The organism is Bacillus sp. 0909A (assembly GCF_036765115.1).
GTDB lineage: Bacteria > Bacillota > Bacilli > Bacillales > Bacillaceae > Bacillus > Bacillus mojavensis.
In genome coordinates this window covers 171,099-222,617 of sequence record NZ_JBAIZU010000005.1, presented here as the reverse complement: position 1 = coordinate 222,617, position 51,519 = coordinate 171,099, and the positions used below count along the sequence as shown (strand labels likewise).

The window sequence follows — 51,519 nt, the reverse complement described above, 5'->3', positions numbered from 1 at the left end:
AAGCGATCGCCAATACGAGAGTGTACATTCTCGGCGAGGGCCATCAGGTTCAGCCGGAGGGCGTGGCCGGAGAGCTTTGTGTGGCGGGACGCGGACTGGCGCGCGGCTATCTGAACCGGGAAGACGAAACCGCGAAGCGGTTTGTCGCTGATCCGTTTGTGTCGGGTGAACGCATGTACCGCACCGGCGATTTGGTGAAATGGGTGAACGGCGGCATCGAATATATCGGCCGGATCGACCAGCAGGTCAAGGTTCGAGGCTACCGAATCGAGCTGTCAGAAATCGAAGTGCAGCTGGCCCAGCTTTCTCAGGTGCAGGATGCGGCAGTGACAGCTGTGAAGGATAAAGCGGGCAATACCGCAATTGCCGCATATGTCACACCGGAAACTGTCGACACAGAAGCGCTGAAGTCAGCGCTCAAGGAAACCCTGCCGGACTACATGATCCCGGCGTTCTGGGTGACGTTGAACGAGCTTCCGGTTACCGCAAATGGCAAAGTAGACCGCAAAGCGCTGCCGGAGCCGGATATTGAAACAGGAAACGGAGAATACAAAGCGCCGTCCACTGCCATGGAAGAGCTGCTTGCCGGCATTTGGCAGGACGTGCTCGGTATTTCTGAAGTCGGTGTCAGCGACAATTTCTTCTCGCTCGGCGGAGATTCCATTAAAGGCATCCAGATGGCGAGCCGCTTGAACCAGCACGGCTGGAAGCTGGAAATGAAGGATCTCTTCCAGCACCCGACGATCGAAGAGCTTACCCAATACGTGGAGCGTGCCGAAGGCAAACAGGCAGACCAAGGCCCTGTAGAGGGCGAAGTTATCCTGACGCCGATCCAGCGCTGGTTCTTTGAAAAGAATTTCACGAACAAACATCACTGGAACCAGTCGGTTATGCTTCATGCCGCGAAGGGCTTTGATCCTGAACGGGTTGAAAAGACATTGCGGGCACTGATTGAGCATCATGACGCGCTTCGCATGGTCTACCGTGAAGAAAATGGCGACATCATTCAAGCGTATAAACGGATAGACGAGTGCGAGGTCAGCTTTGAAATCGTTGATCTGTACGGCTCAGATGAAGATATGCTGAAAAGCCAGATTAAGGTTCTTGCTGACAGTCTGCAAAGCAGTCTCGACCTGCAAAACGGACCGCTTCTGAAAGGGGAACTATACCGCACGGAAGCAGGGGATCACCTGCTCATCGCTGTACACCATCTCGTGGTCGACGGCGTATCATGGCGGATTTTACTTGAAGACTTTGCATCAGGCTACATGCAGGCGGAGAAAGAAGAGCAAATCGTCTTCCCGCAAAAAACGAACTCCTTCAAGGATTGGGCGGAAGAATTGGCGGCATTCAGCCAATCAGCACACCTTTTGCAGCAGGCTGAATACTGGGCGCAAATTGACGATGAAGAGGTTTCTGCTGTTCCGAAGGATGATGAAACAGAGGAGCGGATTGTCAAACATACATCATCCGTCATCTGTGAATTAAATGAGGAAGACACTAAACACCTCTTAACAGATGTTCATCAGCCATATGGAACCGAGATCAATGATATTCTTCTCAGCGCGCTCGGATTAACGATGAAAGAATGGACAGATGGTGTCAAAATCGGCATCAACCTTGAGGGGCACGGACGGGAAGACATCATCCCGAATGTGAACATCTCCAGAACGGTTGGCTGGTTTACGGCACAATATCCTGTTGTGCTCGACATGTCTGAAACAGATGTCTCAGCGGTCATCAAAGCAGTCAAAGAAAACCTGCGCCGCGTTCCGGACAAAGGCGTCGGATACGGCATTCTCCGCTACTTTACAGAACAAGCGGGAGCACAAGGCTTCACACCGGAAATCAGCTTTAACTATTTAGGCCAATTCGACAGTGAAGTGAAAACGGATTTCTTTGAACCGTCCGCTTTCGATATGGGACGCCAAGTGAGCGAAGAATCAGAAGCCCTGTACGCTTTAAGCTTCAGCGGCATGATTCGAAACGGACGTTTTGTTCTTTCTTGCTCCTACAATGAGAAGGAATATGAACGAGCAACGGTCGAAGCACAAATGGAGCGGTTTAAAGAAAATCTCCTCCTGATCATCCGCCATTGTACGGAAAAAGAGGACAAGGAATTCACACCGAGCGACTTCAGTGCGGGAGACCTTGAAATGGATGAGATGGGCGATATCTTTGACATGCTTGAGGAGAATTTGAAATAAAAATGCAAGGGAATTACAGAAGGCGGGAGCGAAACATATGAGTCAATTTAGCAAAGATCAGGTTCAAGATATGTATTACCTATCGCCGATGCAGGAGGGGATGCTGTTTCATAGCATCCTGAATCCCGGCCAGAGCTTTTACCTTGAACAAATTACGATGAAAGTAAAGGGCGACTTCAATATCAAATGCCTTGAAGAGAGCATGAATGTCATCATGGACCGGTACGATGTATTTCGTACCGTGTTCATTCACGAGAAAGTAAAAAGGCCTGTTCAAGTCGTATTAAAAAAACGTCAATTTCATATAGAAGAAATCGATCTGACACATTTATCCGAAAGAGAGCAAACGGATAAAATCAATGAATACAAAGCACAGGATAAGATCAAAGGCTTTGATTTAACGCGTGATATTCCGATGCGAGCAGCCATCTTCAAAAAAGCTGACAACAGCTTTGAATGGGTGTGGAGCTACCACCACATTATATTGGACGGCTGGTGCTTCGGCATCGTCGTGCAGGATCTGTTTAAGGTATACAACGCCCTGCGTGAACAAAAGCCGTACAGTCTGCCGCCTGTCAAACCGTATAAGGAATACATCAAGTGGCTTGAAAAGCAGGATAAACAAGCATCGCTCCGCTACTGGCGCGAGTATTTGGAAGACTTTGAAGGACAGACGACGTTTGCGGAGCAAAGAAAGAAACAAAAGGAAGGATACGAGCCGAAAGAACTGCTCTTCTCACTGCCGGAGGCGGAAACAAAAGCTTTTACAGAGCTTGCGAAATCTCAGCACACCACTTTGAGTACCGCTTTGCAGGCAGTCTGGAGCGTACTGCTCAGCCGTTATCAGCGGTCTGACGATTTGACCTTCGGTACAGTCGTTTCCGGGCGTCCCGCGGAAATCAAAGGCGTTGAACATATGGTCGGCCTGTTTATCAACGTTGTTCCTAGAAGAGTGAAATTGGCTGAAAACATGACCTTCAACGGTTTGCTCAAGCAGCTTCAGGAGCAGTCACTTGAGTCAGAACCGCATCAATATGTGCCGCTTTATGACATCCAAAGCCAGGCCAACCAGCCGAAATTGATTGACCACATTATCGTGTTTGAAAATTATCCGCTTCAGGATGCAAGCAATGAAGAAAGCGGTCAAAACGGATTCGATATGGAGGATGTTCATGTATTTGAGAAGTCGAATTATGATCTCAATTTGATGGCCTCCCCGGGTGACGAAATGCTGATCAAGCTTGCCTATAATGAGCATGTGTTTGATGAAGCGTTTATGCTGCGCTTAAAATCCCAGCTTCTCACAGCGATTCAGCAGCTCATTCAGCATCCGGATCAGCCTGTCAGCACCATTGATTTCATTGATGAAAAAGAAAAAGAGTACTTGCTTAACGGCTTAAATCCGACACCTCAAACGTGTGAGCCAAAACCTCTGACAGATTGGTTCAAGGAGGCGGTGGACGTCAATCCAAGTGCACCGGCGCTCACATTTGCAGGCCGAACGCTGTCCTATCACGAATTAGACGAGGAAACGAACCGCCTCGCACGCCGTTTGCAAAAGCAAGGTGCTGGCAAAGGCTCTGTTGTTGCATTGTACACAAAGCGCTCACTGGAACTGGTGATTGGGATTCTCGGTGTGTTAAAGGCGGGATCGGCTTATGTACCGGTTGACCCTAAGCTTCCGAATGACCGAATTTCATATATGCTGACCGACAGCGGGGCGGCATGTCTGCTTACACATCAGGAGATGAAAGAGCAAGCGAATCAGCTGCCGTTTACAGGCCAAACACTCATCATTGATGATCCCATCCGTTTTGAAGAAGACGCAAGCGATCCTGAAACCGTGATTGCACCTGATGATGCGGCGTATATCATGTATACATCAGGCACAACCGGAAAACCAAAGGGAAATATCACGACGCATGCCAATATTCAAGGATTAGTGAAGCACGTTGATTACATGACGTTTTCTGAAAAAGACACGTTCTTATCTGTATCGAATTACGCTTTTGACGCATTTACCTTTGATTTCTATGCTTCCATTCTGAATGGAGCAAGACTGATTATTGCTGATGAAAATACACTGCTTGATCCAGAGCGTCTCACGAGTCTCATCCGCCAAGAGAATGTCAGCATCATGTTTGCGACCACAGCTTTATTTAATCTTCTCACAGATGCGGGAGAGGATTGGCTGAAGGGGCTTCGCTGTGTGTTATTCGGCGGGGAACGCGCGTCTGTGCCTCACGTCAGGAAAGCGCTGCAGATCATGGGGCCGGGCAAGCTGATTAACTGCTACGGCCCGACTGAGGGCACGGTGTTTGCAACGGCTCACGTCGTGCACGAGATTCCGGGAACTCTCTCCTCTCTGCCAATCGGAAAGCCGATCAGCAATGCGAGTGTTTATATTCTCAATGAATCAAATCAACTCCAGCCATTCGGAGCGGTCGGTGAACTATGCATCAGCGGAATGGGCGTATCAAAAGGCTATGTTAACCGTGACGAGCTGACAAAGCAGAAATTTACCGCCAACCCGTTCAAACCCGGAGAAACACTTTACCGCACCGGGGATCTCGCTCGCTGGCTGCCTGACGGAACGATTGATTACGCCGGCCGTATTGATGATCAAGTGAAAATACGGGGGCACCGGATCGAGCTGGAAGAAATCGAAAAGCAGCTGCAGGAATATCCCGGGGTAAAAGACGCGGTTGTCGTAGTGGACCGCCACGAGTCTGGGGACGCATCAATCAACGCCTACCTCGTGAACCGGACGCAGCTTTCAGCAGAAGACGTTAAGGCACATCTGAAAAAACAGCTTCCTGCTTATATGGTGCCGCAGACATTTACGTTCTTGGACGAGCTTCCTTTAACAACAAACGGAAAAGTCAATAAACGTCTGCTGCCAAAACCGGAGCCAAATCAGATATCGCAAGAGTGGATTGGGCCTCGAGATGAAACGGAAGAAACCATTGCACAAATTTGGTCCGAGATTCTCGGGAGAAAGCAAGTCAGCATCCACGACGATTTCTTCGAGCATGGCGGTCATTCTTTAAAGGCGATGACAGCCGCTTCTCGCATCAAAAAAGAGCTCGGAATTGACCTTCCGGTGAAGCTTTTGTTTGAAGCGCCGACGATTGCCGGCATTTCTGCATACCTGAAAAACGGGGGATCAGAAGGACTTCAGGACGTAACAATCATGAATCCGGATCAGGATGACATTATTTTCGCGTTTCCTCCGGTATTGGGATATGGCTTAATGTATCAGAACCTGGCCAAGCACTTGCCGTCATACAAGCTGTGCGCCTTTGACTTTATTGAAGCGGAAAACCGTCTTGACCGGTATGCCGCTCTGATCAAGGAGCTTCAGCCGGAAGGGCCTGTGACATTGTTCGGTTATTCAGCAGGGTGCAGCCTGGCGTTTGAAGCCGCTAAAAAACTTGAAGAGCAAGGACGCACCGTACAGCGGATCATCATGGTGGATTCCTATAAAAAACAAGGCGTCAGTGATCTGGACGGACGCACGGTCGAAAACGATGTCGAAGCCCTGATGAATGTAAATCGGGACAATGAGGCGCTCAATAGTGAAGCCGTCAAGCAGGGGCTCAAGAAAAAAACACATGCCTTCTACTCATACTACGTCAACCTGATCAGCTCGGGCCAAGTAAAAGCGGACATTGATTTGCTGACCTCTGATGTTGACTTTGAAATGCCTGAATGGCTTTCATCGTGGGAAGAGGCGACAACGGGCGCTTATCGGGTGAAAAGAGGCTTTGGAACACACGCCGAAATGCTGCAGGGTGAATGTCTTGATAGGAATGCCGGGATTTTGCGCGAATTTCTAAATAAACAAACCATAACGCTTTCTTAAGCAAGCGATGAAAGGGGGAGCCGGCCAATGAGCCAACTGTTCAAATCATTTGATGCGTCGGAAAAAACGCAGCTCATCTGTTTTCCGTTTGCCGGCGGCTACTCGGCTTCATTTCGCCCTCTCCATGCTTTTTTGCAGGGGGAGTGTGAAATGCTCGCAGCTGAACCGCCGGGGCACGGCACGAATCAGACGTCAGCCGTTGAGGATCTCGAGCAGCTGACTGACTTGTACAAGCAAGAATTGCATTTGCATTCAGATCGGCCGTTTGTGCTGTTCGGACATAGCATGGGCGGCATGATTACCTTCAGGCTGGCGCAAAAACTGGAGCGTGAAGGCATTTTTCCGCAGGCCGTGATTATCTCTGCAATTCAGCCGCCGCATATTCAAAGGAAAAAAGTATCGCATTTGCCTGATGATCAATTTCTCAATCATATTATGAAATTAGGCGGAATGCCCGCAGAGCTCGTTGAAAATAAGGAAGTCATGTCATTTTTCCTGCCTTCGTTCAGATCGGATTACCGTGCTCTTGAACAATTCGAACTTTACGACATGACACCGATCCAATCGCCGGTCCATGTCTTTAACGGACTGAATGACGAAAAATGCATCCGGGATGCGGAAGGCTGGAAGAAGTGGGCGAACCATATCACGTTCCATGAGTTTGACGGCGGGCATATGTTTTTGCTGTCACATACGGAGGAAGTGGCGGAACGGATATTTGCGATTTTGAATCAGCATCCGATTTCCAGTTCCTGATGAAGAAGCGAACAGCGCTGTGCTGTTCGCTTTTTTGATATAGAATGTAAATTTTTTCATGATATAATAGTCGCAATACTCAAATAAAGGCAGGTCAGAAAAAAATGTCTCGGCACACCCTTCACGCGTCTCCTAAGATGAAATGGTTTGTATTGCTGTTCACGTTTGCCTTCGCCATCGGAATGAACTCATTCAGAAATTCCTTTCAATTTTTTATGCTCCCGATGGCAGAGACCTTTCACGCCGACCGGTCGCTGATTTCGGCTTCCGTCAGCATTTTTATGATCACGACGGGTGTCGTTCAGTTTTTTGTCGGCTTTTTTCTTGACAGGTTCAGCGTCAGAAAGATTATGGGGATCGGCGCCATCTGTATCAGCGCAAGCTTTTTGGCGCTCCCGCATTCGCCGAATGTCCATATATTTTCCGTGATCTACGGTGTGCTCGGCGGAATTGGCTATTCCTGCGCGGTTGGCGTGACGACCCAGTATTTTATCAGCCGCTGGTTTGACACGCATAAAGGCTTGGCGCTCGCCATTCTGACCAATGCAAATTCAGCCGGTTTGCTTCTGCTGTCACCGATTTGGGCTGCAGCTCCTTACTATGCAGGCTGGCAAAATACGTATACGATATTGGGCATTTTCTTAGCTGCTGTTCTGCTGCCTCTTCTGGCTTTCGGAATGAAGCACCCGCCCAATGTCCAAGGACAGTCCATGAAAAAATCTTATGACTGGCAAGGATTTTGGAAGGTGTTAAAGCAGTCCCGCCTCATTCATATCCTGTACTTCGGCGTATTTACGTGCGGATTTACAATGGGAATCATTGATGCTCATCTCGTTCCCATGCTGGAGGATGCGCATGTCTCTCATATCAACGGAATGATGGCTGCGTTCGGGGCGTTTATTATCATTGGGGGATTATTGGCAGGCTGGCTGTCAGATTTGCTTGGCAGCAGAAGCGTGATGCTCTCCATTTTGTTTTTCATTCGTCTCATTAGCTTGATCTGCCTGCTCATTCCCGCGCTCGGCATTCATAACAGTGAGCTTTGGTACTTGGGCTTTACGCTGTTATTCGGGCTCAGCTACACAGGCGTGATCCCGCTGACCGCTGCGTCCATTTCTGAAAGCTTTCAAACCGGGCTTATCGGCTCGCTCCTAGGCATCAATTTCTTTATCCATCAAATCGCCGGCGCTCTCAGTGTGTATGTGGGCGGATTGTTTTTTGATATGAATCATAATTATTTGCTGATTATGGTTGTGTGTTTTGTGCTGGTATGTTTATCTGCATTATTGGAGCTGGTGCCAGTCAAAAAAAACAACCATGTTCATAACGAAGAGAGTGTTGAAAATGAAAACTCCATTAGCTGAAGAGAATGTTACTCGATGGAAAGAAGATAAAATATCTCATTAAATAAAAGAGGGAACACCCTCTTTTAAGTTTGTCGTTTTCCTTTTTTGGCACGTACTTGTTCTTTTACAAGCTGTCTGAATGAGTGGAGCTCATTTTCGAATACAAAAAAACGTTTAGGAACTAAGATGACCTGGTGACTAGAAGTTTTGATAGAGAATAAGTGTTTATATTCTGCAACTGCCCTTATTTCATCCCATTCAAACAACGTAACATTGTTTTTGGACTGAATTTGAATGCCTTGCCGGTTCATGGTATATGTCCTTTTGCGTTTTAGCCGTGTATTGTTCTTATAGCTGGTACGCAGCCGTATATAATGAAAAGCAATTAAAAGCAATGTTAAGATCAAAGATAGAATCGCTATGAAAATACCATTATATATTACTTCAAGTGTTTCGCTGTCATAAACGGTAAACGGAAATCCATAAAGCGAATACACCAATAAAGATAAAAGAAAAATATAAATAAAAGAAAACAATGCTGATATTCTTTGTCGGTATAAAAAGTAACATCTCATATCTTGTAAGGATATGGCTCCCTCTAGGAAGACACTGTGTTGAATCATTCTTACACTGCACCTCAAACCATTTTTCCTTCAACTCTAACATAACATCTCATTTGTTCATAGAAATGGATTTTTCGGTTTGCTTTCTTTTTCGGAGACCTGCATTGCTTCCCAGCACGCCGATGATAATACAAACCGCACCGGCAAGGTGATACCAGGCTAGGCTTTCGTTCAGAATCGCAACTCCGGCAATCATCGTCACGATGGTGGACAAATGATTAAAAGCGCTCATTTTAAACGCCTCAATCCGGGACAGCGCATAGTTGGACATAAACGAAGTCACGAGCGAAGATAACACGCCCAAATACACAATCGCGAGGATAAAGCCGGGCTCCCTGAATGGATGGAAGTAAGTGCCGACCGTTCCGGAAGCACCGTGACGCACCAAAGCGATGGCATTAAAGACGACAAATCCGATCGCTGACATGATGTAGGTAAGCTCCATCAGCCGGAAACGCTGTGTCATTTTTCTTGCGGCGGTATTATACATAGCTGAAGACAGCACGGACAATAGAATGAGTACAGACCCCTTTAGGCTGGCCGATTCCACGTTCACGCCCTTCATCACAAAAATAAACATGACGCCTGCAACTGATAACACGGTGAACCCTTTTTGAGCCCACGTCGCCCGCTCTTTTAAAAAATAAGAGGCAAAGACCATCGTGAAAATCGGAATCGCTGCTTGAATGATCCCGGCTTCAGAGGATGACGAGTACACCAGGCCGAATGCCTGAAAGCTGAAAAACAGTGCCGGATACAGCAGGGCGAGCGGCAAAATCGCCATTACATCTTTTAAACGGATGGACAGCTTCACCCATCCGAATAAGACTGGTATAGTAGCTGCTGCAAACGCAAGGGTGAACCGATGTGCAAGAATATCAAACGGTTCTGCCGATTGCAGGGCGATCTTCACGAAAAGAAAGGATAAACCGATAATCAATGCATTTAACAACGCTGCAAGATAAGCTGAGGTTTGCTGATTTTTATACATACAGGAAGTGCTCCTTTATATAAATAATAGAGCCGGCCGCTCCCTTTTATTGTATGGGGAGGATCGGAACGGTACAATGAGAAAAACAATGAACTGTACCGGTACAAAACAGGGGGAGAAAGAATGGAGAAGTATATCAGTCTCTTAATACAGATAGAGGAAATGATGCAAGGCAGTGTCTATCAAGAAGGAGACAGGCTTCCTTCCATCAGGCAGCTGTCTACCCGCTATCAAGTCAGCAAAAGCACGGTGATCCGCGCGCTGCAAGAGCTGGAAAAACGCCATCTCATCTATTCTGTTCCGAAAAGCGGCTATTATCTTGTGAAAAAGACGAAGAAGCCGCATCACGGCAAGTCAGGCCCCATCGACTTTGCAACGTCTGCGCCAGACCCTGATATTTTTCCGTATGTGGATTTTCAGCATTGCATCAACAAAGCGATTGATACATACAAGCGTGATTTGTTTTTATACGGAACACCGAAGGGCCTCCCGTCGCTCATCTCTGTTCTGCGAAAGCTGTTTGCTGATCAGCAGGTATTTGCGGACGAGAGGCATATGTTTATCACATCCGGCGTACAGCAGGCACTATCCCTGCTGTGTGCAATGCCGTTTCCCAATGGGAAAAAGAAGATTGCCATTGAACAGCCAGGCTATCATTTGATGATTGAACAGCTGGAAACACTGGGCATCCCCGCAATCGGGATAAAAAGAACGGAGGAGGGGCTTGATTTAGCGGAAGTCGAGCGGCTGTTTCAAACAGAACCGATCAAATTTTTTTATACGATGCCACGCTTCCATAACCCGCTTGGGAGTTCACTGGCCGAACGGGACAAACAGGAGCTGGTGAGATTGGCAGAAGCCTATGACGTCTATCTTGTTGAAGATGACTACCTTGGTGATCTTGAGGAAAATAAAAAGGCAGATCCGCTGTACGCATACGATCTGTCCTCACATGTGATTTATTTAAAAAGCTTTTCAAAAATGATGTTTCCCGGTCTTCGCGTGGGTGCCGCCGTTTTGCCGGATGTGCTGACTGACACATTTCATACGTACAAAAAGCTGAACGATATTGACTGCTCGATGATTTCTCAAGCCGCGTTAGAAATTTACATCAAAAGCGGAATGTTCGGCAGGCACAAGGAAAAAATCAGAAATTCCTATAAGGAACGGTCCCTCAGGCTTCATGAAGCTATCCAAACACACGGACAATCGAGCCGCGGCCGCTTTATATTTTCCAGCGGCCAAGCCCCATGCATGCATACCCATCTGGTGCTGCCTGAGGATCTGCCGGCATCAAGAGTGATTCAAAAGGCAAAAAAGCAGGAGGTTCTCCTCGAAGCAATTGACCGCCATTATTTATCAGACTATCCAAAAGAAAATCTATTAAAAATCAATATTTCCAATGTGAAGACGGAAGATATTGAGCGAGGCATTAAGCTTTTGATGAGCCATTTATAAAAGCGCTTCGTACGAGATCATCGTGATGTCCTCCGGGAAATCAGGGCGGGCGGCGCACACCGCCATCTTATAGCCGGGATCTACCTCATACGTTTTGATAAAGCAAGGCGTATGATGTTCCGGAAGCTCGACGGATACTCGGCCATCCTCATGCAGGCGCACGGAGAAAGAATCAAGCGGCAGCGACAGGCCTTTGCCTTCCTGCTTAATAAAGCTCTCTTTCATAGACCATAGATGATAAAAATAATCGTTTTGCTCATCTTTATGTTTGGATAAAAGATCGCTGTACTCGGTCTTCGAAAAGAAACGTTCGGCAATCCCGAGGCTGATTGGTTTCATTTTTTCAATATCGACGCCGATCGGATCTGAATCAAATGCGCCGATGACCCAATGGCCGGAGTGGGAAATGTTAAAGTGGGCATCGGGGAGGTCAGGGATGCAAGGCTTCCCGTATTCCTGCGCGCTGAAGCGGATATCGGCTTTATTCAGCTGGTACTGCTCGCTGATGACAGAGCGGACAAGCACATCTCCCAGCAGGGTGCGGTGAGCATCTTCTTTATGATAAAATCTCCGGCATTTCTCCCGTTTTTCAGCGGAAACGAAAGACATCAGCCGATCCGATTCTGCCTGTGAAAGCGGGCGGTCCATATAAATTCCGTAAATTTTCATTCTAGATCCTCCGTCTGCAAAAGATTGTCAAAACCATCCTATCATACTTCAACAAGACTCATATAGAGGAGAAAATAAAAAAACAAAGCCGGAGCGGCTTTGTTTTAGTGTATAGGCGGAGTTGCTTTCACAGCGGCTGTCCGCCTTGCCACAGCATAATTCAGCAGCTGGATTGACTGCGGCAATGAAAAACGCAAAATGATACCGGTGAGGATGGCGGTCAAAATTGTACCTAAACCGATCGGACCGCCCATGCCCCATGCTGCAAACAAAATTGTTATTTCCATGCCGTTCCGCACCCATTGCACATTCCAGCCGGTTTTTTCTGTAATCAGCATCATCAGTGAATCACGCGGCCCCGCGCCAAGGCCTGCTGATACATAAACACCGACGCCGTAGCCGATCAGCAGCACGCCGAGAGAGAAGACGATGACGGAGCCTGTGTAGGTGGAGGGGGCAGGCAGAAGAAAATTGAAAAAATCTATAAAAACACCAATGAGCACCATGTTCAGGATCGCCCCAATTTTTGGCCAAGCCCTTGTAAACAATGACGTGAATCCGACGATGAGCGCTCCAATAATAATGGACCATTGGCCGATCGTAAGCCCGAAGTGCTGAAACAGGCTGTAATGAAATGCATCCCACGGACTGATCCCTAGCGCTTTTCCTTCTATCGTAAGGGATACACCAAAAGACAAAATAAGCAGACCGGCAAAATAAAATGTCCAGCGCAGAACAAGTTCTCGCTTCACGTGAAGTCCCTTCTTTCGTAAAAATCAATCGATTGTCATTGTAGCATATCTGACAGAAGGGCGGAATAGGCGAACAAGGCTCAACAAAAAAACAGGGCCGCCGGCAGGCGCCCTGTTTAGGATTTTACAACGGGTTCAAAATCCGATTCAAAAATCGCTGGGTCCGTTCTTCTTTTGGAGCGGAGAAGATTTCCTCCGGCGGTCCCTGCTCCACGATGACGCCGCCGTCAATGAAGACGACTTCGTCCGCCACTTCCTGGGCGAATTTAATTTCGTGGGTAACAACGACCATGGTCCAGCCTTCATTGGCTAAATCCTTGATAACCTTCAGCACGTCACCCACAAGCTCAGGGTCAAGCGCTGAGGTCGGTTCGTCAAACAGCATCAGCTCCGGCTGAATGGCCAGTGCGCGGGCGATGCCGACGCGCTGCTGCTGGCCGCCGGAAAGCTGGAACGGATATAAATCCATTTTGTCCTTCAATCCGACTTTTTCCAGAAGCTGAATCGCTTCTTTTCTGACCTCTGCCTTGTTGCGTTTTTGCACCTGAACAGGGCCCTCCATGACGTTTTCAAGGGCCGTGCGGTGAGGGAAGAGGTGATACGCCTGAAACACCATTCCGGATTTCCGGCGGAGCTGAAGGATATCCGACTGCTTCACTTTCTTTGAAAAATCGATGGAGAAATTATCAAATGCAAGCTCCCCGCGATTTGGGATCTCCAGCGCGTTCAGACAGCGAAGCAGCGTCGTTTTCCCTGAACCGGAAGGCCCAAGTATAGCGATGACTTTTCCTTTTTCTATCTTCATATCTATCTGTTTTAAAATTTCATTTTGACCGAATGATTTGTTTAATCCTTTAACGGAAAGCATACTCGGAACCTCCTTATTTGGCCACGTAGCGGTCAAGACGCCGTTCGATGACATGCTGGACGAGCGAAAGCAAGAAGCAGATCATCCAATAAATAAAGGCCGCTTCAATATAAATGACTAAGATCTGATCGAGATTGCGCGCGCCGATTTCCTGAGCTTTTCTGAACAGCTCAGCGACGAGAATCTGAGATGCAAGAGATGTATCTTTAATCAGACTGATAAAGGTATTGGATAATGGCGGGATTGACACACGAAACGCCTGCGGCAAAATGACGCGGAACAGCGTCTTCTGGTGTGTCATGCCAATTGTATAGCCAGCTTCCCATTGCCCCTTCGGCACGGATAAAATAGATGCCCTGATGATTTCAGATGCATAGGCGCCGACGTTTAAGGAAAAGGCAATGACTGCGCTTGGAAAAGGATCTAGTGTAATGTTAAAGGCCGGGAACAGATAGAAAATGATGAACAATTGAACGAGAAGAGGCGTGCCGCGTATGGCGGATACGTATACGCTAAACACCCATCTCAAAGGTCTCATTTTCGACATTCTGGCAAGCGCCGTAATCAGCGCCAGTATCATTCCGAATATAAAGGAAAGAATCGTAAGGGGAATCGTATAGTAGATTCCCCCTGAAAGTATCGGCCAGAATGACTGCTGCACCAGATCCCACGGGATCGCCGTGCCAAGCGTCAGTGCCGGTATATTATTTAGAAACATCTTCGCCGAACCATTTTTTAGAGATTTTAGAAAGAGTCCCGTCCTCTTTCATTTCTTTTAATGCTTTGTTGACTTGGTCGACAACCTCGCCGCTTCCTTTACGGAACGTGAAATACGTTTCCTGAGGGTCGCCTGTTTCAAACGCGATTTTTACGTTTTTGTTGCCTGATGTTTTTAAATAGTTTAATACGGCAAGCTTATCGTTGTACGTCATGTCGACGCGGCCTTGCTGGATCAATTGAAGGGATTGTGCCAAGCCTTCAACGCCTTCAACTTTCGCGCCGGCATTTGTAGCTAGTTTGTTATAGTTGCTTGTCAGTGATTGAGCTGACGTTTTACCTTTTACATCTGCTTCAGACTTAATATCGTTGTTGTCTTTTTTCGTCACCACAACGGCTCTTGATGTTGTGTATTTGTCTGAGAACTCATATTTGTTTTCACGATCTGTTTTTCCGACTTGGTTGGCGATGACGTCAAACCGTTTGGAATTCAGGCCGGCAAACATGCTGTCCCACTGTGTTTCCTTGAATTCGGCTTTCAGTCCAAGGCGTTTTGCGATTTCTGTGATGACTTCCACATCATAGCCAGTCAGCTTGTCATTGTCTTTGTCATGATAAGTGAACGGTTCATACGTTCCTTCTGTACCGACTGTCAGTACGCCTTTTTTCTTAATTGAAGCCCAAAGATCGCCGTTTTTTCCGTTATCTTTTGACTGATTGTCATTTCCTGCTCCGCAAGCTGCGAGAACTGCAATGCTTACGACCATGAATAAAGCTAAAAGTGCTTTTTTCATTCTATTCCCCACTTTTCTGATTAATTTTATTGAAATAAAAAAATAGCTTACAAATCTAAAGGATAACTTTTTTTTAGTATGAGTCAAGTATTTGGTTTTCATGAGACAAAAACACTTAAAATAAATTCAAAAATTGCTGCACCGGTTTTGGCAAATAACTGTCAGTTCTCCACATGACAGCCGGTGTCATAACGAAGGGATTGTTTTTAATGTTCACTGTGTGAATATGGTTTCTCATATGAACAGGAATCATGGTGACGGGCAATATGGACGCGCCAAATCCTGATGAGACGAGACTGAGCAGTGTTGCTGAGTCGTGGCATTCACAAACAATACGCGGCTCCAGCTGAAGACGCTGAAATTCATTCATGACCTGATTATAAACACCTTTTCCGTTCACAGGCCGCAGCAGAATCAGCGGGAAAGAAGGGATATCCTCCATTTGAATGGTGTCTCCGCATGTATACCCGGCATCATCAGAAAGAACGAGCACACATGGAATGTCGTCAAGCTTTTTAAATTGTACGGTATCGCTTTTTATCATGGTTGTCGTGACAGCGGCGTCGATTTGCCGGCTTTCCAGCAGCTCTAACAGCGTTGCCGGCTCGTTTTCCCAAATATTAAAGGTGAGGTGAGGATATCTTTCTTTCATTTGCGTCACTTTCTCAAGCATTAGAGCCGCGCAATAAATCGTCGAACCCACAGCCAGCGTGCCGGCAACCTCCTCCCTGAGCTCTTGTACCTCTATGACTGCATCTTCAAACCTGTGCAGAATCTCTTTGGCTCTTTTGAGAAAAATGCTTCCTTCATATGTAAGGGTCATTTGTTTTTTCTTATTGCGGTCAAACAATACAACACCCAGCTCATCCTCAAGCTGTTTGAGCTGCCTGCTTAACGGCGGCTGCGCCATATGGAGCTTTTTGGCGGCAGAGGTGATCTTTTGTTCTTGGGCAATGGTAATGAAATATCGCAGCTGACGGATGTCCAAAGAAGCGCCTCCTTTTATATACCTTTTAGGTATTGAATATAGATTTAACGAATATTTTTCATATGGATATATCAGGAGTATGATTGAAATGAAGACAGAATTCAAGCGTAAAGGAGGGGCAAAATTTGAAACTCGTTGTCGGTATGACCGGGGCAACAGGGGCTATTTTCGGTGTCAGGCTATTAGAATGGCTGAAGGCAGCGGAAGTGGAAACCCACCTCGTTGTGTCTCCTTGGGCTAACGTTACCATCAAACATGAAACAGGTTATACGTTAAAAGAAGTTGAAAAGCTGGCCACATACACATATTCGCATAAGGATCAGGCGGCGGCCATCTCCAGCGGCTCGTTTGATACCGATGGCATGATTGTGGCGCCGTGCAGTATGAAATCGCTTGCGAGCATCCGTACCGGGATGGCGGATAATCTGCTGACTCGCGCAGCGGATGTCATGCTGAAAGAGCGAAAAAAACTCGTTCTCTTAACAAGAGAGACACCTTTGAACCAGATTCATCTCGAAAATATGCTTGCACTCACAAAAATGGGTACGATTATTCTTCCGCCGATGCCGGCGTTTTATAATCAGCCGAGCAGCTTAGAAGAAATGGTCGACCATATTGTATTCAGAACTTTGGACCAATTCGGCATACGCCTTTCTGAGGCAAAGCGCTGGAATGGGATTGAAAAACAAAAAGGAGGAGCTTGATGATGGCTTATCAAGATTTCAGAGAATTTCTCGCTGCCCTTGAAAAAGAGGGACAATTGTTAACGGTGAATGAGGAGGTAAAGCCTGAGCCAGATTTGGGAGCAGCTGCACGGGCAGCCAGCAACCTCGGCGATAAAAGCCCCGCACTGTTATTTAACAATATTTACGGCTACAACAATGCGCAAATCGCGATGAATGTCATCGGCTCTTGGCCGAACCACGCGATGATGCTCGGACTGCCGAAAGATACACCGGTGAAAGAGCAGTTTTTTGAATTCGCGAAGCGATATGAACAGTTTCCGATGGAGGTCAAACGCGAAGAAACAGCGCCATTTCATGAAAATGAAATCACAGAAGACATCAATTTGTTCGATATCCTGCCTCTTTTCAGGATTAACCAAGGAGACGGCGGTTACTATTTAGACAAAGCATGCGTCATCTCTCGTGATCTTGAGGACCCTGACAACTTCGGCAAACAGAATGTCGGCATATACAGAATGCAGGTAAAGGGAAAAGACCGCCTCGGCATTCAGCCTGTGCCGCAGCACGATATTGCGATCCATCTGCGCCAAGCGGAAGAACGAGGCATTAATCTTCCGGTCACGATTGCGCTCGGATGTGAACCGGTCATTACAACTGCGGCATCCACTCCGCTTCTCTATGACCAATCCGAATACGAAATGGCGGGAGCAATCCAAGGAGAACCGTACCGCATCGTAAAATCAAAGCTGTCTGACCTTGATATTCCATGGGGAGCAGAAGTTGTGCTCGAGGGAGAAATCATTGCCGGAGAACGCGAATATGAAGGCCCATTCGGTGAATTTACAGGGCATTATTCCGGCGGCCGCAGCATGCCGATTATCAAAATTAAACGTGTGTATCACAGAAACAACCCGATTTTTGAACATTTATACTTAGGCATGCCATGGACAGAATGTGACTACATGATCGGTATTAATACTTGTGTGCCGCTGTATCAGCAGTTAAAAGAAGCGTATCCGAATGAAATTGTGGCTGTGAACGCCATGTACACTCACGGGTTAATCGCGATTGTCTCAACAAAAAACCGCTACGGCGGATTTGCGAAAGCGGTCGGCATGCGAGCGCTCACAACCCCGCACGGACTAGGCTACTGCAAAATGGTTATCGTTGTCGACGAGGATGTCGATCCATTCAACCTGCCGCAGGTCATGTGGGCGCTCTCTACAAAAATGCATCCGAAACACGATGCGGTCATTATACCGGATTTATCAGTTCTGCCGCTTGACCCGGGATCAAATCCATCAGGAATCACACACAAAATGATTCTTGACGCCACAACACCTGTTGCGCCGGAAACAAGAGGCCATTACTCACAGCCGCTTGATTCTCCATTAACAACAAAAGAATGGGAACAAAAACTAATGGACTTGATGAATAAATAGGAAAGGATGATTTCATATGCACACATGTCCTCGATGCGATTCAAAAAAAGGAGAAGTCATGAGCAAATCGCCTGTAAAAGGCGCCTGGGAAGTCTATCAATGCCAAACATGTTTTTTTACATGGAGATCCTGTGAACCAGAAAGCATTACAAATCCGGAAAAATATAATCCGGCCTTTAAAATCGATCCAAAAGAAACAGAAACAGCGGTTGAAGTCCCCGCTGTTCCGGAACGAAAGGCCTGATCGGCGTGAATCAACTATCAGACCGTCTCTTTGAGCTGCTTGACGGAGAACGCCTGAAAGAGAAGCAGCATGAAGCCTTCGTACTGCAGACGGTATCAGAGGACGGCTGGCCGCATGCCGCCATGATCAGCGCCGGAGAAATCATCGCCTTGAATCGGACGGATATCCGGATCGCCCTGTGGAAACACACAGAGACCGCGGGAAATATCCTTCGTACGGGACAAGCTCAGCTCACTGCATGGTGGAAGGGAGCCGCTCATTACGTGAAACTGCAATGTGAGCCGCTCCCTCCGCTGAACGATGCGGTCTATGAAAGGGAACGCTTTGCCTGCCGTATCGCTTCAGCTAAGGAGGATGTTGCAAAGTACGCTGATGTAACTTCCGGCGTCAGGATACAGCTTCACCATGCTGACGAAGTGCTGAACAGATGGAAAGTGACGCTGGAGGAATTAAAACGATAAATGAAAAAGCCTGACGCCATGCGTCAGGCTTTTATTTTATAATGAAACATATAAAAACAAAGGGGCGTGAGGAATGGGCACAAAGGGGATCTGTCATTCAGACGGTTTTGATTTAACTTATTGTATTGAAGGAGAGGGCGCGTCAATTCTCGTAATTGGCAGTGCGGTTTACTACCCGCGTTTATTTCATGAGGATATCAAACAGAAATATCAATGGATCTTTGCCGATCACAGAGGTTTTGCCAAGCCGGCGCGGGCGCTGCGGCCGGAAGATCAAAGCCTGGATGCGGTGTTAGACGATGTTGAAGCGATAAGACGCCATCTTCAGCTTAAGGATTTTATCATCATGGGGCATTCGGGGCACGCGTTTATGGCATTAGAATACGCTAGAAAATATCCTGAGCATGTGCGGAAGGCCATCCTTCTCAATTCAGCGCCTGATAACAGTCAAAAGAGACAGCAGGACAGTGAAGCGTTTTTTAGGGAAACAGCCAGTCCTGAGAGAAAGAAACGTTTCGAAAAAGATATTGCTAGTTTAGCAGGTGACATAGAAAAAGAGCCTGAAAGGCGTTTCGTGCACATGTGCATTCGCGCTGAAGCGAAAAGCTTTTATAAAGAGAGACCGGATGCGGCAGCTTTATGGGAAGGTGTTTCCACCAATATGCCAATCATAGATGAATTATGGGGACATACATTCGCGCAGATGAACCTCATACAGCGGTTAGCAGACGTTCGTGTTCCTGTCTATATCGGTTTAGGAAGGTATGACTATTTGGTTGCTCCTGTATCGTTGTGGGATGCCGTTGACGGTTTATATCCGCATGCGAAAAAGGTCATCTTTGAAAAGAGCGGGCACCAGCCGATGCTGGAGGAACCGCAAACCTTCGAGCAAAGCTTAATAAAATGGATAGACGAATAAAAATCCCGCAGAGCTGATCTGCGGGATTTTCTTTATTATAGAATACCTTTCATCGCACGTTTGATGATTGGAGAAATCAGCAGCAGAATGCCGCCGAGTATGATAGAAATCAAGCCGATGGTACCGAAGTAAGTTGTTTCAGGTATTTTATCAAACAACCCGGCTACTTGGGCATTAATTGCTTGGGCTGCTGCGTTAGTCAGAAACCACATACTCATTGTCTGTGCGGAGAATGCAGCTGGCGCCAGTTTTGTTGTAACGGATAAACCGACTGGAGACAGGCACAGCTCTCCCAGCACGACAAGCAGGAAACTGAGAACGAGCCAAAGCGGACTGACGAGTGCTTCTTTTCCTTGCATTGCAGGGAATACCATGATAATAAATGACAAGCCGGCTAAAATAATTCCGAACGCAAATTTAACTGGTGTAGACGGCTGGCGTTTGCCAAGCTTCATCCAAAACCATGCGAAAATTGGTGCGAAAATGACGATAAACAATGGGTTTAATGATTGGAACCAAGATGACTGAAGTTCTAATCCGCCCACTGAAAGCCTTGTGCGTTCGTCAGCGTAAAGCGCAAGAATAGTTGCTCCCTGTTCCTGAATGGCCCAGAACATGACAGCAGCGATAAACAAAGGAACGTAAGCGGCAAGACGAGATTTTTCTGTTTTGTCCGCTTTTTTGCTTGTAAACATAATAATGAAATAAACAATAGGAATCAAAATACCGAGAATACTTACAAGGTCGATGAACCGATTGATCGTCAGCAGACCTGTTTGTAAAGCAATAATCACTGCGATCGCCACAATGATAGCCCCGATGCCAGTGCCAATCGCTGATTTTTTAGACAGCGGGTTTGGCACATTTGAACCTGCAAACCCGAGGTTTTTCTTTCTTGTCAGAGCAAATACGATAAGTCCGAGTAGCATTCCGACTGCGGCAACTCCGAAGCCAAGATGATAGTTGTACTTCTGTCCGAGTGTTCCGACAATTAACGGCGCAAGTAAACCGCCGAGGTTGATCCCCATGTAGAAGATGCTAAAACCTGAGTCGCGGCGCGCGTCTTCTTTTGTATAAAGATCTCCAACCACGCTTGAAACGTTTGGTTTTAATAAACCTGTCCCGATTATGATAAGCGCCATACTGATATAGAATGCTGTCGTGCTGCCTGGAAAGGCGAGTGCAATATGGCCGAACATAATGAATATCCCGCCGTAAAACACAGTGTTTGCAGTACCGAATAACCGGTCAGCGAGCCATCCGCCAATAATAGTGGACATGTATACGAGAGATCCGTAAATTGACATAATAGCAACCGCAGTGCCTTTGTCAAAGCCGAGCCCTCCGTTTACTGTCTCTGTATACAAATAGTAAAGAAGAAGTGCTCTCATGCCATAGTAGGAGAAACGCTCCCAAAATTCAGTAAAAAACAGAGTAAATAGTCCTCGCGGGTGACCAAAGAACCCTTTTTGCGGGACGCTTTTGATGATAGTTTCGTTATCAATCGAAGCCATGTCAGCCAAACCCTTTCTTAAAAAAGTGTATTATAAAAATCATATTCTTATATAATACTTGTGTCAATATAAATTATACTTATTTCAAGAAGTTCCAGAATGGAAAAACTATAAGGGTATAAAAATAGTGAGTTTTTCCTGTTCCTTAAGTCTCATTTTGTTACATTTTCTAACGATAGTATTTCTTTATACTTTTTTAATAAAATTTTAGAGAAATGTACAAGCGGATCAGGCTGCCGCGAATATCATAGTAACAATCATGCAGGAGGAGGCTGGATCATTGGCTGAATTCATCTTGAATGCAGCAGATTTCGGTATTTTAGGGGACGGAAAAACGGATTCGACAGAACTGATTAATCAATGCCTCAAGGCGGCTGTTTCAAAGGGGTACCATACAGTCTGGTTCCCGAAAGGAACATATTTAATTGACGGGACGCTTGGAGGGGATGCGAATCAGGTGTTTCGCAACGCTGGGATTATTGTTCCCGGCAATCTTCATATTGTCATGGACTCTGAGTGTATTATCAAAGTCATTCCAAACAGCTCATGGGGGTATTCTGCATTTTATGTAGGCAAGCAAGAGAATATAACCATTTCCGGTGGACAAATTATCGGCGAGCGCGATGAGCATACGTATGCGTCAGCGGGAGTAAGGTCAACACATGAATGGGGCTTCGGCATTTGTATTGAAGGGTGTTCGAATGTTGTCATTGATGATGTCAACATTTCTGATTTTACCGGAGATGGGATCATTGTCAGTCCGCGGGGCTTAAAGACAAATGACGATTATCGAACATCAAAGCACATTACCATCCGCCGCTGTGAGGTTCGGCGATCAAGGAGAAATAACATTTCGATTACCGGATGTGACACAGTCACGGTGGAGGACTGCGTGATTGAAGATGCCGGAACGGGAAATGGAACAGCGCCGAAATTCGGAATTGACATTGAAGGATATGGTGAAGGAAATATTGATTATGAGGAACCGATCAATGTCTCGATTCGCAATAACTATTTTAATGGAAACGTTTCAAGTTCTGTGACCAATTTTAACGGGTACGGCATTTCAATAGAAGGAAACCACTCAGACAATACGATCAGCTATGGGTACGGCACTCAAACGGTTATTAAGGGGAATATTCTCAGAAGAGCGGAAGACGGGGCTGCGGCGCCTAGAGTCGGGATTACCGGACTGGGTGTTTCACAAGGAAAAGAAAGCAGTGATGCAGTGATCGCTGGCAATCTTATTACCGGATTTTCAACCGGAATTGATGTCAGGGGAAAGAGCGTTCTTGTCACGAACAACAAAATCAGCAATTTTGAAAACACTGGGATATTGGTTTACCAGTCTTCCGACGTAAAGGTAGATGGCAACCAGATTCAAAACGGACTCTCTGGAACAAGGCGCAGTACCGGTCTTCGGGCGGTGCTGTCTGATGATACCGCATTTCTGAATAACTGTCTTATTCAAGTCATCGACGGGGTGAATATTTCAGGAGGCGATATGATTATTAAAGATAATGTGCTGAGAAAATTCAGCCGCGGCATTTGGATCACTCAAGGAAACGCGGTGATCGAAGGAAATACACTTAACCCCGATGCGTTTGAAGCGCCCCTTGAGTCGTATGCCGTTTCTGTTACAAACAATGCTGGCGCGATCATTAAAAACAATACATTTAAAAACTTTAAAAATTACCCGATTTACTGTACGACAAGTGCAAAAACCTCTATAATCGGAAACCACTTTGAAAGATCTCCTCTTCTAGTGACCATCTATATCAGCACCGGCGTTCATGATATTTTTGATAACACCATCTCAGTCAATAGAACAGCCGGCAAACCAATTGTGATTTATCTCAACGGCTCCTCAGGCTCTATCATTTCAGGAAACACCATCAATAATCTATCCCCAAGCACGGCGGTGGCTATTCAAACGGACACCTCAACGAATTCCACCATCATCGGAAATCGAATCATCAAAGGAACCATCACCAATAACAGCAGAGATAAGGTAAACGGCAATATTATCGTCTGAACAAAAGCGCCTCGCTCTAGGGGCTCTTTTTGTTCGATTTATAGATCGCGAATATATCTCTCGCCAATATCAAAACAAAAAATAAAAGCATCACCCATTCCGCAACCGATGTCATCTTGAAGCTGGACATATTATTATAAATGGCTTTTCCCAAACTGAACCCTTGAAGCATGTCCATAGAAACTGAAATCACTAACAAACAAATTAATAAAACAGCCGTCACGCCTAATATTTTCATCCTTCATCACCCTCCGCTTTTAGTGTCTATCTTTATGAGAGAGTTATACCCGATCGCCCAGTCACATGCATAATCCTGAGGCTAACAGGAAGAATATGAGAAAACGATTAGGAAAGGTATTTTGTGTATGCCGTCATTTTTTAAGCAAAAGAAAAATACCGAAACGAAAGACAGCCAGAAACAAGAAGATAGAAATCAGCAGAAAAAAGAACAAGGGCCTGTTCTGGCTTCCTCAAGTTTGGCGAAAAATGTGGCGGACGTGAAGAAGAAAGTCGGAAGCAGCTCTGATGTCATCATTCGGGAAGTGAAAGCAGGGGAACAGGATAATGTTCACCTGGCCATTATTTATGTCGCAGGTTTGGTTGATAATAATACGATTCATGAATCGTTAATCGAGCCTTTGATTCAGGATCAAGCCATCCAAAACGCCCATGCAATTAAGCAGATCCTTGAAAAAACGCTTCCGCTGGGCGGCGTAAAAGCTGAAAAGAGCTGGGACAAGCTGTTCACTGAATTGATGCTTGGAAATGCGCTGGTTTTTGCGGACGGTTCTGATGAGGCGCTTATTTGCAGCACCCAGGGGGGAGAGCACCGCTCCATTCAAGAGCCGAGCACCCAGGTGTCATTCCGGGGTCCGCGCCAAGGGTTTACAGAGTCTTTGCAAACCAATATTTCTATGATTCGGCGATATATTAAAAATCCCAATGTATGGGTCGAAAAAATGAAAATCGGTTCTGTGACAAATACGGATATCGCGCTTATGTACATTCAAGGCATTTGTGATGAAAAGGTGCTGAAGGAAGTGAGGCAGCGCCTGAAAAAAATAGACATTGACAGTATTTTGGAATCCGGATACATCGAGCAACTGATCGAAGATGAAACGTTTACGACGTTTCCGACCATGTATCACACGGAACGCCCTGACGTCGTCGCAGGAAATCTATTAGAAGGAAGATTTGCGATCGTTGTGGACGGAACACCGTTTGTTCTGATTGCCCCAGCCTTATTTATTCAATTTTTTCAGTCTGTTGAAGATTATTATTCACGCTTTGACATTGCGACAAGTATACGGATTCTGCGAATATTTATCTTTTTTATTTCACTTGTCGCACCGGCTGTTTATGTGGCAGCCACGACGTTTCATCAGGAAATGATTCCGACACAGCTGTTAGTCGTCATTGCTGCCCAGCGGGAAATCGTTCCGTTTCCGGCCGTTGTAGAAGCAATCACAATGGAGGTTGCGTTTGAGATTCTCAGGGAAGCTGGGGTTAGATTGCCGAGGGTTGTTGGATCGGCTGTGTCCATTGTAGGCGCGCTTGTTATCGGCCAAGCTGCAGTTCAGGCTGGTATCGTGTCTCCGGCAATGGTCATCATCGTTGCCATAACGGCCATTGCCAGCTTCGCAACGCCGGCGTTTGCCATGGCGATATCTGCCCGCCTCATTCGGTTTATTTTTATCATTGCTTCTGCCGTAATGGGTTTTTACGGGCTGGTATTAGGGATTATTATGATGTTTGTTCATTTATGCAGCCTGCGTTCCTTCGGTGTTCCTTATATGTCGCCGCTTGCGCCCTTTTCTTCACAAGGCGTGAAAGACACGCTGTTCCGTGTTCCTTGGTGGGCCGATCAAAAAAGGCCCGAATCCATCAGCAAGAAAGATAAGGTCCGCCAGGGGAAAGACCAGCGTCCTCAGCCGGATGGTTCACGCGGAATGGTGAACAAAGAGTTGAGAGAAGGAGATCATGATGATACGTAAACGTGTATTAGCCGTTATCATGCTTTTGAGCATCATTGTGCTGCCCGGCTGCTGGGATAAGCGTGAGCTGACAGATCTTGCGATTATTTCGGCAATCGGCATTGATCGGACAAATCAAGGGAATTACGTCCTGCACTTTCAAATCATTAATCCCGGAAACGTTGCCGGAGGGCTTCAGGGCGGGGGTGCGGGGGACAGACCGCCTATATCCGTCTATTCCATAGTAGGTGATAATATGACGGAAGCGCTGAGGAAAGCCTCTATGAAAGTATCCAGGCGGCTTTACTTTGCACACACCAACCTGGTCGTGGTCAGTGAAAAGCTGGCGAGAGAGGAAGGTTTAAATGTTGTGTTAGACAACCTTGACCGTGATACGGAATTCAGGACAACGGCAACGATTGTCATCGCCCATAAAACGAAAGCCGAAAACATCGTCAAAACGCTTACGCCGATTGATAAGATTCCGTCCAATAAAGTCAATAAAACACTCGACTTCACGCAAGCGCAATATGGGCGGGTGATTAAAACCAGTATTCAAGATGTCTTGAAAACACTTGCCATCACCACCGAAGCGCCGGTGATCCCCGGATACAGGATGATCGGGGACGATAAAAAAGGAGTCAGCCTGGAAAACACACAGGCGACTGACCCGCAAGCCATTCTTCAGGCAAACGGTCTGGCGGTGTTCGATAAAACAGGCCATTTAAAATATTGGATTGATGATAAGGAAAGCGTTGGGATCGTCTGGCTTAAGAATCAAATCCAGCACACCTTTATTAATGCCGATTGGGGCAAGACAAAAGATGCGGTAAGCTTACAGGTCACGCATCAGGCAACAAAGCTTACCCCGGAGATACGAAACGGCCGTCCCCGTATTCATGTCCACGTGACGGTTGAAGGCATAATAGACGCAGTAAAATATCCATTTCATTTGTCTGATCCAAAGGTGTTAGCCGATATCGAAAAAGTACTCAACAAACAGCTGGAAAAGGAAATCAGCCATGCGGTTGAAAACATAAAGGAACATAAAATTGACTTCATCGGATTCGGAGACACGATATACAGAAAGTATCCGAAGCAGTGGGAAAAAATGAGGGATACATGGGACAAAGAATATTTGCCTGATCTGCCTGTCGATGTAAAGGCGGAGACCTATATCAGAAGAACAGGGCTGCGAAATAATCCGCTCAGAAACCAGCTTAATCATGAATAGGTCGAGAAAGGAGAAGTGACAGATGGAAAAAGCCAAAATCAGCATTAGGCAGCTGTTTGTCATGATGATCATTTTTGAGCTGGGCAGCTCCTTATTGATTACACCGGGAACGATGGCGGGCCGGGATGCCTGGATCGCTGTGCTATTAGGCTGTGCAGTTGGTTTATTTCTTTTTTACTTGTATCAGGGGATCTATCAATGCTACCCGGATTTCTCCCCAAAAGAATACATGGATGATATGCTTGGAAAAAAACTGAGCTGGACCTTTTCGTTTCTATATATCTTATATTTTGCATATATTGCCGCCCGGGTGCTGCGTGATTTCGGAGAAATGCTGCTGACATTTGCTTACCATGATACTCCGATTATCATCGTGAATGCTTTATTAATGTTGGTCAGCATATATGCCGTCAGAAAAGGAATTGAAGTCCTGGCGCGGGCGGGTGAGCTTCTCTTCGGGGCCATGTATCTTTTGGGTGCGCTCGGTCTCGTGCTGATCATTGTATCGGGATCCATAGATCTAAAAAATTTAAAACCGGTTTTAGCAGATGGAATTTTTCCTGTTATTCATTCTGTTTTTACACAAACCATGTACGTGCCGTTCGGTGAAGTCGTATTATTTGTAATGATTTTCCCCAATCTCAATGATCGCAAGAATGTCAAAAAGACGGGGATGCTTGCTATGGTCATCAGCGGATTGGTTGTGGCGCTTACCGTAGCGATTAATATCAGTGTGCTTGATGTTGATCTGACATTGCGATCGCAGTTTCCGCTTTTAAGTACGATTCAGACAATCAAAGTGGAGGAATTTCTGGATCGGCTTGATATCTTTTTTATGCTGGCACTGATTATCGGCGGCTTCTTTAAAGTCAGCCTCTACCTGTATGCGGTGGTGGTGGGTACGTCGACTCTCTTTAAGGAAAAAAATCCTTCACAGCTGGCATATCCAATGGGACTGGGCATACTCATCCTCTCTATCACAATTGCCGCCAACTTTTCAGAGCATTTACATGAAGGGCTGAAGGTAGTGCCGCTGTACATTCATTTGCCCTTTCAATTGCTGTTTCCATTATTTCTGTTTATTCTCGCTGTTTGGAAAAAGAAAAGAAGAGAGAAATCAAAGCAGGCTGATAAACAGAAACAATAAAAAGAGCGGGGGGATGCAGCCGCCGCTCTTTTTACGTTCACTTCTATATAAAAGGGGGATATAGGTTGCGCCCCTGTCTGCACTGGCAGAGGCGCGTTTTTTATACGACTGCAGCGTTTTCCGTTACAGTAAAGCTTCCTCGTGAAAGTCTGATGTTCATGTCAGATACCCTTGCAATTTGTTCATCATGCGTCACCATGATAATGCATTTATTTTCTTTGTGCGCCAAATCCTGAAAGAGCCGCACAATTTCTTTTGACGTATCCTCGTCAAGGTTTCCGGTCGGTTCATCGGCTGCGATTAAATCGGTGTCACAGCAAAATGCTCTTGTAATCGAAACACGCTGCTGCTGTCCGCCGCTTAATGTCAGCACCTTTTGCCGGGCTTGTTTTTCGTTGATGCCGACCTTCTCCAGCATCTCCAACGCATATGCTTCTTTGTTCTTTTCCTTTGAACCTGTGATTTCCATGGCGGTTGTCACATTTTGCAGAGCTGTCATATATGGAAGCAGGTTGTACGCCTGAAAGACAATTGATACGTTTTTATTTCTGAAATTCGCCAGTCCGATTTTGGAAACAGCTTTTCCGCCATAAAGAATTTGTCCTTCTTTAGGTGCGTCAAGTCCGCCTGCCAGAGACAGGAAGGTCGTCTTTCCTGTCCCTGAAGTGCCGACGATTGTATATAATTTACCTTTTTCAAAGCTGATATTTATATCTTGAAACAAGGGCTGGCTTTTGTCTTTATACCAATAGCCGACCTGTTGAAATTCTAATAAGCTCATTCGTTTCGCCTCTTTCTATTCCTGTTTAGTCAATATTGTTTTCGGATGGAGCCTCAGTACTGAAATAGACGGCAGCAGTGTTGCAATCACAGCGATTACCATTCCGATTCCGCCAAGAACAAGCATATCGTTCATTGAAACGGCCACATTCAGTGAATCAATGACGTCCGCGTTTGAAGAGCTTTGGCTGAACATTCCGCGGCCCATGCCGCCCCCGCCGCCGGGCATTTGGCCGCTTGCGGTTTGTGTTGAATCAGTTGATGAACTGATCTGCTGGGATAAGAGCTGATTACCAAGCTGGTTGGCGACCAGATTTCCAGTCACTGATGCAATGCCGATGGCCACAACAGCCACGATCAGTATCTCAGCTAAGAACTGGCCAATCAGCTTCCACCGTTTTTCACCGATAGCCATTAACACACCCATCTCATATTTGCGCTCTCTGATTGACATCATGACAATGAGGCCTAGAATGACAGCGCCTGCCACTGATACAAGATACACAACGTTTTTAGAGAAAGAAGCTACATTTTCGATCGGGCCGACCATTTGCTGATAAAGTTGATCGTTTGTATTTAATGTAAACGTATCAAAGTCGATTGACGTCTTCTTCGCTGCTTTAACGAATGCATCAATATGTTCAGCATCGTCCATATAATAAACAGCTGAATCAATCGTGTTTTTATAATCGTCACCTTTCAGAGCAGCTGTTGCTGTGTAAGGTGTGTACAGCTTATTGTAAGGATTTAAGAATGAGAAATTCTGGGCTTGGTCATCGCCTGAAGACGTTGTTTTATAAATACCGACAATCTTCAGTTTGACTGTTGTGTCTTCGTCTGTTGCTGATTCAATTGTGATGGAATCCCCAACGCTTAGATCATTTTCTTCTGCTAATGTTTCATTGATCACTGTGACTTTTTTGCCGACATCAGATTTTGTAATCGCGCGCCCGTCTGTGATTTTTGCATCTCCGTCAGAGAATTCCTCTAACAGCGACGTGCTGATGACACCTTCAATCGAAAGATCAGCTTGAACCATTTGTTTTCCGCCTTGCATTGGAGCGCCTTTTGTATCGTTTGAGCTTGAGTCTGTGCTCGAATCACTGGAGCTTGAGCTTTCAATCGCATCGAAGTTTCCGGCGTTGGCTGAAGCTGATGTAATGAAGTTGTAGCTCTTCACATGATCAAGCGCTGTCAGCTTATTGGCATCAGACACTTTTATCGGTGTAGATTCGAAGCTGCGTTTTTCACCGCTGTCCTGCTGCTTCTCCATTTGTTTTTGGCGGTCAACTTGAAGGGTAACGGTTCCGCCCAGCTCCTGTCTGGCAAGGTCGCTGGATTTTTGAGCTGCTGACTGGATCGTGAGGCCAGACAGAACAAATATACAAATGACTGTAAACACAAATAACTGCAAAAACGTTTTTCCTTTTTTGGCCCTCATGTTCCAAAAAGCCCGTTTGATAAAATTCATTTATGTTCCTCCGTATAGGTATTTTTATGGATAAGACCGCCTGTGAGGCAGGCCCGCTTGTTGATAAATTTATAGTAGTCCAAAGGTATGAAAAAAATATGAACAATCTATTTCTAGTTGATGAAATAAAAACTAACAATTGTGGAACCTAAAATCTTCTGTATAAAATGGTGCTATTATAGAAAAAAGCATCTAAACAATCGGAGGAACCAATGAAAATTTTAATGATAGAAGATAACGTTAGTGTTTGTACGATGACAGAAATGTTCTTTTTTAAGGAAGGTTTTGAAGCTGAATTTGTTCATGACGGTTTAGAGGGGTATCAGCGTTTTGCGGAAGGAAATTGGGATTTGGTGATTCTGGATATTATGCTTCCGTCTATGGACGGCGTAACCATCTGCAGAAAAATAAGGGAGACAAGCACGGTTCCGATTATCATGCTGACTGCCAAAGACACCGAATCAGATCAGGTGATCGGCTTTGAGATGGGTGCGGACGATTATGTGACGAAGCCATTCAGCCCGCTGACATTGGTTGCCCGCATCAAAGCCGTGATCAGAAGATATCAGGCGACGGGCAAGGCGGCAGTGGAAGAAGATACGATTGAATCGGAATGCTTTAAAATTAATAAAAAGACAAGAGAAGTATTTTTAAACGGAAAGCCTGTTGAAAACCTTACACCTAAGGAATTTGACCTGCTTTATTACCTTGTGCAGAACCCGCGGCAGGTGTTTTCCAGAGAGCAGCTGCTAGAGCAGGTATGGGGCTATCAGTTCTACGGAGACGAACGGACTGTCGATGTTCATATTAAACGGCTGCGGAAAAAGCTTGCAAGTGAGGACAGGCCTTTCCTATATACTGTATGGGGAGTAGGGTATAAATTTGATGAGGATTAAATATTTATATCAGCTGCTGCTGAGCCATGTCAGCATATTAATTTTAGCATTTGTTATCATTATTTCTCTTTTTTCTCACTTCGTGAAAGAGTTTGCCTACCAAAATAAAGTAGAGGAACTGACGTCATATGCGGTGCAGATTGCAAGCGAATTTCAAACCGGCCAGGTTGATATACGCCGGCTGTACCCATATCAGGACATTTTAAGGACAAGAAAAACACAGTTTATCATCTTTAATGAAGCCCAGGTGCCTTATTTTCACCCTGAAGACTTTCACCCAAGGGAAAAGCTGAAGAAAGCGGAGTGGGAGAAGCTGAAAAAAGGGCAGACAGTCATGAACAGAGCGGATGGCCGCTTTAACGATGAGGTTTCCCTTGTGGCACAGCCGATTTTTGTTAACAATGAATTTAAAGGTGCGGTACTGCTGATTTCTCCGATCAGCGGCGTTGAGCAAATGATTAATCAGGTCAATCTCTATATGTTTTACGCGATGATCAGCACGCTTGTCATTACCATTCTCGTCAGCTGGCTGCTCTCCAAATTCCATGTGAAACGAATTCAAAAGCTGAGAGAAGCAACGGATAAAGTAGCTTCCGGCGACTATGACATTCACTTGGAAAACAGCTATCGGGATGAAATCGGGGTGCTGGCGTCTGACTTTAATATCATGGCAAAGAAATTAAAGCAGTCAAGGGATGAAATCGACCGGCTCGAGAAGCGGAGAAGGCAGTTTATTGCCGATGTATCCCATGAATTAAGAACGCCGCTGACAACCATTAACGGTTTGGTTGAAGGGCTGAACAGCAATACAATTCCAGAGGAAAATAAAGAAAAATGCTTCTCGCTCATCAGTGAGGAAACGAAGCGAATGCTGCGGCTCGTCAAAGAAAATCTCGATTATGAAAAGATCAGATCACAGCAAATCACTTTGAACAAGCTTGACGTTCCGCTGATAGAGGTATTCGAAATCATTAAAGAGCACCTTGAACAGCAGGCGGATGAAAAGCAAAATAAGCTGGTGATTCAGGTGGAGGACAGCGTGATCGTTCATGCCGACTATGACCGGTTAATCCAAATCCTCATGAACATTACGAAAAACAGCATCCAATTTACACAACACGGGGACATTTGGCTGCGGGGAACAGAAGGATATAAAGAGACCATTATCGAGATTGAAGATACGGGAATCGGCATTTCAAAAGAGGATATCGAGCATATTTGGGAGCGATTCTATAAAGCTGATATTTCAAGAACGAACACGGCGTACGGAGAATACGGCCTCGGCCTCTCCATCGTCAAGCAGCTTGTTGAAATGCATCAAGGTACAATAGACATTAAGAGTGAACAAGGGAAAGGCACAACATTCATTATCCGCTTTCCTTTACCTGCAAAACAGCAATAAATCATGTAAGGCGGCGGCATATCATCAGATGCTGCCGCCTTCTTTCTCATATCGCTTCGGTATTCCTTTTTTTATTGCGTGCTCCCGAAATAAAGTTTGCGTGTTTTTCGGGTTAGGACAGTCTGTAAACATGATAAAATATGACATAAACAGTTTTTGATGGGAGAGGGTGAAGGAATGAAGAGCGGGGTAATTCCTTCTTCAGCGGTCGGTCAAAAAATTAACGAGTGGTACAAATATATCCGGACCTTCAGTGTACCGGATGCCGAGGTGCTAAAAGCTGAAATCCAGCAGGAACTGAAACACATGCAGCATGACTCCAACTTGCTGTTATATTACTCACTAATGGAATTTCGCCACCAGCTTATGCTTGATTATCTCGAGCCGCTGGAGAAATTAAATATCGAAGACCAGCCAAGCCTGTCTGAATTATCACGAAATATAGACAGCAACCAAGCTGACCTAAAAGGGCTTCTTGATTACTATGTGAATTTTTTCCGCGGAATGTATGAGTTTGATAAGCGGGAATTTATTTCTGCCATTACATATTACAAACAGGCGGAGAAAAAACTTTCTTTTGTTTCCGATCATATTGAACGGGCTGAATTTTATTTTAAAATCGCGGAAGCTTATTATTATATGAAGCAAACGTACTTTTCATTGATTCATATCAAGAATGCATATGAAATTTATGTAGAGCAGGAAACCTATAATGTTCGGATTATCCAATGCCATTTCGTGTTCGGGGTTAACCTCATGGATGAGAGAAATTTCGAACAAGCCGCACGGCATTTTAAATTGGCGCTGGAGATGGCGGAAGCGGAACAAAGAGCCCAATTGGTTGGAAGAGCATTTTATAATTTGGGGCTGTGTTATTACAATCAAGACCTTCTCGACCCTGCCATTGACCATTTTGAGAAAGCGGTTTCTACTTTTGAAAACAGCAGAATCACCAATTCTCTGCCTCAGGCATATTTTTTAATAACACTTATTTATTATAAACGCGGAAAACATGAGAAGGCTTCGGAATATCACAAGAGGGGCTATGAATATGCTAAAGAAACAGACGATGCAGATTACGCGGTAAAATTTGAGTTTTTACAATCCCTATATCAGGCACAGCCCAATACAGAAGGAATCGAACGATGTTTTCAATACTTAAAAAATAAAAATATGTATGCTGATATAGAGGATTTAGCCCTAGAAGTAGCAAAATATTACTATGAACAAAAATGGTTTGAACTGTCTGCTTCCTACTTTCTTAGAGTTGAAGAGGCAAGAAAACAAATACAAAGGAGTGAAGGTTTGTATGAAATTGAAATCTAAGTTATTTGTTATTTGTTTGGCTGCAGCAGCTGTTTTTACAGCGGTTGGCGTCTCTGCACATGCTGAAGCATCCGACTTTCATGTCACAGAAAGAGGAATGACGTAAGAACCAGGCCCCTTCTCAATAAGAGAAGGGGTTTTCTTCTAAAGAAACAGCGACGCAGGATATGAATCTTACGGCACCGCCTGATTCATGGAGATTCCTTTTTCTTAGTAGCCTCCGTTAAAAAATGCAGTTCCCACGATAATTAAGAGGATAAATAACACAACAATCAAAGCAAAAGAGTTTCCGTAACCAGACATCTAATGCCACCTCCTTGTGAGATACTTTATGATATGCTGCATAAACGCGGCGGACAGGGCTTTCAGATAGGGATTGAAAAATAAAGAAAACAACTAATAAAACGCCGCAGGACAATGATATTATCTTACGGCGCTTTACTGCAGACTTAGAAGCCTCTTGCAAATGCAGTACCTGCGATAATTAATAGAATAAACAATACAACGATTAAAGCGAAAGAACCGAAGCCGTAACCGCCGCCGTTAGAGAATCCTGACCTCCCTATGATGGATGCGGAAACGGAAAGATGAATAGGGGGAATAGTGGACAAGGCAGAATGAAAAATTCATCTATCGACGCGGGCAATATAAAAAGCGGGCCCTGCCGCCCGCTTTTATGTATAAACTAAGAGACCAGCACTCCCGCGAAAAACTCCTGGTATAATGCTTGGACGGCTTTTCTTTCTTCGGCTTCTTTTACGCCGAACATCATGCTCACTTCAGAAGATCCTTGGTTAATCATTTCGATATTCACTTTCGCCTCTGATAAGGCTTTGGCTGCTCTTGCCGTTGTGCCGACATTATGGCGCATTGCTTCTCCTACAACCATAATCAGCGCCAGATTGTGCTCGACAATAACTTCATCGGCGTGAAGATCCTCTTTAATCTGCTTCATGACGCTTCGTTCAACCGAAGCATCCATTTGACCCTGTCTTAAGATGATCGTCATGTCATCAATTCCCGATGGAACATGCTCATACGTTAAACCGTGTTCTTCAAGGATTTGCAGGGCTCTGCGGCCAAACCCGATTTCTCTGTTCATTAAATACTTGCTGATATAAATGCTGCAAAAGCCGGTATCGCTGGCAATACCGACGACAGGCCCGTTTGTGTTATCGCGTTTGCTGACGACGCGTGTTCCGTTCGCCGACGGGTTGTTCGTATTTTTGATCTGCACGGGAATGCCCGCTCTGAAGGCCGGAATGAGCGCTTCATCGTGAAACACTGAAAAGCCTGCGTACGACAGCTCGCGCATCTCTCTGTATGTCAGCTCGTGGATTTCCTTCGGGTTGTCAACAATGGAAGGATTAACTGAATACACAGCATCTACATCAGTAAAGTTTTCGTACAGATCGGCCTGAAGACCATTGGCCAAAATAGAGCCTGTAATATCAGAACCGCTCCGTGAAAATGTCATCACATCGCCATCCTTGCTGAAACCGAAAAAGCCGGGGAATATGATGAGGCCTTCACGCTCTCTCAGCTGATAGAGATTTTGATACGATTCAGGCAGCACCTGCGCGTTGCCGGGTTCATTTGTGACAAATAGGCCGGCATCCTTCGGGTTTACATATTCCGCTTTCACGCCTTTGTGGCGGAAATAGGCGGCGATCAGCTTAGCGTTGTTATCCTCACCGCTTGCTTTGACAGCGTCCAGATATTGTTCGGGATTGCTTTTATCTCCTTCTAAAAGCGTAAACAAATCATCGCGGATTTTTTCTATAATACACGGCTCAAGCTGAAGCTCATTTGCGATCAAAGCATAGCGTTCAATGACCGCTTCCGCCAGTTCAGGGGAGCTTCCGGATGATAAATACTGTTCAGCACATGTGATTAAGAGATCAGTCACTTTCGTATCCTCGGAATAGCGTTTGCCCGGAGCCGACACCACTACAGCTTTGCGTGCGGGATCTGAGGTTACGATTTGAAACACCTTTTCAAGCTGTGCGCCTGAAGCGAGTGAGCTGCCTCCGAATTTAACGACCTTCATGTTTACATCTCCTAATATTTAAAATTTTCACACAAATTTAGTATTTATTATCCCTCTTTCAGTTTTGTAAATCAAGGGAAAATTTCTATGTCGAAAGAACATTTGTATTTTCAGAGAGGAATTGTGTCAGGTTTGATGCCGAAGCTGAAGCACAGTGAAGATAAATATGGTAAACAGACTAACGATTTGTGATGGAAAATGGTTTGAATTATGAGTAAAATTGAATAGATGACGAGGTTAATATTTTTAAAGAATATTGACTAACACTAGAAAAGTGGTAATATGTAAATGATAATGATAATCAATTACTATATGGCCATATTGTTTTGAGTCCTTGCGGAGTAGGAGATACGTTCTTTTTGCTGTAAGGATGTAAGGAGGCAGCATGAAGCTACGTTACTTATTTTTTCTACTTATCATATTAGCAGTCACTTCTGTATTTATCGGCGTAGAAGATCTGTCGCCGCTTGATCTCTTCGATCTAAGCAAAGAAGAGGCATCAACACTCTTTGCCAGCCGTTTGCCGCGGCTGATCAGCATTTTAATCGCAGGGATGAGCATGAGCATCTGCGGCTTGATTATGCAGCAGATCACCAGGAACAAATTCGTGTCACCGACGACAGCCGGCACGATGGACTGGGCGAGGCTGGGAATCTTAATATCCTTGCTTCTGTTTACATCGGCAAGTCCATTAATGAAAATGCTGATTGCTTTTGTCTTTGCTTTAGTTGGTAATTTTCTGTTTATGAAAATTCTTGAAAGAATTAAGTTTAACGACACCATCTTTATTCCGCTTGTCGGTTTAATGCTCGGAAATATCGTCAGCTCAATCGCGACGTTTATCGCGTATAAATATGACTTGATCCAAAACGTGTCATCATGGCTTCAGGGGGATTTCTCCTTAGTTGTGAAAGGGAGATACGAGCTTCTCTACCTGAGTATTCCGCTTGTCATCATTGCCTATGTTTATGCGGATAAATTTACAGTGGCGGGTATGGGAGAAAGTTTTTCTGTCAACCTTGGCCTCAAGTATAAACGGGTTGTGAACATCGGGCTCATTATCGTATCCCTGATTACGTCACTTGTCATTTTGACTGTCGGTATGCTTCCGTTTCTCGGTTTAATCATCCCGAACATTGTATCGATTTACAGAGGAGACAACCTGAAAAACAGCCTGCCGCACACTGCGCTGCTGGGAGCGGTTTTTGTTCTGTTTTGCGATATATTGGGCAGAGTCATTATCTTCCCTTATGAAATCTCGATTGGTCTGATGGTCGGAATCATCGGCAGCGGCATTTTCCTGTTTATGCTGTTAAGGAGAAAAGCGTATGCGTAACCAGATGAAAATTGCGTTGCTTGTTGGTATAGCTGTTGTATGTATCGGTTTATTTCTGTTTTATGACTTAGGGAATTGGGATTACACACTGCCGAGAAGAATCAAAAAAGTCGCTGCCATTATGCTGACAGGCGGAGCGATTGCGTTTTCAACAATGATCTTCCAAACGATCTCGAATAATCGCATCCTGACGCCCAGCATTTTAGGCCTTGATTCTCTCTATATGCTGATTCAGACCGTCATCATCTTTTTGTTCGGTTCAATGAATATCGTAATCATGAATAAAAACATCAACTTCATCATCTCTGTGTTGCTGATGGTGCTGTTTTCTTTTGTTCTCTATCAGATCATGTTCAAAGGTGAGGGGAAAAATATCTTCTTCCTTCTGCTCATCGGAATCGTGTTCGGCACGCTGTTTAGCAGCCTGTCTTCCTTTATGCAGATGCTGATTGACCCGAATGAGTTTCAGGTTGTGCAGGACAAAATGTTTGCCAGCTTTAACAACATCAACACTGATCTGTTATGGCTCGCCTTTATCATCTTCCTGCTGACCGGTATCTATGTCTGGCGTTTTACGAGATTTTTTGACGTGCTTTCACTCGGCCGTGAACACGCTGTCAATTTGGGCATTAACTACGACAAAGTTGTTAAACAGATGCTGATCGTGATCGCGATCCTTGTTTCTGTTTCTACAGCGCTTGTCGGCCCGATTATGTTCTTGGGGCTTCTCGTCGTTAACCTGGCGAGAGAATTTCTGAAAACATATAAGCATTCATACTTAATCGCAGGTTCTGTTTTAATCAGCATTATTGCGTTAGTCGGGGGACAGTTTTTGGTTGAGAAAGTATTCACCTTCTCAACGACGCTGAGCGTTATTATTAATTTTGCCGGCGGGATTTATTTTATCTACTTGCTGTTAAAGGAGAATAAATCATGGTAGAGGTCAAAAATGTAAGCAAACAATATGGAGGGAAAGTTGTCCTTGAAGAGACGTCAGTCACGATTCAAAAAGGCAAAATCACCTCGTTTATCGGTCCTAACGGCGCCGGCAAAAGTACGCTGCTGTCTATTATGAGCCGCCTGATCAAAAAGGATTCCGGTGAGATTTTCATAGACGGAGAAGAGATCGGAACCTGCGACAGCAAAGAGCTTGCCAAAAAAATGAGCATTTTGAAGCAGGCGAACCAAATTAATATCAGGCTCACCATCAAAGACCTCGTCAGCTTCGGCAGATTTCCGTACTCACAGGGACGGCTGACAGAGGAAGACTGGGTTCATATCAACCAGGCGCTCGGCTATATGAAGCTGGAGGAGATTCAGGATAAGTACTTGGATCAGCTGAGCGGCGGACAGTGCCAAAGGGCGTTTATCGCAATGGTCATTGCCCAGGACACGGACTACATATTTCTTGATGAGCCGCTGAACAACCTGGATATGAAACATTCAGTTGAAATTATGAAGCTTCTGAAGAGGCTGGTAGAGGAGCTTGGAAAAACAATCGTGATCGTGATTCACGATATCAACTTTGCTTCCGTATACTCCGATCATATCGTTGCTTTGAAAAACGGCCGAATCGTAAAAGAGGGGCCGCCGGAGGAGATCATTGAGACCTCTGTGCTCGAAGAAATTTACGATATGACCATCCCGATTCAGACGATTGATAATCAAAGAATAGGTGTTTATTTTTCTTAATATATAGAAGAGGTGAAGAGCATGAAAAAGTTTGCATTATTATTCATCGCTTTGGTGACGGCAGTTGTCATTTCTGCATGCGGAAATCAAAGCACAAGCAGCAGCAAAGGTTCTGATTCGAAGGAAGAACAAATCACAGTGAAACACTTACTGGACAAAAATGGCACAAAAGTACCAAAGAACCCTAAAAAAGTAGTCGTATTCGATTTTGGAAGCTTAGATACGTTAGATAAACTTGGTCTTGACGATAAAGTAGCGGGCCTTCCGAAACAAGCGCTTCCAAGCTATCTGTCCAAATTCAAAGATGACAAATATGCTGATGTCGGAAGCTTAAAAGAGCCAGACTTTGAAAAAGTAGCTGACTTGGATCCTGATCTCATTATTATCTCAGGAAGACAATCTGAGTCTTACAAAGAATTCTCTAAAATTGCGCCGACGATTTACCTTGGCGTAGACACAGCGAAATACATGGAATCATTTAAATCAGATGCACAAACAATCGGAAAAATCTTTGATAAAGAAGATGAAGTAAAGGACGAACTTGCAACAATTGATAACTCAATTGCAGATCTTAAGAAAAAAGCTGAAAAGCTGAATAAAAACGGTCTTGTGATTATGGCGAACGACGGCAAGATCAGCGCCTTTGGTTCTAAATCAAGATACGGCCTGATCCATGACGTATTCGGCGTGACACCGGCTGATAAAAATATCAAAGCCTCTACTCACGGACAAAGCGTTTCCTATGAGTACATTTCAAAAACAAACCCGGATTACCTGTTTGTTATTGACCGCGGTACAGCAATCGGAGAAACATCATCTACAAAACAAGTCGTTGAAAACGACTATGTGAAAAACGTAAACGCCGTGAAAAACGATCATGTCGTATACCTTGATTCAGCTACTTGGTACTTATCAGGAGGCGGACTTGAGTCTATGACGCAAATGATTAAAGAAGTGAAAGACGGTTTAGCGAAGTAAAACGAAAAAGAGCCTCCGCTCTCAAAGCGGGGCTCTTTTTTTATAGGATCAGCGTGCCGGCTGCTGTTCGGCAGGGCGCTGAGGTTTCTTTAATGTGAAGGATAGAAGTAAGCCGGCAAGCGCGATACAGGCTGCCACGATAAAAGCGGCGTTCATGCCGTGCAGAGCGGCGTGTTTCACATTTGTGGTTCCGGCATGGGCTGCCTGGTTGCTCATCACGGATACCAGAAGAGCAGTTCCGATGGAGCCGCCGACTTGGCGAACCGTATTATTCATCGCTGTTCCGTGCGGAATCAAGTGGCGCGGCAGCGCATTGATTCCGGCTGTTGTCACAGGCATCATAATCATCGCTGTCCCTAAGAGACGAACGGTATATAAAACGACAATCCAAGCCAGTGACGTATGATCAGTCAGCTGCATAAAAGGCAGTGACGTCAGGAAGATGATACAGAAACCTGCAATCGCCAGGCCTCTTCCGCCGACACGGTCAAAAATTCTTCCGATAATCGGGGACATAAAGCCCATCACAATGGCTCCCGGCAGAAGCATAAGCCCTGTATCAAAGGCTGTGACGTTTCGCACGTTTTGTGTATACAGCGGGAGAATGGTTTCCGTACCAATTAATAATGCAAAGACAAGGGTTCCCAGCAGGGTTGTTAAGCTGAAGATACCAAACGTAAATACGCGGAATTCCAGCATCGGTTTTTCAAGCTTCATCTGTCTTGTAATAAATAAGAGCAGCGCAATCACGCCCACAAGCAGTGAAATCAGAACCGTTGAGCTGGTCCATCCGTAAGAGCCGACGCTTGAGAAGCCATACAGCAGTCCGCCAAATCCAAGTGTCGACAGGATAACTGATAAAATATCAATCTGTGTTTTTCTTAATGTCGTCACGTTTTTCATAAGAATGATAGCGAGAAGCAAATCGATCACGGCAAACGGAAGAATGATATAAAACAATGATCTCCATGAGAAAGCTTCTACTGCCCATCCTGAAAGAGTCGGTCCGATCGCAGGCGCGAAGGAGATGACCAATCCGACCATACCCATAGCCTGGCCGCGCTTTTCAATCGGAAAGATTGTTAAAAATACTGTCTGCATGAGCGGCATCATAATGCCGGCTCCGGCCGCCTGAATGATACGGGCCGCCAGCAGAACCGGAAAGTTCGGGGCGAATGTGCCTACGATCGTTCCGGCAGTGAAAATGCTCATCGCCGTAATGAGAAGCGTACGGCTCGTGAATTTTTCAATTAGAAACGCGGTAATCGGAATTAAAATACCGTTCGTTAACATAAATGAAGTCGTCAGCCATTGGGCTTGGTTTGCATCTATATGAAAATCCCTCATGATATGGGGGAGAGCGGTAATTAACAGTGTCTGGTTCAAAATGGCGACAAACGCCCCGGCTAACAATATGCCGACAATAACAGAACGGTTAAACGGTTTTTTTTCAATACTTGTGTCCAATAAGATCCCTTCTTTTCTTTAAGTAATTAACAGTGTTTTTAACATCGAAATAGGCTGTGTTAAAACACCGGTTTGTTCCAGATAGCCAATCAGTGATTTCAGTAAAAAGGCGCGGGGCTCTTCCTTTTTTGCTTCCTCTTCCAGCATGGCTGCAGCAGATGCCAGCTCATCGATGTCATAATCCGCGGCGGGCAGGGAAGAGATGCCTTTATGTAATTCTTTCAGGCTTTCTGATAACAGGAGTGATTTATCCTTTGGCTGGTAGGAGGACGCCGATTGGATATAAAGCTCGATGGTCTCAGGCGGAAGCAGGGACTGCCGCGTTTCTCTGTTTTTGATAATCTGATTGAGGGTGCTGATGATAAACGCTGCAATCGGGTCAAGGTCAAGCGGTTTTTCCTCTATTTTGATCAGCATTAAAAATTCCCGCATCATGCCGTGAAGAATGATGACCAAATCCCATACAAAAGGGAGGATGGCTTCTCCATAGGCCTGAATCAGCGAATCCCGGTGCCAGCAGATAATCGTCGATCTGGTCTGATGGATATGCTGTTTTACACGGTCATTGTGCAGCTTGGGGTTTCCGTAGGTCAGCATATTAAAAAACTGCTGATTCCGTCTGAATCCTTCCAGCTCCATTTTGACCTTTTGAATCATGCGCTCCTCCGGTGTCAGCGCGGCATTTTCCTGCAGTCTTGATGCCGCGGCCACCATCTGCTTTTGGTTAAACGTCAGCAGCTCCAAAAGCAAATCTTCCTTGGATTGAAACAGCTTATATATAGATGCTTTTGACATCTTACATTCTTCCGCGATTGCCTGCATGGAAACCGACGTAAAATCCTTTTCAGAAAAAAGCTTCCGCGCGGCTAACAAGATTTCTGTTTTTTTATCAAGCATCTCATGGCTTCCTTCTTTCTTGAACAATAGAAAACCCATTGGTTCACAGAAAACCAATGAGTAACATTGATAAAATTTTACCAAATAAACAAAATGAAAGTCAATGGATTTTATCCGGACAAATAAAAAGGCCTGCCGGAATTCCGACAGGCCGTGGTGAGGCTTATTTTTCAACTTTAAACCCTTGTTTTTCGAGCATTTCACGAATATGCGGATAGTACAGGCGCTCATAGTATGAGGCGATCCCTTGTGACCAGTTTCGTGTTTCTTTTCCGTTGGTCCGGTTTTTCATGTATTCGGCCATTTGTTCATCATATGACTGAATGTGTGATGTCAGCTCGTCCTGCTGCAAATACGTTTCTTTATGATAAACCGCTGCCTTTGGAAGGCGAGGTTTTTTCGCTGAACGATCAGCAGGATGGCCGATGACAAGACCTGATACAGGGAAGACGTATTTCGGAAGCTGAAGCAGCTCGATCAGTTCATTTGGGTTTCCACGAACCGCGCCAATCGGAACAGTGCCAAGGCCGAGTGATTCAGCTGCCGCTGTCGCTGTGCCAAGTGCGATGCCGGCATCTACAGCGCCGACAAGAACGGATTCTAAACCGTTTGTGATTTCCATGTTGAAGTCATGCAGATCTTCAAGCGCAATTTTTGCCCGGTTGAAGTCTGCGCAGAAAAGCAAGAAAACCGGAGCTTGGTCAATCCAAGGCTGTCCGCCCGCCAGTTCGGAGATTTTCTTTTTCCGCTCTTTATCCTGAATCGCGATGACAGTCACTTGCTGCCCGTTGATAGAAGTAGGGGCTGATTGCACCGCTTGTATAATGTGGTCTAGCTGCTCTTCTGACACCGGCTCATCCGTATAGCTGCGGATGGAGCGGTGATCTGTTAATGATTTGATTACTTCGTTCATGTGAGACATCCTTTCTTTACTCGCTGAGCTCTGTGCGGACAACATCAAGAGGAGCGCTCAGCAGTTCTTTGCCTTTTGCTACAAACCCTTGGAAATGCGCAGTTTCATTGTGAGATTTCATCGCCGCTTCATCTTTCCATTGTTCAAGCATCACAAATGTATTTTCTTCGCCTACTTTTTCAAAAAGGTCGTATTGGGCGTTGCCTTCCTCGGCTCTTGAATGTTGAACCAGCGATTGTGCCTCGCTCAAAAATTCTTCGCGTTTTTCGGGTTTTACTTTGATATAAGCTTGTAATACGATCATGTAAATCTCCTCCATTTGTCTTTTAAATTTATTGTTCGAATTTGATCGAACTAAATGTACCATGTAATCAAAATCAGGTAAAGGAAAAACCCTCAAATAGTAAAATTGTCATTCTAATTGTTGTGTGATACATTTGTGTCATGAACATTCCAAACCATCCAGAAACAGAAACGTTGCAGCTGACAAAGGTTCTTCACGCACTGAGTGATCCGCTTCGTTTAGAGCTGGTGAAGCAATTGGCCGAAGCAAAAGAGAAAACGTGCGGCACCTGTGCTGATGTACAGGTTGCAAAGTCGACCTTGTCCCACCATTTTAAAGTGTTAAGAGAATCGGGCATCGCTCAAGTACGCATAGAAGGAAAGCGCCGTTATTATTCGCTTCGCACAGAAGATCTGGAAAGGGCATTTCCGGGCCTGCTTGAAGCAGTGCTGAACGTGGACCAGGAGCGCTGGTAAAAAATCCCCCAAACAGGGGATTTTTTTATGTCCCATAAACAGCGCGGCGAAGTCTTCGCACACCTTCCTGAATGTCCTCTTCCCTCAGCCGTGCAAAGCCGATGATGAGCGCGGGTTTGTCCGGCTGCGGACGGCTTTCTTTTAAGCGGAACCGGCTCATCCCGAAGATTTCAAGCTGCTGGGCGGCGGCATGCGCGAGTATCTCTTGTTCCGTGCGGCAGGTGTAAAATTCGGTGACGAAATGCAGTCCCGCATTTGCCCCTTTTACCGTGATCTCTCCTCTAAACTCTGATTCTAATGCGCTGATGAGGCGTTCTCTCTTTTCTTTATAATGCTGCTTCATTTTTTTTATATGCTTCTGATATTCTCCGGACTCGATAAATTCCTGCAAGGCGATCTGTGTGAGCGACGAGCAGGTCTGCAGGTCATAACCCCGCTTTTTGTAACCCCGTAACAGCTCCGGCGGCAGCACCATGTAGCTGATCCGCAATCCGGGAAGAAGTGATTTTGAAAAGGTGCCCATATAGATGACATTTTGAAAGCGGTCGAGGCTTTGGAGCGCCGGGATACTGTCTACGTCATATTTAAACTCGCTGTCATAATCATCCTCAATAATATAGCGGCTCGGCTGTTCCGCTGCCCAGTTCAGCAGCTGAATTCTCCGGGATACAGGCATAATCGTTCCGGCCGGGAATTGATGCGAAGGGGTAGTGATTAATACATCTGGCTTCTGTCTGATGATTTCAGAAATGGATATCCCTTTTTTATCAAGCATAATCGTCTTCACCTGTTTTCCGGTATGTTGCAAAAGCTGGTACATTCGCCTGTAACCAGGCTCCTCCATCGCATACACCGCATCCTGAGGCAAAAGCTCCGTCAGCAGCTGCATCAGCACCTGAGTGCCCGCCCCGATGACGATTTGTTCCGGCCGGCATTTCACCCCCCGCGTCAGAGAGATGAGCCTTGTAATGGCGGCTCTTACCTCATATATGCCTTGCGGATGAGACATGTCGCCGAGCGTGCGGGATGAGCGGGCAGCCGCTTTTTGCTCACAGCGAAACCAGCTTTTCATTGGAAAATGATCTGTATCGGCACTCATATGTGAAAATGATATCCAATCGCTTTGATCAATATGAACCTCTTTCAGGTCATCCGGCAGTGAAGATGAGGGCTGTTCCTCAGAGGAAAATGTGTCCAGGTGTTCCACGAAAAAACCCTTTCTTTCTTCAGCGTATAAATACCCTTCCGCGAGCAGCTGCTGGTAGGCTGAATTCACAGAGTTTACGCTGACCTTCAGTTTTTCAGCCAGCTCTCGTTTGGAGGGAACCTTCGAGTGGGGCAGCAGATTACGGCTGAGGATTTCGTTTTTTAGTTTTTGATAAATCTGCTGATAGATATAATCAGCTTTTTCTGAGCGATCGAGCGTGATTGTGATGTCCATTACGGTGTCTCCTTCTGATACCATTAAAAAGTTATAATTGGTACTTTTCATCATACCAAAAAGAAGTCAGAATGATAAGAAAACAATGACAGTGGGGGAATTCACATGAGTCAAACAACCGCATCAACTTTCACTACCGCAGAGTGGCAGCAAAAACGGGACCAATTTGTCTCAAAGGGCGTGAGCAACGGAAACCGCAGCCTGGCGGTAAAAGGAGAGGGAGCAGAGCTGTATGATTTGGACGGCCGAAGATTTATTGATTTTGCTGGCGCCATTGGAACCTTAAACGTCGGACACTCGCATCCGAAGGTGGTAGAAGCTGTGAAGCGGCAGGCGGAGGAGCTGATCCATCCCGGCTTTAACGTCATGATGTATCCGTCTTATATTGAATTAGCTGAAAAGCTTTGCGGCATTGCGCCTGGCACTCATGAGAAAAAAGCGATTTTCCTCAACTCCGGAGCGGAAGCGGTGGAAAATGCAGTGAAAATCGCCAGAAAGTATACCAAGCGCCAAGGCGTTGTCTCGTTTACACGCGGGTTCCACGGACGCACGAATATGACAATGAGCATGACAAGCAAGGTGAAGCCGTACAAATTCGGTTTTGGTCCATTTGCATCTGAGGTATACCAGGCGCCGTTTCCATATTATTATCAGAAGCCTGCCGGACTGAGTGACGATGCATATGACGATATGGTCATTCAAGCGTTCAATGACTTCTTTATCGCAGCCGTTGCTCCTGAAACGGTAGCGTGTGTTGTGATGGAGCCGGTGCAGGGAGAAGGCGGATTCATTATTCCTTCTAAACGGTTTGTGCAGCATGTTGCTTCCTTCTGTAAAGAACACGGCATCGTCTTTGTAGCCGATGAAATCCAAACCGGATTTGCCAGAACGGGTACTTATTTCGCGATTGAGCATTTTGATGTCGTCCCAGATCTAATCACGGTTTCGAAATCTCTTGCGGCCGGTCTGCCGTTAAGCGGTGTGATCGGACGCGCGGAAATGCTTGATGCGGCGGCGCCCGGAGAGCTCGGCGGCACATATGCGGGAAGTCCGCTTGGGTGCGCGGCGGCATTGGCAGTTTTGGATATTATTGAAGTAGAAGGATTGAATAAACGTTCTGAGGAAATCGGCAGGATCATTGAAGAAAAAGCGCTTGAATGGAAAACAGAATACCCGTGTATCGGCGACATCCGCAGACTTGGGGCGATGGCAGCAATCGAGATCGTCAAAGACCCTGAAACACGTGAACCTGATAAAGCGAAAGCGGCAGCGATCGCAGCGTACGCGAATCAAAACGGGTTGCTGCTGCTGACAGCCGGAATCAACGGCAATATCATCCGCTTCCTGACGCCGCTGGTTATTTCAGATGACCTTCTGAATGAAGGGCTCCACATTGTGGAAGCAGGTCTGCGAGCTTAATCATTGGAAAGAATACGCACGGGTCTGCTATCATTTTAAGTAAATCCAAGAATAGAAAGGAATGTTCAATATGCCAGATCAATTAACGGTCTACAACCCGGCTACAGGCGAGGCGATCAAAACGATTCCTCAGCAATCAGCCAAAGAAGTAGAAGAAGCCATTGAACGTTCACATCAAGCGTTTAAATCATGGTCTAAAACATCAGCGAACGAAAGAGCGTCTCTGTTGAAAAAGTGGTATGAGCTCATCGTTGAACATAAAGAAGAACTCGCAGATTTAATCACGAAGGAAAATGGAAAACCGTACCAGGAAGCTGTCGGCGAGGTACTATACGGCGCTGGTTATATCGAATGGTTCGCAGAGGAAGCGAAGCGTGTGTACGGAAGAACCGTTCCGGCTCCGACAACCGGAAAACGAATTGTCGTAACGCGCCAGGCCGTCGGCCCAGTTGCCGCGATTACGCCTTGGAATTTTCCAAATGCGATGATTACACGTAAAGCGGCGCCTGCTCTTGCTGCCGGCTGTACGTTTATTATCAAGCCGGCGCCTGATACACCGCTGTCAGCCTATGAACTTGCACGTCTCGCATACGAAGCAGGCATACCAAAAGACGTGCTTCAGGTTGTCATCGGTGATGGCGAGGAGATCGGAAACGTTTTTACAAGCAGTCCGAAAATCCGCAAAATCACCTTTACAGGATCAACACCTGTAGGGAAAATCCTGATGAAAAACAGCGCGGATACTGTGAAACACGTATCCATGGAGCTCGGCGGACATGCCCCGCTGATTGTGGATGAAGATGCAAACATTGATCTTGCTGTTGAACAGGCAATGGTGTCCAAATACCGAAACGCGGGTCAGACTTGCGTATGCGCCAACCGGCTCATTGTCCATGAATCCATCAAAGATGAGTTTGCTGCGAAACTGAGCGAGCAAGTATCGAAGCTGAAGGTTGGAAACGGACTTGAGGAAGGCGTTAACGTCGGTCCGATTATCAACAAAAGGGGCTTTGAAAAAATCGTCAGCCAAATTGATGATGCGGTTGAAAAAGGAGCGAAGGTTGTTGCTGGGGGCACTTATGAACGAAACGATGATAAAGGATGCTACTTTGTCAATCCGACAGTGCTCGCTGACGTCGATACGTCCATGAATATCATGCACGAGGAAACCTTTGGCCCTGTTGCGCCAATCGTCACTTTTACAGATATTGATGAAGCCATTGAGCTCGCCAACGATACACCGTACGGACTGGCTGCTTATTTCTTCACAGAAAACTACCGTCGCGGCATTTATATTTCCGAGAACCTCGAATACGGAATTATCGGCTGGAATGACGGAGGGCCGTCCGCGGTTCAAGCTCCGTTCGGCGGAATGAAAGAAAGCGGAATCGGCCGTGAAGGCGGTTCAGAAGGTATTGAACCATATCTCGAAACAAAATATATGTCCATCGGTTTATAAAGAAAATGATATGCTCCTAAAGAGGTGCCGGAAAATCCGGCACCTCTTTTTGTGTTTCAGCGAATAAACACATCAATTCCAGCCAAAATAACAGCAAATACATTTTGAAAGAAGGTTCCCCAACAATGGATTTAATACTGGCTCTTCTCCCTGCTTTGTTTTGGGGGAGCATTGTTCTCTTCAATGTTAAATTAGGCGGCGGGCCTTACAGCCAAACATTGGGAACGACGATCGGGGCGTTAATTGTTTCTATCGTTATTTATTTGTTTGTCCAACCCGTCCTGTCCATGCGCATTTTTATCGTTGGAATTATATCCGGCTTATTTTGGTCACTTGGGCAGAGCAACCAGCTCAAAAGCATTCAGTTAATGGGTGTGTCCAAAACGATGCCGATTTCTACGGGGATGCAACTTGTTTCCACCTCACTGTTCGGTGTCATCGTTTTCCGAGAGTGGTCAACACCGATTGCGATTACACTTGGAATCCTCGCTCTTATCTTTATTATTGTCGGTATCGTTCTCACGTCATTAGAAGATAAGAAAGACAAAAAAGATGGAGAGCCGAGCAACTTAAAAAAGGGCATTTTAATCCTTCTTGTCTCTACACTGGGATATTTGATTTATGTTGTTGTCGCAAGGTTGTTCAATGTATCTGGATGGTCGGCCCTGTTGCCGCAGGCGATCGGGATGGTCATTGGAGGGGTCATACTAACCTATAAGCACAAGCCCTTCAATAAGTATGCCATCAGAAATATTCTCCCGGGCTTAATCTGGGCAGGTGGAAATATGTTTTTGTTTATTTCTCAGCCGAAAGTCGGCGTTGCCACAAGCTTTTCTCTTTCTCAAATGGGAATTGTCATCTCGACGCTTGGCGGTATTTTTATCCTGCGTGAAAAGAAATCAAAACGCCAGCTGATTGCGATTGCGATCGGGATTGCACTGATTATTGCGGCTGCCGTATTCTTAGGAATCGCCAAAACGAATTCATAACAATTAAGGAGGATGGATATGTATCCGGATTTAAAAGGAAAAGTCGTCGCTATTACAGGAGCTGCTTCAGGACTAGGAAAGGCAATGGCCATTCGCTTCGGCAAGGAGCAGGCAAAAGTTGTAATCAACTACTACAGTAACAAGCAGGATCCAAACGAGGTAAAAGAAGAGGTCATCAAGGCAGGCGGTGAAGCCATTGTCGTCCAAGGAGACGTAACGAAAGAGGAAGATGTAAAAAACATCGTCCAAACAGCGATTAAAGAGTTTGGCACACTCGATATTATGATTAATAATGCCGGTCTTGAAAATCCCGTACCGTCTCATGAAATGCCGCTCAAGGATTGGGAAAAAGTCATCAGCACGAACTTAACAGGCGCCTTTTTAGGAAGCCGTGAAGCGATTAAATATTTTGTTGAAAATGATATCAAAGGAAGCGTCATTAATATGTCGAGCGTCCATGAAGTGATTCCTTGGCCATTATTTGTTCACTATGCGGCAAGTAAAGGTGGAATCAAGCTGATGACGGAAACATTGGCACTGGAATATGCGCCGAAAGGCATTCGTGTCAACAATATCGGGCCTGGCGCGATCAACACGCCAATCAATGCTGAAAAATTTGCTGATCCTAAGCAGAGAGCAGATGTTGAAAGCATGATTCCGATGGGATATATCGGTGAACCGGAGGAAATTGCGGCAGTGGCAGCCTGGCTTGCTTCGAAGGAAGCCAGCTACGTCACAGGCATTACGTTATTCGCGGACGGCGGTATGACACAATACCCTTCATTCCAGGCAGGACGCGGATAAATCAAAAAAGCGATCCAGAACTCATCTGGATCGCTTTTTCTTTAGGCGCGCTTTTTCTTTACAAGAGCTGCAACAGATAAAATAATAGCGGCTGCAGACAGCACAATTGCTGTTATATCAAGAGCCGATGAACCTGAGTCTGCAGAAGCAGAATCATCTTTCGTTTGAGTGGCGCCGTGCTCGTCTGTTACTTCTTTGGATGTAGTGATTTTTGTAATGGCATGAGGCGTATCCGCATCTTCATCGCCTGTCCATTCAACAATGCTGCCGTCTTTGTAATATTGATAAGCATCCCAAGCGGCTTCCTCCGCTTTATCAGGGTTTTTGGCAACAAAGGTAAACTGCTGGAACTGGCCTTCCTGAATGCCCCCGCCAGTGGCTTCCCACGTCACGGACACTGATTTGTCGTCGTGTTTTGCAGTAGACACCTTCCAGCCCGGAACCGGTTCGTATTGCTGGAACTCAACATTCTTTGGCATTTTTAAAACAACCTTTGTTGTCGGCTGATTTTTTTCGGAAGGAACCTTCATTGTGTAGGTCTCCCATGAGCCTGCGGCTGATTCTACCGGTTTTACAGACACGTGCGCGCTGGCAGGCGCCGTAAAGAATAAAAGAGAGCCGATAACAGCTGGACATAGTGTGAATGCGATTTTTTTAAACAATTCAAACACTCCTTAATTTGTCTTTGTAAACATGATATTGATTTCGTTAAAGTCGCCGGTCAATCCGTGGACTTTGATCTTCCAGTTTCCCTTTTCATTAATAGACAGGTTTTCAGTCTGGAAGATGCCATCTGTTTTTTCTTTCAACTGAAACGTGCTTTTGTTTTTACTGCCTGACAGTCCCGTTTTATAAACGGTCAAGGTGATTTGCTGAATGTTTTTTGCTAGGTCTCCGTTATGATCGGTAACCCTGAGTTCAAACACGTTTTTGCCGGGCTGGTTCGGGCTGATGCTGAGAGATACACTTTGCCCGTTTTCAATCGCTTTGGTTTGATAAAACGGTTCCGGTGCAGGCTCAGGCGGACTTGGCAGACTTGTAAATACGGCGGCTGTGATCAGGACAGCGATGCCGATTGCCCATTCCGCTTTTAGCGTGCGGGTGATTTTGGACCCCTGCCGTTTTCTGGTGAGCAGAAAATGAATACCGCCCAGAATCAGCATCAAAACAAACAGTCCGCTTTTGACTAACAAGGCTTGGCCGTACGCCGTATGGAAAAGAGAATCCATTGACCGGATGATGAAAAATCCATTGAGCAAGCCCGAGAACAAAATGACACCGACTGCAGTGAGCGCCCATGGAGAGAACCGTTTTACCGTCTCCCATGCAAGCGTCTTGTCCTGCTGTCTCCACTCCTGTGACAGCAGGAAAACGATGGCCGCTATTCCGCCGACCCAGATAGAGGCGGAGGATAAATGTAGGAAATCCATCAGGATACCGACCGTTTTTTCTTCTACAACAGCGGCATGTCCGGTAAACGCTTTGGCAAGCAGAAGACCGAAAAAGAAAATGAGCGGCGCCGTCCAATATGCGAAGGACGCAAAGCGCTTTTTGCGTAACACTGGGATGGCAGAAAGGACGAGCAGTACGTACAGCACGGCTTGAATCATCCAAATTGTGCCTCCCGCGGTTTCAAACAGCGTTTCTTTCATATACCCCGGCTGAAAGGCATTGGCCCAGCCGCCGCCTGTATTTGCTTTTGTCTGTAACGGAAGCTGAAGGAGGAGCGCCAGTCCCAGCACAGTGACTGA

At 45.7% G+C, this 51,519-nt stretch carries 47 protein-coding genes and 2 pseudogenes (1 of these 49 cut by a window edge); 27 read left to right on the top strand and 22 right to left on the bottom strand.

Features of this window, described 5'->3' with window-relative positions:
- From V6D42_RS17585 to V6D42_RS17570, 4 genes are all read left to right on the top strand, one after another.
- Positions 1-2,207, top strand: a 2,207-nt coding sequence (locus V6D42_RS17585) for a condensation domain-containing protein (protein WP_333514090.1), incomplete at its 5' end; no start/stop codon positions are given.
- A 37-nt stretch (positions 2,208-2,244) separates the two neighbouring features.
- Positions 2,245-6,072: a surfactin non-ribosomal peptide synthetase SrfAC gene (srfAC, locus tag V6D42_RS17580; RefSeq protein WP_333514089.1), complete on the top strand. Its 3,828-nt coding sequence runs from the start codon at positions 2,245-2,247 to the stop codon at positions 6,070-6,072.
- 27 nt (positions 6,073-6,099) lie between these two features.
- Positions 6,100-6,828, top strand: coding sequence for a surfactin biosynthesis thioesterase SrfAD (gene srfAD, locus V6D42_RS17575; RefSeq protein WP_333514088.1), 729 nt, complete (start codon positions 6,100-6,102; stop codon positions 6,826-6,828).
- Positions 6,829-6,932: 104 nt separating this feature from the next.
- Positions 6,933-8,192, top strand: coding sequence for an MFS transporter (locus tag V6D42_RS17570; protein WP_333514087.1), 1,260 nt, complete (start codon positions 6,933-6,935; stop codon positions 8,190-8,192).
- A gap of 65 nt (positions 8,193-8,257) precedes the next feature.
- On the opposite strand, the gene V6D42_RS17565 is transcribed toward V6D42_RS17570, so the two are convergent.
- Entirely contained in the window at positions 8,258-8,797 is a 540-nt protein-coding gene (locus V6D42_RS17565) for a YcxB family protein (protein ID WP_333514086.1), read from the bottom strand.
- A gap of 49 nt (positions 8,798-8,846) precedes the next feature.
- Positions 8,847-9,788, bottom strand: a complete 942-nt coding sequence (locus V6D42_RS17560; RefSeq protein ID WP_333514085.1) for a DMT family transporter — start codon at positions 9,786-9,788, stop codon at positions 8,847-8,849.
- 123 nt (positions 9,789-9,911) lie between these two features.
- Between V6D42_RS17560 and V6D42_RS17555 the strand changes: the two genes are divergently transcribed.
- The gene (locus tag V6D42_RS17555; protein ID WP_333514084.1) at positions 9,912-11,246 is read left to right on the top strand and encodes an aminotransferase-like domain-containing protein; all 1,335 of its coding nucleotides are present in this window, start codon (positions 9,912-9,914) and stop codon (positions 11,244-11,246) included.
- On the opposite strand, the gene V6D42_RS17550 is transcribed toward V6D42_RS17555, so the two are convergent.
- The 6 genes from V6D42_RS17550 to V6D42_RS17525 all read right to left on the bottom strand — a co-directional run bounded on the left by V6D42_RS17550 (position 11,241) and on the right by V6D42_RS17525 (position 16,034).
- Positions 11,241-11,915, bottom strand: coding sequence for a 4'-phosphopantetheinyl transferase family protein (locus V6D42_RS17550; protein ID WP_010332998.1), 675 nt, complete (start codon positions 11,913-11,915; stop codon positions 11,241-11,243). The two genes, V6D42_RS17555 and V6D42_RS17550, sit on opposite strands and share 6 nt — an antisense overlap.
- A 104-nt stretch (positions 11,916-12,019) precedes the next feature.
- Complete coding sequence (locus V6D42_RS17545) at positions 12,020-12,667, bottom strand: YczE/YyaS/YitT family protein (protein WP_333514083.1); 648 nt, start codon at positions 12,665-12,667, stop codon at positions 12,020-12,022.
- Between the two features lie 124 nt (positions 12,668-12,791).
- The gene (gene tcyC, locus V6D42_RS17540) at positions 12,792-13,535 is read right to left on the bottom strand and encodes a cystine ABC transporter ATP-binding protein TcyC (RefSeq protein ID WP_333514082.1); all 744 of its coding nucleotides are present in this window, start codon (positions 13,533-13,535) and stop codon (positions 12,792-12,794) included.
- Between the two features lie 13 nt (positions 13,536-13,548).
- Positions 13,549-14,253, bottom strand: a complete 705-nt coding sequence (gene tcyB, locus V6D42_RS17535) for a cystine ABC transporter permease TcyB (RefSeq protein ID WP_168746920.1) — start codon at positions 14,251-14,253, stop codon at positions 13,549-13,551.
- Positions 14,240-15,046 (bottom strand): cystine ABC transporter substrate-binding lipoprotein TcyA, encoded by an 807-nt coding sequence (tcyA, locus tag V6D42_RS17530; protein WP_333514081.1) that lies wholly within the window; start codon positions 15,044-15,046, stop codon positions 14,240-14,242. The genes tcyB and tcyA overlap by 14 nt, the downstream gene beginning before the upstream one ends.
- 115 nt (positions 15,047-15,161) lie before the next feature.
- On the bottom strand, positions 15,162-16,034 hold the full coding sequence (locus tag V6D42_RS17525; RefSeq protein WP_333514080.1) for a LysR family transcriptional regulator: 873 nt from the start codon (positions 16,032-16,034) through the stop codon (positions 15,162-15,164).
- Between the two features lie 88 nt (positions 16,035-16,122).
- On the opposite strand from V6D42_RS17525, the pseudogene V6D42_RS17520 reads away from it, so the two are divergent.
- The 5 genes and pseudogenes from V6D42_RS17520 (at position 16,123) to V6D42_RS17500 (ending at position 19,786) form a co-directional block, all read left to right on the top strand.
- Positions 16,123-16,738 (top strand): annotated as a pseudogene (locus V6D42_RS17520) (non-oxidative hydroxyarylic acid decarboxylases subunit B).
- A gap of 2 nt (positions 16,739-16,740) precedes the next feature.
- Positions 16,741-18,162 (top strand): phenolic acid decarboxylase BsdC, encoded by a 1,422-nt coding sequence (gene bsdC / locus V6D42_RS17515; RefSeq protein ID WP_010333007.1) that lies wholly within the window; start codon positions 16,741-16,743, stop codon positions 18,160-18,162.
- A 16-nt stretch (positions 18,163-18,178) separates the two neighbouring features.
- Positions 18,179-18,406, top strand: coding sequence for a phenolic acid decarboxylase subunit BsdD (gene bsdD, locus V6D42_RS17510; RefSeq protein ID WP_010333008.1), 228 nt, complete (start codon positions 18,179-18,181; stop codon positions 18,404-18,406).
- Positions 18,403-18,867: a pyridoxamine 5'-phosphate oxidase family protein gene (locus V6D42_RS17505; protein ID WP_333514098.1), complete on the top strand. Its 465-nt coding sequence runs from the start codon at positions 18,403-18,405 to the stop codon at positions 18,865-18,867. Before bsdD ends, V6D42_RS17505 begins: the two co-directional genes overlap by 4 nt.
- Positions 18,868-18,940: 73 nt before the next feature.
- A complete protein-coding gene (locus V6D42_RS17500) occupies positions 18,941-19,786 on the top strand; it encodes an alpha/beta fold hydrolase (protein ID WP_333514079.1) in 846 nt (281 codons plus the stop codon).
- A 35-nt stretch (positions 19,787-19,821) separates the two neighbouring features.
- On the opposite strand, the gene V6D42_RS17495 is transcribed toward V6D42_RS17500, so the two are convergent.
- Positions 19,822-21,300 (bottom strand): peptide MFS transporter, encoded by a 1,479-nt coding sequence (locus V6D42_RS17495; RefSeq protein WP_326217667.1) that lies wholly within the window; start codon positions 21,298-21,300, stop codon positions 19,822-19,824.
- A gap of 280 nt (positions 21,301-21,580) precedes the next feature.
- Here V6D42_RS17495 and V6D42_RS17490 point away from each other — a divergent pair, with 280 nt between their 5' ends.
- Entirely contained in the window at positions 21,581-23,335 is a 1,755-nt protein-coding gene (locus V6D42_RS17490; RefSeq protein ID WP_333514078.1) for a right-handed parallel beta-helix repeat-containing protein, read from the top strand.
- A 16-nt stretch (positions 23,336-23,351) separates the two neighbouring features.
- On the opposite strand, the gene V6D42_RS17485 is transcribed toward V6D42_RS17490, so the two are convergent.
- The gene (locus tag V6D42_RS17485; RefSeq protein WP_229149888.1) at positions 23,352-23,573 is read right to left on the bottom strand and encodes a hypothetical protein; all 222 of its coding nucleotides are present in this window, start codon (positions 23,571-23,573) and stop codon (positions 23,352-23,354) included.
- A 127-nt stretch (positions 23,574-23,700) separates the two neighbouring features.
- Between V6D42_RS17485 and gerKA the strand changes: the two genes are divergently transcribed.
- The 3 genes from gerKA to V6D42_RS17470 are packed head-to-tail and all read left to right on the top strand — an operon-like array spanning position 23,701 to position 27,689.
- Complete coding sequence (gene gerKA / locus V6D42_RS17480) at positions 23,701-25,329, top strand: spore germination protein GerKA (RefSeq protein WP_333514077.1); 1,629 nt, start codon at positions 23,701-23,703, stop codon at positions 25,327-25,329.
- Positions 25,319-26,542: a Ger(x)C family spore germination protein gene (locus V6D42_RS17475; RefSeq protein WP_333514076.1), complete on the top strand. Its 1,224-nt coding sequence runs from the start codon at positions 25,319-25,321 to the stop codon at positions 26,540-26,542. Before gerKA ends, V6D42_RS17475 begins: the two co-directional genes overlap by 11 nt.
- Positions 26,543-26,564: 22 nt before the next feature.
- The gene (locus V6D42_RS17470) at positions 26,565-27,689 is read left to right on the top strand and encodes a spore germination protein (protein WP_333514075.1); all 1,125 of its coding nucleotides are present in this window, start codon (positions 26,565-26,567) and stop codon (positions 27,687-27,689) included.
- 100 nt (positions 27,690-27,789) lie between these two features.
- On the opposite strand, the gene V6D42_RS17465 is transcribed toward V6D42_RS17470, so the two are convergent.
- Both V6D42_RS17465 and V6D42_RS17460 read right to left on the bottom strand, forming a co-directional pair.
- Positions 27,790-28,470, bottom strand: coding sequence for an ABC transporter ATP-binding protein (locus V6D42_RS17465; protein ID WP_333514074.1), 681 nt, complete (start codon positions 28,468-28,470; stop codon positions 27,790-27,792).
- 15 nt (positions 28,471-28,485) lie between these two features.
- Entirely contained in the window at positions 28,486-29,940 is a 1,455-nt protein-coding gene (locus V6D42_RS17460; RefSeq protein ID WP_333514073.1) for an ABC transporter permease, read from the bottom strand.
- Positions 29,941-30,152: 212 nt separating this feature from the next.
- On the opposite strand from V6D42_RS17460, the gene yclJ reads away from it, so the two are divergent.
- From yclJ to V6D42_RS17440, 4 genes are all read left to right on the top strand, one after another.
- Positions 30,153-30,836, top strand: coding sequence for a two-component system response regulator YclJ (yclJ, locus tag V6D42_RS17455; RefSeq protein ID WP_010333020.1), 684 nt, complete (start codon positions 30,153-30,155; stop codon positions 30,834-30,836).
- Positions 30,823-32,238, top strand: coding sequence for a HAMP domain-containing sensor histidine kinase (locus tag V6D42_RS17450; protein ID WP_333514072.1), 1,416 nt, complete (start codon positions 30,823-30,825; stop codon positions 32,236-32,238). Before yclJ ends, V6D42_RS17450 begins: the two co-directional genes overlap by 14 nt.
- A 177-nt stretch (positions 32,239-32,415) precedes the next feature.
- Positions 32,416-33,564 (top strand): response regulator aspartate phosphatase RapC, encoded by a 1,149-nt coding sequence (gene rapC, locus V6D42_RS17445; RefSeq protein ID WP_168746930.1) that lies wholly within the window; start codon positions 32,416-32,418, stop codon positions 33,562-33,564.
- A complete protein-coding gene (locus V6D42_RS17440) occupies positions 33,548-33,670 on the top strand; it encodes a PhrC/PhrF family phosphatase-inhibitory pheromone (RefSeq protein WP_010333023.1) in 123 nt (40 codons plus the stop codon). The genes rapC and V6D42_RS17440 overlap by 17 nt, the downstream gene beginning before the upstream one ends.
- A gap of 104 nt (positions 33,671-33,774) precedes the next feature.
- On the opposite strand, the gene V6D42_RS17435 is transcribed toward V6D42_RS17440, so the two are convergent.
- The 3 genes from V6D42_RS17435 to V6D42_RS17425 form a co-directional block, all read right to left on the bottom strand.
- A complete protein-coding gene (locus V6D42_RS17435) occupies positions 33,775-33,867 on the bottom strand; it encodes a YjcZ family sporulation protein (protein WP_024120214.1) in 93 nt (30 codons plus the stop codon).
- A 146-nt stretch (positions 33,868-34,013) separates the two neighbouring features.
- Positions 34,014-34,130: a YjcZ family sporulation protein gene (locus V6D42_RS17430; protein WP_333514097.1), complete on the bottom strand. Its 117-nt coding sequence runs from the start codon at positions 34,128-34,130 to the stop codon at positions 34,014-34,016.
- A gap of 119 nt (positions 34,131-34,249) precedes the next feature.
- Positions 34,250-35,614 carry an aspartate kinase gene (locus V6D42_RS17425; protein ID WP_333514071.1) on the bottom strand — a complete coding sequence of 455 codons (1,365 nt, stop codon included), beginning with the start codon at positions 35,612-35,614 and terminating at the stop codon, positions 34,250-34,252.
- A 385-nt stretch (positions 35,615-35,999) separates the two neighbouring features.
- Here V6D42_RS17425 and yclN point away from each other — a divergent pair, with 385 nt between their 5' ends.
- Genes yclN through V6D42_RS17405 form a run of 4 tightly spaced genes read left to right on the top strand, consistent with a single transcriptional unit; the run spans position 36,000 to position 39,620 of the window.
- Positions 36,000-36,950, top strand: coding sequence for a petrobactin ABC transporter permease YclN (gene yclN, locus V6D42_RS17420; RefSeq protein WP_010333025.1), 951 nt, complete (start codon positions 36,000-36,002; stop codon positions 36,948-36,950).
- Positions 36,943-37,890 carry a petrobactin ABC transporter permease YclO gene (gene yclO, locus V6D42_RS17415; RefSeq protein WP_333514070.1) on the top strand — a complete coding sequence of 316 codons (948 nt, stop codon included), beginning with the start codon at positions 36,943-36,945 and terminating at the stop codon, positions 37,888-37,890. The genes yclN and yclO overlap by 8 nt, the downstream gene beginning before the upstream one ends.
- Complete coding sequence (yclP, locus tag V6D42_RS17410) at positions 37,884-38,642, top strand: petrobactin ABC transporter ATP-binding protein YclP (RefSeq protein ID WP_333514069.1); 759 nt, start codon at positions 37,884-37,886, stop codon at positions 38,640-38,642. Before yclO ends, yclP begins: the two co-directional genes overlap by 7 nt.
- Positions 38,643-38,663: 21 nt before the next feature.
- A complete protein-coding gene (locus V6D42_RS17405; protein ID WP_333514068.1) occupies positions 38,664-39,620 on the top strand; it encodes a siderophore ABC transporter substrate-binding protein in 957 nt (318 codons plus the stop codon).
- A gap of 48 nt (positions 39,621-39,668) precedes the next feature.
- On the opposite strand, the gene V6D42_RS17400 is transcribed toward V6D42_RS17405, so the two are convergent.
- The 4 genes from V6D42_RS17400 to V6D42_RS17385 form a co-directional block, all read right to left on the bottom strand.
- Positions 39,669-41,087 (bottom strand): MDR family MFS transporter, encoded by a 1,419-nt coding sequence (locus V6D42_RS17400; protein ID WP_333514067.1) that lies wholly within the window; start codon positions 41,085-41,087, stop codon positions 39,669-39,671.
- An 18-nt stretch (positions 41,088-41,105) separates the two neighbouring features.
- Positions 41,106-41,984 carry a TetR/AcrR family transcriptional regulator gene (locus tag V6D42_RS17395; protein ID WP_333514066.1) on the bottom strand — a complete coding sequence of 293 codons (879 nt, stop codon included), beginning with the start codon at positions 41,982-41,984 and terminating at the stop codon, positions 41,106-41,108.
- A 163-nt stretch (positions 41,985-42,147) separates the two neighbouring features.
- Positions 42,148-42,897 carry an NADPH-dependent oxidoreductase gene (locus tag V6D42_RS17390; protein WP_010333031.1) on the bottom strand — a complete coding sequence of 250 codons (750 nt, stop codon included), beginning with the start codon at positions 42,895-42,897 and terminating at the stop codon, positions 42,148-42,150.
- A 16-nt stretch (positions 42,898-42,913) separates the two neighbouring features.
- Positions 42,914-43,201, bottom strand: coding sequence for a putative quinol monooxygenase (locus V6D42_RS17385; RefSeq protein WP_003225015.1), 288 nt, complete (start codon positions 43,199-43,201; stop codon positions 42,914-42,916).
- Between the two features lie 140 nt (positions 43,202-43,341).
- Between V6D42_RS17385 and V6D42_RS17380 the strand changes: the two genes are divergently transcribed.
- Positions 43,342-43,656 carry an ArsR/SmtB family transcription factor gene (locus V6D42_RS17380; protein ID WP_103671931.1) on the top strand — a complete coding sequence of 105 codons (315 nt, stop codon included), beginning with the start codon at positions 43,342-43,344 and terminating at the stop codon, positions 43,654-43,656.
- Positions 43,657-43,659: 3 nt separating this feature from the next.
- Here the strand turns inward: V6D42_RS17380 and gabR are convergent.
- Positions 43,660-45,097 (bottom strand): annotated as a pseudogene (gabR, locus tag V6D42_RS17375) (MocR-like transcriptional regulator GabR); the annotation flags it as partial.
- Between the two features lie 105 nt (positions 45,098-45,202).
- On the opposite strand from gabR, the gene gabT reads away from it, so the two are divergent.
- The 4 genes from gabT (at position 45,203) to gdh (ending at position 49,768) form a co-directional block, all read left to right on the top strand.
- Positions 45,203-46,516 (top strand): 4-aminobutyrate--2-oxoglutarate transaminase, encoded by a 1,314-nt coding sequence (gabT, locus tag V6D42_RS17370; protein ID WP_229149902.1) that lies wholly within the window; start codon positions 45,203-45,205, stop codon positions 46,514-46,516.
- A 70-nt stretch (positions 46,517-46,586) separates the two neighbouring features.
- Positions 46,587-47,975, top strand: coding sequence for a succinate-semialdehyde dehydrogenase (gene gabD, locus V6D42_RS17365; RefSeq protein WP_101860987.1), 1,389 nt, complete (start codon positions 46,587-46,589; stop codon positions 47,973-47,975).
- 125 nt (positions 47,976-48,100) lie between these two features.
- On the top strand, positions 48,101-48,964 hold the full coding sequence (gene glcU / locus V6D42_RS17360; protein WP_333514065.1) for a glucose uptake protein GlcU: 864 nt from the start codon (positions 48,101-48,103) through the stop codon (positions 48,962-48,964).
- Positions 48,965-48,982: 18 nt separating this feature from the next.
- On the top strand, positions 48,983-49,768 hold the full coding sequence (gene gdh, locus V6D42_RS17355) for a glucose 1-dehydrogenase (RefSeq protein ID WP_010333037.1): 786 nt from the start codon (positions 48,983-48,985) through the stop codon (positions 49,766-49,768).
- A 41-nt stretch (positions 49,769-49,809) separates the two neighbouring features.
- Here gdh and V6D42_RS17350 read toward each other — a convergent pair whose 3' ends face one another.
- Both V6D42_RS17350 and V6D42_RS17345 read right to left on the bottom strand, forming a co-directional pair.
- On the bottom strand, positions 49,810-50,430 hold the full coding sequence (locus V6D42_RS17350) for a YcnI family copper-binding membrane protein (RefSeq protein ID WP_229149912.1): 621 nt from the start codon (positions 50,428-50,430) through the stop codon (positions 49,810-49,812).
- A 12-nt stretch (positions 50,431-50,442) separates the two neighbouring features.
- Positions 50,443-51,519, bottom strand: partial view of a copper resistance CopC/CopD family protein gene (locus tag V6D42_RS17345; RefSeq protein ID WP_333514064.1) — the 3' portion only. It continues 549 nt past the right edge of the window; only the last 1,077 of its 1,626 coding nucleotides appear in the window; its start codon lies beyond the right edge, outside the window; its stop codon occupies positions 50,443-50,445.

Excerpts from the sequence above, each read along its gene's own strand:
- V6D42_RS17500 (WP_333514079.1), top strand. The coding sequence starts at position 18,941 with ATGGGCACAAAGGGGATCTGTCATTCAGACGGTTTTGATTTAACTTAT.
- V6D42_RS17570 (WP_333514087.1), top strand. The coding sequence starts at position 6,933 with ATGTCTCGGCACACCCTTCACGCGTCTCCTAAGATGAAATGGTTTGTA.
- V6D42_RS17385 (WP_003225015.1), bottom strand. The coding sequence starts at position 43,201 with ATGATCGTATTACAAGCTTATATCAAAGTAAAACCCGAAAAACGCGAA.
- srfAD (WP_333514088.1), top strand. The coding sequence starts at position 6,100 with ATGAGCCAACTGTTCAAATCATTTGATGCGTCGGAAAAAACGCAGCTC.
- V6D42_RS17435 (WP_024120214.1), bottom strand. The coding sequence starts at position 33,867 with ATGTCTGGTTACGGAAACTCTTTTGCTTTGATTGTTGTGTTATTTATC.
- V6D42_RS17440 (WP_010333023.1), top strand. The coding sequence starts at position 33,548 with ATGAAATTGAAATCTAAGTTATTTGTTATTTGTTTGGCTGCAGCAGCT.
- V6D42_RS17555 (WP_333514084.1), top strand. The coding sequence starts at position 9,912 with ATGGAGAAGTATATCAGTCTCTTAATACAGATAGAGGAAATGATGCAA.
- V6D42_RS17550 (WP_010332998.1), bottom strand. The coding sequence starts at position 11,915 with ATGAAAATTTACGGAATTTATATGGACCGCCCGCTTTCACAGGCAGAA.
- yclJ (WP_010333020.1), top strand. The coding sequence starts at position 30,153 with ATGAAAATTTTAATGATAGAAGATAACGTTAGTGTTTGTACGATGACA.
- tcyC (WP_333514082.1), bottom strand. The coding sequence starts at position 13,535 with ATGCTTTCCGTTAAAGGATTAAACAAATCATTCGGTCAAAATGAAATT.
- V6D42_RS17395 (WP_333514066.1), bottom strand. The coding sequence starts at position 41,984 with ATGCTTGATAAAAAAACAGAAATCTTGTTAGCCGCGCGGAAGCTTTTT.
- V6D42_RS17475 (WP_333514076.1), top strand. The coding sequence starts at position 25,319 with ATGATACGTAAACGTGTATTAGCCGTTATCATGCTTTTGAGCATCATT.
- V6D42_RS17390 (WP_010333031.1), bottom strand. The coding sequence starts at position 42,897 with ATGAACGAAGTAATCAAATCATTAACAGATCACCGCTCCATCCGCAGC.
- tcyB (WP_168746920.1), bottom strand. The coding sequence starts at position 14,253 with ATGTTTCTAAATAATATACCGGCACTGACGCTTGGCACGGCGATCCCG.
- yclN (WP_010333025.1), top strand. The coding sequence starts at position 36,000 with ATGAAGCTACGTTACTTATTTTTTCTACTTATCATATTAGCAGTCACT.
- rapC (WP_168746930.1), top strand. The coding sequence starts at position 32,416 with ATGAAGAGCGGGGTAATTCCTTCTTCAGCGGTCGGTCAAAAAATTAAC.
- gdh (WP_010333037.1), top strand. The coding sequence starts at position 48,983 with ATGTATCCGGATTTAAAAGGAAAAGTCGTCGCTATTACAGGAGCTGCT.
- yclP (WP_333514069.1), top strand. The coding sequence starts at position 37,884 with ATGGTAGAGGTCAAAAATGTAAGCAAACAATATGGAGGGAAAGTTGTC.
- tcyA (WP_333514081.1), bottom strand. The coding sequence starts at position 15,046 with ATGAAAAAAGCACTTTTAGCTTTATTCATGGTCGTAAGCATTGCAGTT.
- V6D42_RS17495 (WP_326217667.1), bottom strand. The coding sequence starts at position 21,300 with ATGGCTTCGATTGATAACGAAACTATCATCAAAAGCGTCCCGCAAAAA.
- glcU (WP_333514065.1), top strand. The coding sequence starts at position 48,101 with ATGGATTTAATACTGGCTCTTCTCCCTGCTTTGTTTTGGGGGAGCATT.
- yclO (WP_333514070.1), top strand. The coding sequence starts at position 36,943 with ATGCGTAACCAGATGAAAATTGCGTTGCTTGTTGGTATAGCTGTTGTA.
- V6D42_RS17470 (WP_333514075.1), top strand. The coding sequence starts at position 26,565 with ATGGAAAAAGCCAAAATCAGCATTAGGCAGCTGTTTGTCATGATGATC.
- gabD (WP_101860987.1), top strand. The coding sequence starts at position 46,587 with ATGCCAGATCAATTAACGGTCTACAACCCGGCTACAGGCGAGGCGATC.
- V6D42_RS17425 (WP_333514071.1), bottom strand. The coding sequence starts at position 35,614 with ATGAAGGTCGTTAAATTCGGAGGCAGCTCACTCGCTTCAGGCGCACAG.
- gerKA (WP_333514077.1), top strand. The coding sequence starts at position 23,701 with ATGCCGTCATTTTTTAAGCAAAAGAAAAATACCGAAACGAAAGACAGC.
- srfAC (WP_333514089.1), top strand. The coding sequence starts at position 2,245 with ATGAGTCAATTTAGCAAAGATCAGGTTCAAGATATGTATTACCTATCG.
- gabT (WP_229149902.1), top strand. The coding sequence starts at position 45,203 with ATGAGTCAAACAACCGCATCAACTTTCACTACCGCAGAGTGGCAGCAA.
- V6D42_RS17465 (WP_333514074.1), bottom strand. The coding sequence starts at position 28,470 with ATGAGCTTATTAGAATTTCAACAGGTCGGCTATTGGTATAAAGACAAA.
- V6D42_RS17565 (WP_333514086.1), bottom strand. The coding sequence starts at position 8,797 with ATGATTCAACACAGTGTCTTCCTAGAGGGAGCCATATCCTTACAAGAT.
- bsdC (WP_010333007.1), top strand. The coding sequence starts at position 16,741 with ATGGCTTATCAAGATTTCAGAGAATTTCTCGCTGCCCTTGAAAAAGAG.
- V6D42_RS17485 (WP_229149888.1), bottom strand. The coding sequence starts at position 23,573 with ATGAAAATATTAGGCGTGACGGCTGTTTTATTAATTTGTTTGTTAGTG.
- bsdD (WP_010333008.1), top strand. The coding sequence starts at position 18,179 with ATGCACACATGTCCTCGATGCGATTCAAAAAAAGGAGAAGTCATGAGC.
- V6D42_RS17380 (WP_103671931.1), top strand. The coding sequence starts at position 43,342 with ATGAACATTCCAAACCATCCAGAAACAGAAACGTTGCAGCTGACAAAG.
- V6D42_RS17460 (WP_333514073.1), bottom strand. The coding sequence starts at position 29,940 with ATGAATTTTATCAAACGGGCTTTTTGGAACATGAGGGCCAAAAAAGGA.
- V6D42_RS17405 (WP_333514068.1), top strand. The coding sequence starts at position 38,664 with ATGAAAAAGTTTGCATTATTATTCATCGCTTTGGTGACGGCAGTTGTC.
- V6D42_RS17560 (WP_333514085.1), bottom strand. The coding sequence starts at position 9,788 with ATGTATAAAAATCAGCAAACCTCAGCTTATCTTGCAGCGTTGTTAAAT.